This is a genomic window from Streptomyces sp. NPDC050085, from assembly GCF_044460595.1.
Taxonomy (GTDB): Bacteria; Actinomycetota; Actinomycetes; order Streptomycetales; family Streptomycetaceae; genus Streptomyces.
This window is the reverse complement of record NZ_JBITJZ010000002.1, coordinates 524,123-578,149: the sequence shown is the minus strand read 5'-3', so window position 1 is coordinate 578,149 and position 54,027 is coordinate 524,123. Positions and strand designations below refer to the sequence as shown.

General features: G+C 69.4%; 54 protein-coding genes, 1 tRNA gene and 1 riboswitch (2 of these 56 only partly in view). Of the genes, 29 read left to right on the top strand and 26 right to left on the bottom strand.

All coding sequences use genetic code 11. The annotated features are described in order from the left end of the window. A protein-coding gene (locus ACIBUY_RS11000) for a PTS transporter subunit EIIC (RefSeq protein ID WP_365579963.1) crosses the window boundary here: on the bottom strand, window positions 1–1,258 show its 5' portion. The gene continues 5 nt to the left of window position 1, outside the view; only the first 1,258 of its 1,263 coding nucleotides appear in the window; its start codon is at window positions 1,256–1,258; the stop codon falls past the left edge of the window. A 243-nt stretch (window positions 1,259–1,501) separates the two neighbouring features. Next, window positions 1,502–2,788, bottom strand: a complete 1,287-nt coding sequence (locus tag ACIBUY_RS10995) for a PTS transporter subunit EIIC (protein WP_399152403.1) — start codon at window positions 2,786–2,788, stop codon at window positions 1,502–1,504. Window positions 2,789–2,986: 198 nt separating this feature from the next. Between ACIBUY_RS10995 and ACIBUY_RS10990 the strand changes: the two genes are divergently transcribed. After that, a complete protein-coding gene (locus ACIBUY_RS10990) occupies window positions 2,987–3,220 on the top strand; it encodes a glucose PTS transporter subunit EIIB (RefSeq protein WP_100593980.1) in 234 nt (77 codons plus the stop codon). A gap of 85 nt (window positions 3,221–3,305) precedes the next feature. Here the strand turns inward: ACIBUY_RS10990 and ACIBUY_RS10985 are convergent, their stop codons facing one another. Then, the gene (locus ACIBUY_RS10985) at window positions 3,306–5,033 is read right to left on the bottom strand and encodes a SpoIIE family protein phosphatase (RefSeq protein WP_365579970.1); all 1,728 of its coding nucleotides are present in this window, start codon (window positions 5,031–5,033) and stop codon (window positions 3,306–3,308) included. A gap of 180 nt (window positions 5,034–5,213) precedes the next feature. On the opposite strand from ACIBUY_RS10985, the gene rph reads away from it, so the two are divergent. The 3 genes from rph to rdgB all read left to right on the top strand — a co-directional run bounded on the left by rph (window position 5,214) and on the right by rdgB (window position 7,141). Further along, a complete protein-coding gene (gene rph / locus ACIBUY_RS10980) occupies window positions 5,214–5,957 on the top strand; it encodes a ribonuclease PH (protein WP_365579972.1) in 744 nt (247 codons plus the stop codon). A gap of 128 nt (window positions 5,958–6,085) precedes the next feature. Beyond that, window positions 6,086–6,487: a hypothetical protein gene (locus ACIBUY_RS10975; RefSeq protein WP_365579975.1), complete on the top strand. Its 402-nt coding sequence runs from the start codon at window positions 6,086–6,088 to the stop codon at window positions 6,485–6,487. A 48-nt stretch (window positions 6,488–6,535) separates the two neighbouring features. Then, complete coding sequence (gene rdgB, locus ACIBUY_RS10970) at window positions 6,536–7,141, top strand: RdgB/HAM1 family non-canonical purine NTP pyrophosphatase (protein WP_365579978.1); 606 nt, start codon at window positions 6,536–6,538, stop codon at window positions 7,139–7,141. 44 nt (window positions 7,142–7,185) lie between these two features. Here rdgB and ACIBUY_RS10965 read toward each other — a convergent pair. The 4 genes from ACIBUY_RS10965 to bcp all read right to left on the bottom strand — a co-directional run bounded on the left by ACIBUY_RS10965 (window position 7,186) and on the right by bcp (window position 11,071). Then, window positions 7,186–7,268 (bottom strand) — tRNA-Leu (locus tag ACIBUY_RS10965). Window positions 7,269–7,309: 41 nt separating this feature from the next. Further along, entirely contained in the window at window positions 7,310–8,170 is an 861-nt protein-coding gene (locus tag ACIBUY_RS10960; protein ID WP_399152402.1) for an HNH endonuclease, read from the bottom strand. Window positions 8,171–8,929: 759 nt separating this feature from the next. Then, window positions 8,930–10,435 carry a glycine betaine/L-proline transporter ProP gene (proP, locus tag ACIBUY_RS10955; protein ID WP_365579984.1) on the bottom strand — a complete coding sequence of 502 codons (1,506 nt, stop codon included), beginning with the start codon at window positions 10,433–10,435 and terminating at the stop codon, window positions 8,930–8,932. 168 nt (window positions 10,436–10,603) lie between these two features. After that, window positions 10,604–11,071: a thioredoxin-dependent thiol peroxidase gene (gene bcp, locus ACIBUY_RS10950; protein WP_365579987.1), complete on the bottom strand. Its 468-nt coding sequence runs from the start codon at window positions 11,069–11,071 to the stop codon at window positions 10,604–10,606. Window positions 11,072–11,232: 161 nt separating this feature from the next. Between bcp and ACIBUY_RS10945 the strand changes: the two genes are divergently transcribed. The 3 genes from ACIBUY_RS10945 (at window position 11,233) to sugE (ending at window position 12,476) form a co-directional block, all read left to right on the top strand. Then, complete coding sequence (locus ACIBUY_RS10945) at window positions 11,233–11,580, top strand: DUF3618 domain-containing protein (protein ID WP_365579990.1); 348 nt, start codon at window positions 11,233–11,235, stop codon at window positions 11,578–11,580. Between the two features lie 86 nt (window positions 11,581–11,666). Next, window positions 11,667–11,969, top strand: a complete 303-nt coding sequence (locus ACIBUY_RS10940; RefSeq protein WP_399152532.1) for a GroES family chaperonin — start codon at window positions 11,667–11,669, stop codon at window positions 11,967–11,969. A gap of 74 nt (window positions 11,970–12,043) precedes the next feature. Then, a riboswitch (guanidine-III (ykkC-III) riboswitch) is annotated at window positions 12,044–12,123 on the top strand. Window positions 12,124–12,155: 32 nt separating this feature from the next. Then, window positions 12,156–12,476 carry a quaternary ammonium compound efflux SMR transporter SugE gene (gene sugE, locus ACIBUY_RS10935; RefSeq protein WP_365579996.1) on the top strand — a complete coding sequence of 107 codons (321 nt, stop codon included), beginning with the start codon at window positions 12,156–12,158 and terminating at the stop codon, window positions 12,474–12,476. Here sugE and ACIBUY_RS10930 read toward each other — a convergent pair. Further along, window positions 12,421–14,796 (bottom strand): transglycosylase domain-containing protein, encoded by a 2,376-nt coding sequence (locus ACIBUY_RS10930; RefSeq protein WP_399152401.1) that lies wholly within the window; start codon window positions 14,794–14,796, stop codon window positions 12,421–12,423. The genes sugE and ACIBUY_RS10930 overlap by 56 nt on opposite strands. A gap of 153 nt (window positions 14,797–14,949) precedes the next feature. Between ACIBUY_RS10930 and ACIBUY_RS10925 the strand changes: the two genes are divergently transcribed. From ACIBUY_RS10925 to ACIBUY_RS10910, 4 genes are read left to right on the top strand one after another with little or no spacing between them, the layout of a single operon-like run. Continuing rightward, the gene (locus tag ACIBUY_RS10925; protein WP_399152531.1) at window positions 14,950–15,753 is read left to right on the top strand and encodes an ABC transporter permease; all 804 of its coding nucleotides are present in this window, start codon (window positions 14,950–14,952) and stop codon (window positions 15,751–15,753) included. A gap of 40 nt (window positions 15,754–15,793) precedes the next feature. Beyond that, a complete protein-coding gene (locus ACIBUY_RS10920) occupies window positions 15,794–16,570 on the top strand; it encodes an ABC transporter permease (protein WP_365580009.1) in 777 nt (258 codons plus the stop codon). Between the two features lie 6 nt (window positions 16,571–16,576). Continuing rightward, window positions 16,577–17,632 (top strand): ATP-binding cassette domain-containing protein, encoded by a 1,056-nt coding sequence (locus tag ACIBUY_RS10915; RefSeq protein WP_399152400.1) that lies wholly within the window; start codon window positions 16,577–16,579, stop codon window positions 17,630–17,632. Window positions 17,633–17,651: 19 nt separating this feature from the next. After that, window positions 17,652–18,521: a DUF1707 domain-containing protein gene (locus ACIBUY_RS10910; protein WP_399152399.1), complete on the top strand. Its 870-nt coding sequence runs from the start codon at window positions 17,652–17,654 to the stop codon at window positions 18,519–18,521. Between the two features lie 194 nt (window positions 18,522–18,715). Here the strand turns inward: ACIBUY_RS10910 and ACIBUY_RS10905 are convergent, their stop codons facing one another. After that, window positions 18,716–20,041: an SGNH/GDSL hydrolase family protein gene (locus ACIBUY_RS10905; RefSeq protein ID WP_399152398.1), complete on the bottom strand. Its 1,326-nt coding sequence runs from the start codon at window positions 20,039–20,041 to the stop codon at window positions 18,716–18,718. 235 nt (window positions 20,042–20,276) lie between these two features. On the opposite strand from ACIBUY_RS10905, the gene ACIBUY_RS10900 reads away from it, so the two are divergent. The 3 genes from ACIBUY_RS10900 to ACIBUY_RS10890 all read left to right on the top strand — a co-directional run bounded on the left by ACIBUY_RS10900 (window position 20,277) and on the right by ACIBUY_RS10890 (window position 23,873). Further along, a complete protein-coding gene (locus tag ACIBUY_RS10900; protein WP_399152397.1) occupies window positions 20,277–21,623 on the top strand; it encodes a DUF445 domain-containing protein in 1,347 nt (448 codons plus the stop codon). 266 nt (window positions 21,624–21,889) lie between these two features. After that, window positions 21,890–23,449: an MFS transporter gene (locus ACIBUY_RS10895; RefSeq protein ID WP_399152396.1), complete on the top strand. Its 1,560-nt coding sequence runs from the start codon at window positions 21,890–21,892 to the stop codon at window positions 23,447–23,449. A 46-nt stretch (window positions 23,450–23,495) separates the two neighbouring features. Further along, window positions 23,496–23,873, top strand: a complete 378-nt coding sequence (locus tag ACIBUY_RS10890) for a VOC family protein (RefSeq protein ID WP_399152530.1) — start codon at window positions 23,496–23,498, stop codon at window positions 23,871–23,873. A 153-nt stretch (window positions 23,874–24,026) separates the two neighbouring features. Here ACIBUY_RS10890 and ACIBUY_RS10885 read toward each other — a convergent pair whose 3' ends face one another. From ACIBUY_RS10885 to ACIBUY_RS10855, 7 genes are all read right to left on the bottom strand, one after another. Further along, the gene (locus ACIBUY_RS10885; RefSeq protein WP_365563332.1) at window positions 24,027–24,332 is read right to left on the bottom strand and encodes a hypothetical protein; all 306 of its coding nucleotides are present in this window, start codon (window positions 24,330–24,332) and stop codon (window positions 24,027–24,029) included. A gap of 114 nt (window positions 24,333–24,446) precedes the next feature. Then, window positions 24,447–24,920 carry a carboxymuconolactone decarboxylase family protein gene (locus ACIBUY_RS10880; RefSeq protein ID WP_365563334.1) on the bottom strand — a complete coding sequence of 158 codons (474 nt, stop codon included), beginning with the start codon at window positions 24,918–24,920 and terminating at the stop codon, window positions 24,447–24,449. Window positions 24,921–25,056: 136 nt separating this feature from the next. Continuing rightward, complete coding sequence (locus ACIBUY_RS10875; protein ID WP_399152395.1) at window positions 25,057–25,380, bottom strand: hypothetical protein; 324 nt, start codon at window positions 25,378–25,380, stop codon at window positions 25,057–25,059. Further along, window positions 25,377–25,721 carry a hypothetical protein gene (locus tag ACIBUY_RS10870; protein ID WP_399152394.1) on the bottom strand — a complete coding sequence of 115 codons (345 nt, stop codon included), beginning with the start codon at window positions 25,719–25,721 and terminating at the stop codon, window positions 25,377–25,379. The genes ACIBUY_RS10875 and ACIBUY_RS10870 overlap by 4 nt, the downstream gene beginning before the upstream one ends. Window positions 25,722–25,899: 178 nt before the next feature. Continuing rightward, window positions 25,900–26,823: a hypothetical protein gene (locus tag ACIBUY_RS10865; protein ID WP_399152393.1), complete on the bottom strand. Its 924-nt coding sequence runs from the start codon at window positions 26,821–26,823 to the stop codon at window positions 25,900–25,902. Between the two features lie 536 nt (window positions 26,824–27,359). Next, complete coding sequence (locus ACIBUY_RS10860) at window positions 27,360–27,551, bottom strand: DUF397 domain-containing protein (protein WP_399152392.1); 192 nt, start codon at window positions 27,549–27,551, stop codon at window positions 27,360–27,362. Beyond that, window positions 27,551–28,396 (bottom strand): helix-turn-helix domain-containing protein, encoded by an 846-nt coding sequence (locus ACIBUY_RS10855; RefSeq protein WP_399152391.1) that lies wholly within the window; start codon window positions 28,394–28,396, stop codon window positions 27,551–27,553. Before ACIBUY_RS10855 ends, ACIBUY_RS10860 begins: the two co-directional genes overlap by 1 nt. A 200-nt stretch (window positions 28,397–28,596) precedes the next feature. Between ACIBUY_RS10855 and ACIBUY_RS10850 the strand changes: the two genes are divergently transcribed. After that, window positions 28,597–29,271, top strand: a complete 675-nt coding sequence (locus tag ACIBUY_RS10850; protein ID WP_399152390.1) for an ATP-binding protein — start codon at window positions 28,597–28,599, stop codon at window positions 29,269–29,271. Between the two features lie 258 nt (window positions 29,272–29,529). Continuing rightward, on the top strand, window positions 29,530–31,482 hold the full coding sequence (locus tag ACIBUY_RS10845) for a hypothetical protein (protein WP_399152389.1): 1,953 nt from the start codon (window positions 29,530–29,532) through the stop codon (window positions 31,480–31,482). A 55-nt stretch (window positions 31,483–31,537) separates the two neighbouring features. On the opposite strand, the gene ACIBUY_RS10840 is transcribed toward ACIBUY_RS10845, so the two are convergent. Beyond that, entirely contained in the window at window positions 31,538–32,881 is a 1,344-nt protein-coding gene (locus ACIBUY_RS10840) for a DNA cytosine methyltransferase (RefSeq protein WP_399152388.1), read from the bottom strand. A gap of 182 nt (window positions 32,882–33,063) precedes the next feature. Between ACIBUY_RS10840 and ACIBUY_RS10835 the strand changes: the two genes are divergently transcribed. After that, a complete protein-coding gene (locus tag ACIBUY_RS10835; protein ID WP_399152387.1) occupies window positions 33,064–34,263 on the top strand; it encodes a DNA cytosine methyltransferase in 1,200 nt (399 codons plus the stop codon). On the opposite strand, the gene ACIBUY_RS10830 is transcribed toward ACIBUY_RS10835, so the two are convergent. The 5 genes from ACIBUY_RS10830 to ACIBUY_RS10810 all read right to left on the bottom strand — a co-directional run bounded on the left by ACIBUY_RS10830 (window position 34,213) and on the right by ACIBUY_RS10810 (window position 37,116). Continuing rightward, entirely contained in the window at window positions 34,213–34,695 is a 483-nt protein-coding gene (locus ACIBUY_RS10830; RefSeq protein WP_399152386.1) for a very short patch repair endonuclease, read from the bottom strand. The two genes, ACIBUY_RS10835 and ACIBUY_RS10830, sit on opposite strands and share 51 nt — an antisense overlap. A 17-nt stretch (window positions 34,696–34,712) precedes the next feature. Then, window positions 34,713–34,916 (bottom strand): helix-turn-helix domain-containing protein, encoded by a 204-nt coding sequence (locus tag ACIBUY_RS10825; RefSeq protein ID WP_399152385.1) that lies wholly within the window; start codon window positions 34,914–34,916, stop codon window positions 34,713–34,715. Then, window positions 34,916–35,509: a Uma2 family endonuclease gene (locus tag ACIBUY_RS10820; RefSeq protein WP_399152384.1), complete on the bottom strand. Its 594-nt coding sequence runs from the start codon at window positions 35,507–35,509 to the stop codon at window positions 34,916–34,918. Before ACIBUY_RS10820 ends, ACIBUY_RS10825 begins: the two co-directional genes overlap by 1 nt. A 39-nt stretch (window positions 35,510–35,548) precedes the next feature. Further along, window positions 35,549–36,589 (bottom strand): SEC-C domain-containing protein, encoded by a 1,041-nt coding sequence (locus ACIBUY_RS10815; protein ID WP_399152383.1) that lies wholly within the window; start codon window positions 36,587–36,589, stop codon window positions 35,549–35,551. 86 nt (window positions 36,590–36,675) lie between these two features. Further along, window positions 36,676–37,116: a DUF3592 domain-containing protein gene (locus ACIBUY_RS10810; RefSeq protein ID WP_399152382.1), complete on the bottom strand. Its 441-nt coding sequence runs from the start codon at window positions 37,114–37,116 to the stop codon at window positions 36,676–36,678. A 141-nt stretch (window positions 37,117–37,257) separates the two neighbouring features. Here ACIBUY_RS10810 and ACIBUY_RS10805 point away from each other — a divergent pair, with 141 nt between their 5' ends. The 3 genes from ACIBUY_RS10805 to ACIBUY_RS10795 are packed head-to-tail and all read left to right on the top strand — an operon-like array spanning window position 37,258 to window position 39,831. Then, on the top strand, window positions 37,258–38,088 hold the full coding sequence (locus ACIBUY_RS10805; RefSeq protein WP_399152529.1) for a class E sortase: 831 nt from the start codon (window positions 37,258–37,260) through the stop codon (window positions 38,086–38,088). A gap of 19 nt (window positions 38,089–38,107) precedes the next feature. Further along, window positions 38,108–38,329, top strand: coding sequence for a DUF3311 domain-containing protein (locus ACIBUY_RS10800; protein ID WP_365563377.1), 222 nt, complete (start codon window positions 38,108–38,110; stop codon window positions 38,327–38,329). Continuing rightward, window positions 38,326–39,831 carry a sodium:solute symporter family protein gene (locus ACIBUY_RS10795; RefSeq protein ID WP_365563380.1) on the top strand — a complete coding sequence of 502 codons (1,506 nt, stop codon included), beginning with the start codon at window positions 38,326–38,328 and terminating at the stop codon, window positions 39,829–39,831. The genes ACIBUY_RS10800 and ACIBUY_RS10795 overlap by 4 nt, the downstream gene beginning before the upstream one ends. Window positions 39,832–39,865: 34 nt before the next feature. Here the strand turns inward: ACIBUY_RS10795 and ACIBUY_RS10790 are convergent, their stop codons facing one another. Together ACIBUY_RS10790 and ACIBUY_RS10785 are read right to left on the bottom strand one after the other, a co-directional pair. Then, entirely contained in the window at window positions 39,866–42,388 is a 2,523-nt protein-coding gene (locus ACIBUY_RS10790) for an FtsX-like permease family protein (protein WP_399152381.1), read from the bottom strand. A gap of 120 nt (window positions 42,389–42,508) precedes the next feature. After that, window positions 42,509–43,924 (bottom strand): MFS transporter, encoded by a 1,416-nt coding sequence (locus ACIBUY_RS10785; RefSeq protein ID WP_399152380.1) that lies wholly within the window; start codon window positions 43,922–43,924, stop codon window positions 42,509–42,511. A gap of 114 nt (window positions 43,925–44,038) precedes the next feature. Between ACIBUY_RS10785 and ACIBUY_RS10780 the strand changes: the two genes are divergently transcribed. From ACIBUY_RS10780 to ACIBUY_RS10760, 5 genes are all read left to right on the top strand, one after another. Then, window positions 44,039–44,566 (top strand): helix-turn-helix domain-containing protein, encoded by a 528-nt coding sequence (locus tag ACIBUY_RS10780; RefSeq protein ID WP_365563389.1) that lies wholly within the window; start codon window positions 44,039–44,041, stop codon window positions 44,564–44,566. Between the two features lie 86 nt (window positions 44,567–44,652). Continuing rightward, window positions 44,653–44,961: a DUF6412 domain-containing protein gene (locus ACIBUY_RS10775; protein ID WP_365563391.1), complete on the top strand. Its 309-nt coding sequence runs from the start codon at window positions 44,653–44,655 to the stop codon at window positions 44,959–44,961. Window positions 44,962–45,059: 98 nt separating this feature from the next. Then, on the top strand, window positions 45,060–45,836 hold the full coding sequence (locus ACIBUY_RS10770) for a YidC/Oxa1 family membrane protein insertase (RefSeq protein ID WP_399152379.1): 777 nt from the start codon (window positions 45,060–45,062) through the stop codon (window positions 45,834–45,836). Between the two features lie 147 nt (window positions 45,837–45,983). Further along, window positions 45,984–46,841 (top strand): fumarylacetoacetate hydrolase family protein, encoded by an 858-nt coding sequence (locus ACIBUY_RS10765; RefSeq protein ID WP_365563395.1) that lies wholly within the window; start codon window positions 45,984–45,986, stop codon window positions 46,839–46,841. A gap of 228 nt (window positions 46,842–47,069) precedes the next feature. Continuing rightward, entirely contained in the window at window positions 47,070–48,425 is a 1,356-nt protein-coding gene (locus tag ACIBUY_RS10760; RefSeq protein ID WP_399152378.1) for a choice-of-anchor A family protein, read from the top strand. Here ACIBUY_RS10760 and ACIBUY_RS10755 read toward each other — a convergent pair. Continuing rightward, window positions 48,409–48,903, bottom strand: a complete 495-nt coding sequence (locus ACIBUY_RS10755; protein ID WP_365563401.1) for a heme-degrading domain-containing protein — start codon at window positions 48,901–48,903, stop codon at window positions 48,409–48,411. The genes ACIBUY_RS10760 and ACIBUY_RS10755 overlap by 17 nt on opposite strands. Next, window positions 48,900–49,991, bottom strand: coding sequence for a Gfo/Idh/MocA family oxidoreductase (locus ACIBUY_RS10750; protein ID WP_365563404.1), 1,092 nt, complete (start codon window positions 49,989–49,991; stop codon window positions 48,900–48,902). Before ACIBUY_RS10750 ends, ACIBUY_RS10755 begins: the two co-directional genes overlap by 4 nt. Window positions 49,992–50,047: 56 nt before the next feature. On the opposite strand from ACIBUY_RS10750, the gene ACIBUY_RS10745 reads away from it, so the two are divergent. The 4 genes from ACIBUY_RS10745 to ACIBUY_RS10730 form a co-directional block, all read left to right on the top strand. Beyond that, window positions 50,048–51,250, top strand: a complete 1,203-nt coding sequence (locus ACIBUY_RS10745) for an ROK family protein (RefSeq protein WP_399152377.1) — start codon at window positions 50,048–50,050, stop codon at window positions 51,248–51,250. 162 nt (window positions 51,251–51,412) lie between these two features. Further along, window positions 51,413–52,729 carry a hypothetical protein gene (locus ACIBUY_RS10740; RefSeq protein WP_399152376.1) on the top strand — a complete coding sequence of 439 codons (1,317 nt, stop codon included), beginning with the start codon at window positions 51,413–51,415 and terminating at the stop codon, window positions 52,727–52,729. A 114-nt stretch (window positions 52,730–52,843) separates the two neighbouring features. After that, window positions 52,844–53,611 (top strand): GntR family transcriptional regulator, encoded by a 768-nt coding sequence (locus ACIBUY_RS10735; RefSeq protein ID WP_365563413.1) that lies wholly within the window; start codon window positions 52,844–52,846, stop codon window positions 53,609–53,611. Window positions 53,612–53,758: 147 nt separating this feature from the next. Next, window positions 53,759–54,027 carry the 5' end (the start) of an ABC transporter ATP-binding protein gene (locus ACIBUY_RS10730; protein WP_399152375.1) on the top strand. 805 nt of this gene lie beyond the right edge of the window, so only the first 269 of its 1,074 coding nucleotides appear in the window; the start codon lies at window positions 53,759–53,761; its stop codon lies beyond the right edge, outside the window.

Below are 54,027 nucleotides of genomic sequence, written 5' to 3'. Positions count from 1 at the left end.
CCTTGGTGAGGTCCTCGATCTCCTCCTCGGGCTCGCGGCCCGGGGTCTTGAGGTTGAACTTGACGATCGCGAACCGGAAGACGACGTAGTAGATCGCCGCGAAGACGAGACCGATCGGGATGATCAGCCACGGCTTGGTGTCGAGCTTCCAGTAGAGGGCGTAGTCGATGAGACCGCCCGAGAAGTTGAAGCCCGCGTGCACGCCGAGGGCCCAGGTCACCGCGAGAGACACCGCCGTGAGGACCGCGTGGATCACGTAGAGGAGCGGCGCGATGAACATGAACGAGAACTCGATCGGCTCGGTCACACCGGTGACGAACGAGGTCAGCGCGAGGGAGACCATCATGCCCAGGACGGCCTTGCGGCGCTCCGGGCGAGCGGTGTGCGCCATGGCCAGAGCGGCGGCCGGCAGACCGAACATCATGATCGGGAAGAAGCCGGACATGAACATTCCGGCGCTCGGGTCGCCCGCGAGGAAGCGGCCGTAGTCACCGTGGACGACCTCGCCGGCCGCGTTGGTGAAGTCACCGAGCTGGAACCAGGCGACGGTGTTGACGAACTGGTGCATGCCGATCGGGATCAGGCCACGGTTGATCAGGCCGAACAGGGCGGCGCCGCCGGAGCCGAGGCCGGTCATCCACTCGCCGAAGTTGCCGATGCCCTCACCGATGGGCTCCCAGACCAGGCCGAAGAAGACGCCGACGATGACGCCGACGAAGGCCATGATGATCGGGACGAGACGGCGGCCGTTGAAGAAGCCGAGCCAGTCGACCAGCTTGGTGCGGTGGTACTTCTGCCACAGCACCGCCGCGAGCAGACCCATGATGATGCCGCCGAGGACGCCGGGGTCGTTGTAGACGGCTGCGACGTCCACGCCCTTGTTGGCGGTCGTGTTGACCACGGCCTCGGTGACCGGGAAGGACTGCAGGACCTTGCTGTAGACCAGGAATCCGACCAGGGCGGCCAGTGCGGTGGAGCCGTCGGCCTTCTTGGCGAAGCCGATGGCCACGCCTATGCAGAACAGGATCGGCAGGTTGCCGGTGACCGCGCTGCCCGCGTTGGCGAAGACCGACGCGACCTTGTCCCAGCCGAGGCCGTCGGCGCCGAAGACGTCGGGCTGACCGAGCCGGACCATGAGGCCCGCGGCCGGCAGCACCGCGATCGGCAGCTGAAGGCTGCGGCCCACCTTCTGAAGGCCCTGGAACAGGCCGGAGCCCCGCTTCTTTGCGGGAGCCGCCGTAGCGCTGGCGGTGCTCATCAACTTCCTCCATGTGCTGGGGTGCTGCCGGGGACGGTAAGGAGAAAAGCGGGGGTGGGCAGCAGCCAGATGGTCTACACCACTCAGTGGTGTAGACCTGTTGTAGCACGGTGAAGGCGAGATAAGGAACCCACAATTCCTGTGGGCTGGAACATATGCGTCCGCTCCGGCTCATACGTGACGAAGGGCCCCCGGACCATAGGTCCGGGGGCCCTTCGCGAGGGGTGAAGCGGGGCGGCAGGCTTACGCCTTGGTGATGTCCTCGACCTCTTCCTCGGGCTCGCGGCCCGGAGTCTTGAGGTCGAACTTGGTGATCGCGAACCGGAAGATCGCGTAGTAGACGACCGCGAAGCACAGGCCGATCGGGATGATCATCCATGGCTTGGTGGCCAGGCCCCAGTTGATGACGTAGTCGATCAGGCCCGCCGAGAAGCTGAAGCCGTCCTTGACGCCCAGGCCCCAGGTCACCGCCATCGAGACACCGGTCAGCACCGCGTGCACCGCGTACAGCGCGGGCGCGATGAAGACGAAGGAGTACTCGATCGGCTCGGTGATGCCGGTGACGAACGAGGTCAGCGCCAGCGACAGCATCATGCCGCCGACCGCCTTGCGCCGCTCCGGGCGAGCACAGTGGACCATCGCGAGGCACGCCGCGGGCAGCGCGAACATCATGATCGGGAAGAAGCCGGTCTGGTAGATACCGGCGCTCGGGTCCCCGCTCAGGAACATGTTGATGTCACCGTGCACGACCGTGCCGTCCGGCTTGGTGAACGAACCGAACTGGAACCACAGCGGCACGTTCAGGAACTGGTGCAGACCGATCACCAACAGCGAACGGTTGGCGACACCGAAGATGCCCGAGCCCAACGCGCCAAGACCCTCGAGCCAGTTGGAGAAGCTCTCCAGGGCGTCACCGATCGGCGGCCAGATCCACAGGCACAGCACGGCGAAGAGGATGCCGATGAACGCCATGATGATCGGGACCAGACGGCGGCCGTTGAAGAAGCCGAGCCAGGAGACCAGCTTCGTGCGGTGGTAGCGGACCCAGAAGAACGAGGCCAGCAGACCCATGATGATGCCGCCGAAGACGCCCGGGTTCTGGTACCCGAACGCCGTCACGGTGCCGTCCGCGGCCTGGCACCCCGTCGCCACCGCCTTCGCGCCACTCGCACAGTCCACCGGGAACTGGTGCAGCACGCCCCGGTAGACGAGGAACCCGGCCACCGCGGCGAGCGCCGTCGAACCGTCCGCCTTCTTGGCCATGCCGATCGCGACACCGATGCAGAACAGCAACGGCAGACCCAGGTCGGCGTCGAGCAGGGCGCCGCCCGCGCCCGAGAAGACCTTGGCCACATTGGTCCAGCCGAGGCCGTCGGAGCCGAAGACGTCCGGCTGGCCGAGCCGGTTGACGATACCGGCCGCAGGCAGCACCGCGATGGGCAGCTGCAGGCTGCGCCCCATCTTCTGGAGCCCCTGGAAGAAGTTGCTCCAGGGGCTCGGCCGGGGTGCGGCGGCAGCGTTCGCGCTCATGGACGTCCTCCCGGAACAAGCCACGTTTGGCGGGCGTTAGATACTCTGACTAGTGGTGTAGACCAGTCGCGGGACGGGTCGGTCCACGTGCTCGTCATCTTTCGTCACGGGTGGCACTACCGCTCGTGAAGATGGGCCAACCGTGGGTTACCGTGACAAAGCGGCCCATCGCGGGCCGGAGAAAACAGGGAGAACGAAATGGCCACGAAGGCTGAGAAGATCGTCGCCGGGCTCGGCGGGCTCGACAACATCGAAGAGGTCGAGGGCTGCATCACCCGACTTCGCACCGAGGTCATCGACCCGTCCAAGGTCGACGAGGCCGCGCTGAAGGCCGCCGGCGCCCACGGCGTCGTCAAGATGGGCACCGCGATCCAGGTCGTCATCGGTACCGACGCGGACCCCATCGCCGCCGACATCGAAGACATGATGTGACCCACCGCCACCACTGAGCGGGCCACACGCGAACGGCCGCCCCCCTGTCACCAGGGCCGGGCGGCCGTTCTCGCGTACGTACGGGCTACCGCACCCGCAACGCCAGGATCGCCACGTCGTCCGGGTTCGCCCCCTCGTCCAGGCACTCCTCGATCAGGTACGAGCACAGCTCACCCACCTCCGCGGGCGCCGACAACGCCGCCTGCCGCAACCGCTCCAGGCCCTCGCCCAACTCCTCCCCGCGCCGCTCCACGAGCCCGTCCGTGTACAACACGAGCAGCGCGCCCTCCGGCAGCTCCACCTCGCCCGGCTCGGCATGCCACTCGTCGATCACCCCCATCGGCACGCCCTGCCCGGCCCGGACGAACGACGCACCCGAGTGGTCCACCAGCAGCGGCGGACAGTGTCCCGCAGAGGCCACCGTCGCCTGCCGCCGACCCGGATCCACCGTCATGTAGAGCACCGTCGCCAGGTCCGTCAGGGCCATGTCGCCGGTCAGCGCGTTCAGATCCGTCAGCACCGCCACCGGGTCCTCGCCCTCCACCAGCGCGTAACTGCGCAGCGCCGTCCGCATCTGCCCCATCGCCGTCGCCGCCCGCAACCCCTTGCCCATCACGTCCCCGAGAGCCAGCGCCACCTTGCCCTGCGGCAGCGCCAGCACGTCGTACCAGTCACCACCCGCCTGCATCCCCTGCGCCCCCGGCAGGCTCACCGCCGCGATCTGCACCCCCGGAATGTCCGGCAACTCCTGTGCCAGCATGGACTGTTGGAGCGTGCTCGCGATCCGCCGCTCACGCTCGTACAGCCGGTTGTTCTCCACCACCTGACCTGCGAACCGGCAATAGGTGGAGGCCAGTTGACGCTGCCGCGACGTAGGACGGCCCGGCTTCTCGAACGCCCAGGCCACAGCGCCGAGTTTGCGGCCCTGCGCACTGCGCAGCGCAAGGACGTACACACTGCGGAACCCCGCCACCTCGCCCAGCTCGCGCAACGGCCCCGCCGCGGCCGGATCGGTCATCACGTCCTCGTACAGCAGCCAGCCGCCCGCCAGCACGGCCGCCTCCACCAGGTCCTCCTTGTCCCCGACGGTGGCGATCAACTCCTGTGCATCCGCCAGGGAGTTCGCGATCCCGAACGTCGCCCGCGTCTCCATGGTCCGCAGCTCCTCGTTGTAGAGCCGCGCCGCACCCATGTCCGCCTGCAGCAGCCGGGCACCCTCCGACAGCACCCGCTGCAGCGTCTCGTCGACGCTGCCCTGATCGGTCAGCCGCTCGGTCAGACCGTGCACCCAGGTGATGTCCTCCAACTGCTGCGCCAGACGGTGGTTCGCCTCGTCCAGGGCGTCGGCCGCACGCTGCTGGTGCGAGATGTCATGGATGTACGCGACCGCCACCGGATCCGGGCCGTGATCGCAGTCCAGGGGGGTCGCCGTGATGTCGAGGCGCAGCGGATCCGCGCCCGGCACCTCGTACTGCACCTCGGCCCGCGCCGGGCGCCGCAGGTGCAGCGCGATCCCGAGCGGGGACTGCGCGAACGGCAGCGGCTCACCGTTGCGGTCGAGAAGCTCCCGCGAAGCCGCGACCAGCCCGCCGGGATCCATCGGCACAGGGGTCCGGAACATCTCGTCCAGCCGGTGGTTCGCGTACACCGCGGTCCCACCCGCCAGCGCCGACGCGATGAGGACGCCGTGCGGAGAGCCCTCCAGGACGGTGGCCGACGACACCGTGGTCCGGCCGGAGACCGGCGGATCGGGATCGGCGTCCAGGCGGGACTCGGTGGACTTCGGGCTGACGGAGTGGTCACGAACGGACACGGGGGAGGCCTTTCAGGGCGAATGCGTGCAGGTCATGGACGCCCCCCACTTACAGACTTCAACCCTAAAATCTTAACCGTTGCTTATGTGTCCAACTCAGGACCAACGTCGCCCGCCCCGACGCGTTCGGCGCCCCACCGCGGGACCTTCGACCCCACCCGCGCCCGATAGGCTCGGCCCATGTCTCGCATCGACGGCCGCACCCCCGAACAGCTCCGCCCGGTCACCATCGAACGCGGCTGGAGCAAGCACGCAGAAGGCTCCGTCCTCGTCTCCTTCGGTGACACCAAGGTCTTCTGCACCGCCTCCTTCACCGAAGGCGTCCCGCGCTGGCGCAAGGGCAGCGGCGAAGGCTGGGTGACCGGCGAGTACTCGATGCTGCCGCGCGCCACGAACACCCGCGGCGACCGTGAATCCGTCCGCGGCAAGATCGGCGGCCGCACCCACGAGATCTCCCGCCTCATCGGCCGCTCGCTGCGCGCCGTCGTCGACACCAAGGCCCTCGGCGAGAACACCATCGTCCTCGACTGCGACGTCCTGCAGGCCGACGGCGGCACCCGCACCGCCGCCATCACCGGCGCCTACGTCGCCCTCGCCGACGCCGTCGCCTGGGCCCAGGGCAAGAAGATCATCAAGGCCGGCCGCCAGCCCCTCGTCTCCACCGTCTCCGCCGTCTCCGTCGGCATCGTCGGCGGTGTCCCGCTCCTCGACCTCTGTTACGAGGAGGACGTGCGGGCCGACACCGACATGAACGTCGTCTGCACCGGCGACGGCCGCTTCGTCGAGGTCCAGGGCACCGCCGAGGCCGAGCCCTTCGCCCGCGACGAGCTCAACTCCCTTCTGGACCTTGCCGTTTCGGGCTGCGACGAACTGGCCGCCGCGCAGCGCAAGGCACTCGAGGAGACCCTCGGCGCCCGCGGATAATCGCTTGCACAGGTAAAGAACTCCCCAAGTAGGGTGGCAACCGCAGAGCCACCGACTGCGTCACTACGGACAGGTGCACGGCACACAACGGCCGTGCACCTGTCCGTACTTCAGGGGAGGACCGTTCCATGCCCGCGCGCCGCCGATCACGCCACCGTCGTCTCGCCGTACTCGCCGCAGCCACCGCACTGATCGCGGTACCGGCCGCCGTCGGCTGCTCGGCCGTCGACAAGGCCCTCGACTGCGTCCAGACCGCCGACGCCATCGCCGACAGCGTCACCGACCTCCAGCAGGCCGTGGAGAACGCGGCGAACGACCCGGCCAAGGCCGACGAGGCGCTCGCCTCCATCGACAAGAACCTCGACAAGATCGGCGACAAGACCGACAACGCCGACGTCTCCAAGGCGGTCGACGACCTCAACAAGGCCGTGGGGAACGTGCGTACCGCCATCAACGACGGGGACAAGACCCCCGACGTCACCCCGGTCACGGACGCCGCAGGCGAACTGACCAAGGTCTGCACGCCGTAGAGCGCTGCCGCAGAACGCCGCCGCAGCGCTGCTCGTAGGCTGGAGGGCATGACCCGCCTCATCCTCGCCACCCGCAACAACGGCAAGATCGTCGAACTCCGCTCCATCCTCGCCGACGCCGGCCTGCCCCACGAGCTGGTCGGCGCCGACGCGTACCCGGAGATTCCCGACGTCCGCGAAACCGGCGTCACGTTCGCCGAGAACGCCCTGCTCAAGGCCCACGCCCTCGCCAAGGCCACCGGCCTGCCCGCCGTCGCCGACGACTCCGGCCTCTGCGTCGACGTCCTCGGCGGCGCGCCCGGCATCTTCTCCGCGCGCTGGGCGGGCAAGCACGGCGACGACGCGGCGAACCTGAACCTCCTCCTGGCCCAGCTCGGCGACGTCGACGACGACGTCCACCGCGGGGCGCATTTTGCGTGTGCGGCAGCTCTTGCGTTGCCCGACGGCACGGAGCGCGTGGTCGAGGGCCAGCTGCGGGGCGTCCTGCGGCACGCCCCGGCCGGCTCGGGCGGCTTCGGCTACGACCCGATCCTTCAGGTGGAGGGGGACACGCGGACGTGCGCGGAGCTGACCTCTGCCGAGAAGAACGCGATCTCCCATCGGGGGAAGGCGTTTCGGGCGCTGGTGCCGGTGGTGCGGGAGTTGTTGGGCTGAGGCGAGACGCAGAGGGGCCGTCCACACGGGCGGCCCCTTTTATGTGCGGTCGGAGGGATTCGAACCCTCACGGGATTTCTCCCATCGGAACCTAAATCCGACATGTCTGCCATTCCATCACGACCGCGACAAAACGAACATTGCGCCTTCCTGGCGCGTTCCGTCTCGTCAGTGTACGGCGGGGCTGTTCGTGCCGGGAGCGCCCCTACGGCTGCGGCACCAAGTTCTCGTCAGCGCGTGGCAGTTCGGGCACAGGTAGCGCAGGTTCTCGCGACGGTTGTCCAGGCGATCGCCGTGGATGTGATCGACTTCCAGAACCATTCGCTTCCCTTCCCAGAGCTCGCCCACGCCGCATGTGACGCACACGCGCGGCACCCCGATCTCGTCGAGTGCCCGTCGCAGCAGAGCCGTGCTGGTGCGCGAGGCCCCGGCGGGGCGGCGTACAAGGATTTCCCGGGCCGCCTTTCGTGCGGGCGAGGGTACTCCCGCGCAGTGCCCCTGTCCGGTGAAGTGTTCCGTCGAGAGGCCGTACTCGTCGATGCTGCGCCGCGCTTTTGTCCGGGCTGTCTGATGGAACGGTGGCAGTCCCAGGCGGCGCATGAGTTCGGCCAGGCTGTGCGATGCTGCCACGGCCTGTGTGAACTCCTCCTCAGGGAAGACTCCGCTGCCGTCGACGCCTCGGGGTGGCGCGAAGTGGCTGGTGTCGATACCGAACAGCTTCAGCCTCCGCTTCACGTGCTCGTACGGGCCGTCCTCCGGAGGGATCCCCATATGCAGGAACATTTCGCGGATGCTGATGGAGCGGGCTGCCGCCTCTTCCAGGGCTTCCCTGGAGTACGACCGCTTCGGGCGTTCCGGCAACGGCTCGTCCTGGAAGTGGGAGGTGTCGATGCCGTAATGAGCGAGCCGTTTGCGCAGGTAGCGGAGGGGTTTGCTGCCCATGGGGGCACCGATCCGGCGCATCAGGTCGACCAGGCTGTCGGAGGCCGCAGCGTTCTCCGCCAGAAGGGCGCGCGGGTACTTGCTCATGCGGACCTCCGCTTCCGGCCTCGGTAAGTGTCCGTTGCCGCATGGCAGTTGGCGCACAAGAGGCGCAGGTTTTTCGGGCGGTTGTCCCACCAGTCGCCGTTGATGTGGTCCGCCTCCAGTGGAATCGGGCTCCCTTGCCAGGTCGTGCGGCTGCACTCGGCGCATTGCCGAGGAACGCCAAGCCGGAGCAGCTCCCGGCGAATGCGCGTGCCGCGCACTCGGCCGTCGTCCGGAGACCTCAGTCTCAGTGGGTCTCCGAGCGAGCCCTTTGGGCGGCGCTTCGATGGCGTGAAGTGCGAGGTGTCGATCCCGAGCGCCGTGATCCGGCGGCTGATGTGCGCCTGGTTGCCGCCTACGTTGTTGATCCCCAAGCGGCGTACCACGTCGTTGATGCTCTGGGACTGTGACACAGCCTCGCGCAAGATCTCCTCCGTGTGCCGAACCCGCAGCTCTCGGAAGTGCGATGTGTCGATCCCCGCTTCGCTCATCTTCCGGCGCAGATACCGGCGACTCCCGACTGTCGGCTCACCCCCACACCACCGAACCGCCTCATCCCAGTTCCGCGCGTTCCGAGCCGCCTCCTCCAGCAGCTCCCGCGTATACCGCTGCCCCGCCATGCGAACCCTCCCTCGGTCCTCGGCCACCCGTTCGTGACCTCGTACGGGCTAACGAACCGAAAATCGGACCGTCACGCACGAAATGCGGAACGGCCCGATCCGGGGCGGGAGTTGAGCGAGGTCAAAGGTCGGGCGCCACAGGTCAGAACCTCGGAGCCGGAGCCTGGGCCTCCACCATTTCCGCGGCCTCCTCCGGTGTCTCCACCGACGGCGGCGACCCGGCTAGCGGCTTCTGGGCCGTTTCCTTCATGCACGCCACCGCGATCACGCCGATCAGGGCCGCGGCCATCGCGTAGTACGCGGGCATCATGTCCGTCCCGGTCCACGAGATCAGCGCCGTGATCACCAGCGGCGTCGTGCCGCCGAAGATCGACGCGGAGAGGTTGTAGCCGACGGAGAGGGAGCCGTAGCGGACCTGGGTCGGGAAGATCGCCGGGAGGGCCGCCGACATCGTGCCGAGCATGCAGACCAGGGAGAGGCCCAGCAGCAGCATGCCGAGGGAGACCGCCCACAGGGCGCCGTTCTTGACCAGGAGGAAGGCGGGGATCGAGAGGAAGAAGAAGCCGAGCATGCCCGCCATGAGCAGGGGCTTGCGGCCGAAGCGGTCGGAGAGCCGGCCGACCTGGCTGATGACGAGCATCAGGACGATCATCGTCGCGATGAGGATGAGGAGGCCGTGGGACTCCTTGTAGCCCATCTCGTCCGACAGGTACGTCGGCATGTAGGACAGGAGCATGTAGTCCGTGATGTTGTACGCGCCCACGAGGCAGATGCAGAGGATGAGCGACGGCCAGTAGTCGCGGAAGATCTTCGCCAGGTCGCCCTTGGCCGTCGTCTCGACGGCGGACGCCGCGTCGGTGGCCTTGTGGGACGACTCGTCCTCCAGCTTCTGGAAGGCCGGGGTCTCGTCCAGGCGCAGTCGCAGATAGAGGCCGACGAGGCCGATCGGACCCGCGACCAGGAACGGGATGCGCCAGCCCCAGGACTCCATCCCGTCGCTGCCCAGCGTGGACGTCAGGATCACGACGAGGCCGGCGGCACCGACGTAACCGGCGAGCGTGCCGAACTCCAGGAAGCTGCCGAAGTAGCCGCGGCGCTTGTCGGGCGCGTACTCGGCGATGAACGTCGAGGCCCCGCCGTATTCGCCGCCCGTGGAGAAGCCCTGGACCAGCCGGAAGAGGATGAGCAGGACCGGGGCCCAGAAGCCGATCGAGGCGTACGACGGGATCAGGCCGATCGCGAACGTGCCGATCGCCATCAGGATCATCGTCATCGCCAGGACCTTCTTGCGGCCGATCTTGTCACCCATCGGGCCGAAGACCATGCCGCCGATGGGCCGCACGAGGAAGGACACGGCGAAGGTCGCGAAGGACGAGATCAGCTGGACCGTGTCGTTCCCGGACGGGAAGAAGACGTGGCCGATCGTCACCGCGAGGTAGGAGTAGATGCCGAAGTCGAACCACTCCATGGCATTGCCGAGCGAGGCCGCCTTGACCGCGCGCTTCACCGCCGCGTCGTCGGTGACGGTGATGTCGGTGCGGCGCAGGGGCGGATTCTTGCGCCGTCTGACGGCGCGGAACAGTGCCCGGTGACGCTTGACCGCCTCCGGGTCGGGCGGCAGCTGCCCTTCCTCGGTGTCGGTGGACATGGCGGTGGATCCCTTCTCTGGACTCGAAACGCTTCCGAAGGGATCACTTGCTCGGTCGTGGCGTATGCAAACGAAAGTCCCCTCGAGAGGGGACTTTCCTCACAGCGCGGGTACCCGGGAGGGTCGGGTGCCGGTCAGATGCCGGTCAGATACCGGTCAGGTGCCGGATCAGATGCCGAGGTCCTTGATGATCTTCGCTACGTGGCCGGTGGCCTTCACGTTGTAGAGGGCGCGCTCGACCTTGCCGTCCTCGTCCACGACGATCGTGGAGCGGATGACACCGGTGACGACCTTCCCGTACAGCTTCTTCTCGCCGAAGGCGCCGTACGCCTCGAGGACCTTCTTGTCCGGGTCGCCGACCAGCGTGACCTTCAGGTTCTCCTTCTCGCGGAACTTGGCGAGCTTCTCCGGCTTGTCGGGGGAGACGCCGATGACGTCGTAGCCGGCGCTCGCGAGGACGTCGAGGTTGTCGGTGAAGTCGCAGGCCTGCTTGGTGCAGCCCGGGGTGAGCGCGGCGGGGTAGAAGTAGACGATCGTCTTGCGGCCCTTGTGGTCGGCGAGGGAGACCTCGTTGCCGTCGGCGTCGGGCAGGGTGAAGGCGGGGGCGGTGTCGCCGGGCTGCAGTCGCTCGCTCATGTCGCTCGCATCTCCTTGCGGGTGGGGTGACTCCGGTCGAGGGTAATAGGGGTGCCGTGGGGTGCGGGCGGTGGTGAGCTGACAGACTGTCCATCACCCCTCACGTAGTGGGCGTACGCAGTGGACGTACGCAGTGAACCGTCGATCATGGAGGCAGCGCGGTGTCGGACACGTCCAGCACGTCGGATACGCCGGATACGCGGACGCCGGCGCAGATCGAGGCGGACATCAAGCGCCGCCGCGAGACCCTGGCCGAGACGCTCGACGAGCTCGGGGTGCGGGTGCACCCGAAGACGATCGTCGGGGACGCGAAGGCCAGATTCGTCTCGAACGTGGACCACACGCTGGGGCGCGCGTACGTCGGGGCCAATCGGTTCGTCTCCGACGTCAAGGGCCAACTGGTGTCCGAGGAGGGCGCGCCGCGGCTCGAGCGGATCGTGCCGGTCGCGCTCGTCGTGGTCGGTGTCGTCGGGCTGCTCGCCGTGGGCTCGCGTCGTCGCAAGCGCTGACCCGGGAGCGTACGGGGAGCCGGAGGGCAGGTAGGTTCGTCGCCGTGAGCCAGAAGACCCATCACCACGACAAGTTGCCCATCCGCATGCTGCACGACCGTGTGCTCGTGCGGCAGGACACCGCGGAGGGCGAGCGCCGCAGCGGCGGCGGGATCCTGATCCCCGCGACCGCCGCGGTCGGCAAGCGCCTGGCCTGGGCCGAGGTCGTCGCGGTCGGGGCGAACGTGCGGGGCGTGGAGCCCGGTGACCGGGTGCTGTACGACCCGGAGGACCGCGCCGAGGTCGAGGTGCGGGGCGTGGCCTACGTGCTGATGCGCGAGCGGGACCTGCACGCGGTCGCCGCGGACCGCTTCGAGGGGTCCGAGGACTCGACGGGCCTGTATCTGTAGCTCGTACCTGTAGCGCTCGTCGTCCCGTACGAAGGGGCTGGTGACCGGTGTCACCAGCCCCTTTATCTTTTCTTTGCTACCTTTGAGGGACCCCGACGAGACGCGCCGTACCGGGACAGCAGTGCTCTTCACTGCGAGGCAAAGACGACGCACCCCTGTTGAGAACCACTGACGGAGGTGCCAGTCATGGCCTGGATTCTGATCGTGATCGCCGGACTTCTCGAGGTCGCCTGGTCGATCGGCATGAAGTACACCGAGGGTTTTACGCGGCTGTGGCCCAGCCTGTTCACGGGCGCGGGGATCGTCGCGAGCATGCTGCTGCTGTCCTACGCCGCCAAGTCGCTGCCCATCGGTACGGCGTACGGCGTGTGGGTGGGGATCGGAGCCGCGGGTGCGGCCATCGTCGGCATGCTGGCGCTCGGTGAGCCGGCGACGGCCGCGCGGGTGTTCTTCATCGCCCTGCTGCTGGTGGCGATCGTCGGGCTGAAGGCGACGTCAGGCCATTGAGCGGGCCGCCTCCGGTGAGGGCGCCGTCCGTCTGGCCCTGGTCGGTGCCCGCGTCCGTGCCGCCGGTGTCGGCGCCGCCGTCGGTCGTCGTGCCGCCGTCCGTCTGTCCTTCCGTCTGACCCTGGTCCTGTCCCTGGTCCTGGCCCTCGGCCGTGCCGCCCGTGTCGGTGCCTCCCGTGTCCGTGCCGCCGTCGGTCGTCGTGCCGCCGGTGTCGGTGCCGGGGTCCTCCGGAGTGGCTGAGGCCGTCTCCGTGGGGGACGTGGTGGGGAGGGTCAACTCCTCGGAGCCCGGCTCCAGTTCGAGGTCGAAGTCGGCGGCGGGCCGTCCGGTCAGGGCCGTCTTCGTGAACTGGGCCCAGATCTGGGCCGGGAACCCGCCGCCGTTGATGCGCGGCAGGCCCGCGACGCCGTACAGCGAGGTGTGGGCGCCGGTGTCCGGGTCCTGGCCCATCACCGAGACGACGGTCGCCAGGTCCGGGGTGTAGCCCGCGAACCAGGCCGCCTGGTCCTCCTCCGCGGTGCCGGTCTTGCCGGCGGCGGGGCGGCCCGCCGCCTGGGCGGCGGTGCCGGTGCCGCCCTCGACGACGGACTGCAGGATCGAGGTGGTGGTGTCGGCGGCCTCGCGGCTGACGGACTGGCCGGTCTCCTGCTCGGGCAGGTCGACGTCCTCGCCGTCCTTGCTGATGGAGGCGAGGAGGGTGTACGTGCCGTGCTTGCCGTGGTTGGCGAGCGTCGCGTACGCCTCGGTCATGTCGAGGACGCTCGCGGTGGCCGGGCCGAGCGCGATGGACGGGGACGCGGTGAGGTCGGGGGTGGTCGACGGGAGGCCCAGGTCGATGGCCGTCCGCTTCACCTTGTCGGAGCCGACGTCGACGGCCATCTGCGCGTACACCGAGTTGACGGACTTGTCGGTGGCGGTGCGCACGGTGATGTTGCCGTAGGAGACGCCGTCCTCGTTCTCGGGGGCGTAAGTGCCGCCGTCCCAGCCCTGTACGGGGCGCTTGTTGGTGCCGTCGTAGACGGTGTTCGGGGTGATGACGCGGCCGTCCTGCGTCGTCGAGCCGTTCTCGACGGCGCTCGTGAACACGAACGGCTTGAAGGTGGAGCCGACTTGGTAGTCGCGGCGGGTGGCGTTGTTGACGTACTGCTTCGTGTAGTCGATGCCGCCGTACATGGCGAGGACCTTGCCGGTGGCGGGGTCGATGGCGGCGCCGCCCGCGCGGACGTGTCTGTCGGCGTCGCGGGACTCCTTGTCGATCTTCGACATCAGCTGGTCGTCGACCGCGTCCACGAAGGCGTCCTGCTTCGCCTTCTGCAGGGTCGTGGTGATGCGGTAGCCGCCGGTGGCGAGCGTGTCCTCGTCGATGATCCTGTTGCTGGTGATGAAGTCCTTGACCGCCTGGACGAGGTAGCCGCGCTGGCCCGACATCCCGGCAGGGCCCTTCGCCTCGACCGGCACCGGGAACGTCATCGCGGCGCGGTCGGCGGCGGAGAGCCACTTCTCCTTGACCATGCCGTCCAGGACGTAGTTCCAGCGGGCCACGGCCTTCGCCTTGTTCTCCGGGTGCGCGATCACGTCGTACGCGCTCGGGGCGTTCAACAGGGCGGCCAGATAAGCGCCCTGAGCGGTCGTCAGGTCCCCGACGTCGACGCCGTAGTACGCCTGGGCGGCGGCCTGGATGCCGTACGCGTTGCGGCCGAAGTAGCTGGTGTTGAGATAGCCCTCGAGGATGTCGTCCTTGGACTCCTCGCGGTCGAGTTTGATGGAGATGAAGAACTCCTTCACCTTCCGCGAGACCGTCTGTTCCTGGCCGAGGTAGTAGTTCTTCACGTACTGCTGCGTGATCGTCGAACCGGACTGCTTGCCCTTGCCGGTGACCGTGTTCCAGGCCGCGCGCAGCATCGCCTTCGGGTCGATCGCGGACTCGGTGTAGAAGTCGCGGTCCTCCGCGGCGAGCACCGTGTGCTGCACGGTCTTGGGGATCTGGGCGAGCTTGACGTTCTCCCGGTTGACCTCGCCGTCGCGGGCGATCTGGGTGCCGTCCGCGTAGAGATAGACGTTGGACTGCGCCGTCGCCGCCGAGTTGGCGGGCGGGATGTTCACGAGGAAGTAGCCGAGCGCGAACAGGCCGACGCACAGCAGGACGAAGCCGATGAACGCGCCGAGCAGCATCCGCCAGGTCGGGAACAGGCGCCGCCAGCCCTTGCGCTTGGGGCGCTTGGCCTTCTTCCCCTGCCGCTGCGCGGACTGCGGTCGCTCGCCCCACTCGGGTGACGGCTGCCCGGGCCCGGGTTCCGGCTTCGGCTCGTCGCTGCTCATGTCCTGTGGAACTCCTGGTTCGCGTCGTACGTCACGTACGCCTCGTATGGCACATAAGCCTGCTACATCACCGTGAAAATGAGTGGCAGGCATCGCCCGGGATGGCTATGCTCCTGCGCTTCGGCGTACCGCAGGGGGTGTGGCGTGGGAGCAGTGCGGCTGTACGCGGCCGTCGCCGCCGGGGCCTTCCGGCGCTACGCCACCTATCGCGGGGCCACTTTCGCGGGCGTCTTCACCAACACCGTCTTCGGCCTGATCATCGCCTGTACGTACATCGCGCTCTGGGACGAGCGGCCCCACCTCGGCGGCTACGACCAGGCGCAGGCGCTCACCTTCGTCTGGGTGGGGCAGGCCATGTTCTCCGTGATGATGCTCGGCGTGCCCTCCGGTTTCGAGGCGGAGCTCGCCGACCGGATCCGCAGCGGGGACGTCGCCGTCGACCTGTACCGGCCCGCCGACCTGCAGTGCTGGTGGCTGGCGCAGGATGTCGGCCGGGCCTGCTTCCAGCTGCTCGCGCGCGGTGTCGTGCCGATGGCGATCGGCGCGCTCGTCTTCCAACTGGCCCTGCCGTCCGACCCGTTGAGATGGGCGGCCTTCCTGGTCTCCGTCCTGCTCGGCATGGTCGTCAGCTTCGCGCTGCGCTATCTCGTGGCGATGTCCGCGTTCTGGCTCCTGGACGCGAGCGGCGTCGCGCAGATGTACGGGATCACGGCCACGTTCTTCTGCGGGATGCTGCTGCCGCTGAACGTCTTCCCCGGCGCGATCGGTGACGTGGCCCGCGCCCTGCCCTGGTCGGCGCTGCTGCAGGTGCCCGCGGACGTCCTGATGGGCACGTACGGCGGCCGCGGGGTGCTGGGCAGCTGTCTCTTCCAGGCCGCGTGGGCCGCCGCGATCCTCGGCGTGGGGCGGCTGCTGCAGGCGACGGCGACGCGGCGGGTGGTGGCTCAAGGTGGGTGACCGGTTGGGCCAAGTCCGGGACGGGGCACGGGCGTTCCGCATGGTCAGCGGGATGTGGATCCGCTCCTCGATGAGCTACCGCGCGTCCTTCGTGATGACGAGCTTCGGCAACTTCGCCCTGACGGCGCTGGAGTTCGTCGGCATCCTGCTGATGTTCTCGCAGGTCGACCGGCTCGGCGGCTACGGCCTCGCCGAGGTCGCCTTCCTGTACGGGACCTCGGGCGCCGCCTTCGGCCTGGCCGATCTGTTCGCCGGGTCGCTCGGGCGGCTCGGGACGCGGGTGCGGGACGGCACCCTGGACGCCTTCCTGGTGCGGCCCGCGCCGGTGCTGGCGCAGGTCGCGGCGGACCGGTTCGCGCTGCGCAGGCTGGGCCGGGTGACGCAGGGGGTCGCGGTCCTCGTCTGGGCCCTGTGCGCGCTGGACGTGGCGTGGACGCCGGTGAAGGTGCTGCTCGTGCCGGTGCTCCTGGTGAGCGGCGCCGGGATCTTCTCCGCGGTGTTCCTGGCGGGCGCGGCCTTCCAGATCGTGGCGCAGGACGCGGCGGAGGTGCAGAACGCGGCGACGTTCGGCGGCACCGCGATGCTGTCCTACCCGCCGACCGTCTTCGGCGACAACCTGCTGCGCGGCGTCACCTTCGTCCTCCCGCTGGCCTTCGTGAACTGGCTGCCCGCGCTCTACATCCTCGGCCGCCCCTACCCGCTGGACCTGCCGCGGTGGATCGCGTTCGCGCCGCCGCTGGTGGCCGCCGCGTGCCTGGGCGCGGCGGGGCTCGCGTGGCGGGCGGCCCTTCGGTCGTATCGAAGTACGGGGAGTTGAGGCCTCATGGGTGAGGGTGACGCGTTCATCAAGCCGGTCACGGAGCCGGTCACGGAGCCGGTCACGGAGCCGTCCATCGAGCCGTTCATCGAAGTGGAGGGCGTCGAGAAGGTCTTCGACGTCCGGCGCAGGGCGGGCTTCCTGCGGCGTGAGCGGCGCGAGGTGCGGGCCGTGGACTCGCTGACGTTCTCGGTGCCGCGCGGCGAGATGGTCGGCTACATCGGGCCGAACGGGGCCGGGAAGTCGACGACGATCAAGATGCTGACCGGCATCCTGACGCCGAGCGCGGGACGCCTCCGGGTGGCCGGCATCGACCCCTCGCGCGAACGCCGCCGCCTCGCGCACCGGATTGGCGTGGTCTTCGGGCAGCGCACGACGCTCTGGTGGGACCTGCCGCTCATCGACTCGTACCGGCTGATGCGGCGCATGTACCGGATCCCGGACGCGCGCTACGCGGAGAACCTCGCCCGCTGCGTCGAACTCCTCGAACTGGACGCCCTGTTGGAGGTCCCCGTCCGTCAGCTCTCGCTCGGGCAGCGGATGCGCGGCGACATCGCCGCGGCCCTCCTGCACGACCCCGAGGTGCTGTACCTGGACGAGCCGACGATCGGCCTCGACGTCGTCTCGAAGGTCAAGGTCCGGGGATTCCTGCGGGACTTGAACCGCGACCGGGGCACGACGGTCCTGCTGACGACGCACGACCTGACCGACATCGAGCAGCTGTGCCGCCGCGTGATGGTCATCGACCACGGGCGCCTGATGTACGACGGCGAGCTGGAGGGGCTGCACCGGGCGGGCGGCGGCACCCTCGCCGAGCGGACGCTCGTCGTGGACCTGGAGCGTGAACTGCCGCCGCTGGACCTGGAGTTCGCCGAGTTCGCGCGCGTGGTGAAGGTGGAGGGGGCGCGGCAGTGGCTGGCGTTCCCGGCGGGGCAGTCGGCGGCACCGCTCGTCGCGGCGATCGCCGAACACTGCCCGCTGGTCGACCTGTCCGTCCGGGAGCCCGACATCGAGGCCGTGATCGCAAGGATGTACGCCAGGGGCACTTCCGTGGCGCCCTGACGCCCGTAGGCTTGGCCGTATGACGGACGAATCCCGCCCAGACCCCGCTGCCGCGCCCGAGTTGCGGGCCTCCGACGCCGATCGCGAGAAGGTCGCGGAGCAACTGCGCGATGCGGTCGCCGAGGGGCGGCTCGACATGGAGGAGTTCGACGAGCGCCTCGAGGCGACGTACAAGGCGCGCACCTATGGGGAGTTGGAGCCGCTGGTCCGTGATCTGCCGGGGACGTCGGCGCCCACGCCGGTGAGTTTCGTGAAGGCGCCGGTGGCGGACGGTGAGGTCGACTGGCCGGCGCGGATCGGCGGGGAGGCGACGTCGAGCTTCGCGTTCGCGTTCTGGGGCGGCTTCAACCGCAAGGGGCGCTGGACGGTGGGGGAGCGGTTCACCGCGTTCGCGATGTGGGGCGGCGGCGAGATCGACCTGCGCGAGGCGAACTTCGCGACGCGGGACGTGGAGATCCGTTGCTACACGATCATGGGCGGAATCCAGGTGAAGGTGCCGCCGGAACTCGACGTCACCGTACGGGGGTTCGGGATCATGGGCGGGATCGACGACCGGGCGACGGGCTCCGGCACGTCCGGGTCGCCCCGGGTGATCGTGCGCGGGTTCGCCCTGATGGGCGGGATCGGCGTCGACCGGAAGCTGCCGCGGTCCGAGCGGCTGCGCCTCAAGGAGGAGCGGCGGCGCGCGAGGCTGGAGGACCTGGAGGGCGGGGCGGCCAGGCGCGGTGAGTTGGAGGGGCGGCGCGGTCACCACCACCGGTTGCACGAGGACCGGATGGAGCGGCACCGCGAGCGCCTGGAAGAGCATCTGGAGGACCACCTGGACCGGCGCGAGGAGCGGCGCGAGGAACGCAGGGAGCGGCGCGACAGGCGCCGTCACTGGGACTAGGGCGTGTCTTCAAACTCCCGTCTGCCTCACGACGTCTGGCACGCACTCTCGCCGCACCGGGCGTAAGGCCAAGTACATCCAGTACGAGGCCTTGCACCCGGCACGCCGAGAGCACGCACCAGACGCCGCGCGGCCGCCCTGCGGGCGACGACGGGAGTTTGAAGACACGCCCTAGGGCCTGGTGGTCGCCCGCGTCAGAGCTCCGCCCCGGCCGCCCCCTTCAGCGCGGCCACGTCGAACGCGTCCGCCATCGCCCGGTACCCCGCGTCGCTCGGGTGCAGATGGTCCCCGGAGTCGTACCGCGGCAGCAGCTTGCGCGGGTCGTACGGGTCGCGCAGTGCCTTGTCGAAGTCGACGTAGTCGTCGTAGACCTTGCCGCCGCGGATGAGCGCGTTCACGTCCTGCCGGACGCCTTCGAGCTGCCGCTGGTACCCGCGGTGCCCCCCGAAAGGCATGAGCGTCGCCCCGATGACGCGCAGGCCGCGCGCGTGCGCCTGCCGCACCAGGTCCCGCAGGCCGTCCGCGATCTTTTCGGGGTCGGTCTGCTGCGGGGTGCGCATGATGTCGTTGATGCCGAGGTCGATGACGACGGCCCGCACGCCGGCCCGGCCGAGCACGTCCCGGTCGAAGCGGGACAGGCCGCTCGGGTTGCCCGCCGGGCGGCCGAGGCCGTCGGACAGGATGCGGTTGCCGCTGATGCCGAGGTTCACGACGCCGTAGCGCGGGGCACCCGACTCGGTGCGCAGCCGGTCGGCCAGCACGTCGGGCCACCGCCGGTTCGCGCCGACGGTGGAGGTGACGCCATCGGTCAGCGAGTCGCCGATGATCGCGACGGTGCCCTGTGCCTCGTGGCTGAGCACGTCGAGCGAGGTCAGATAGCGCCAGTACGGGCTCTGCTCGGTGTACCGCGTGCCGTTCGGGTCCTCGACGCGGTCCCCGTTCGCCACGTACGACATCTGCCGCGCCTGCGGGTGGTACGTGACCGGGCCCGACGGCGTGGGCGCGTACGTGGTCACGAGCATGTCCGCGTCGGCGGGCACCTTCAGGCGCGCGGCGTCGCTGACGACCTGCTGCCCGGCGGGGATGACCACCGAGGTGTTTCCCGAGAACGTGAGGCGGCGCACCGTCCCGGCGAGCGCCGTCGCACTGCCCGGCGCCGCGGCGACCGCGACGGAGGCGTGCGTGAGCGTGAGGGGCTGCTGCCCGTACAGGTTGGAGAGGGTGATGCGGGCGCCGGTGCCGCCGACGCTGGTGTGCACGACGTTGCGTACGGAACGGCCGGCGAGCCCGTTCGTCTCGGTGCCCGGCTCGCCGCCCGCGGGCGCGGCGGACCAGCTGCCCGCCCAGGTGCCGGTGGAGGCGGGAGCGGCCGAGCCGTGCGGACGGGTGCCGCCACCGGCCCGTACGGAACCGTCGTCGTCGCGCAGGACGCCGGAGAAGCCGAGATAGATGGCGGACGAGATCACGACGGCGACGGCGACGAGCGCCGCCAGCCATGCATAACCGTGGCGCTTGGTCATGCGGGGTGCGTCTCCTCGAGCAAGGGGAGCGTGGGGCTCCGGTGTGATGGACTCATTGTGCGATACGGGTCCAGGGCGACCTGCGAGGGGGCCGACGCTGCCCCCCTCCGTCCGAGCCGCGTCCACTCGCTCAGACGCCGGGAACTTGTCGTTCGTTCCAGGAGTAGGTCAGGAAGGGACAATGTGTGAGGGGGACGACAGTGACGGTCGCAGGACGACGGACGTGGAGCGGGCGATGAGCACGACGGACGAACAGGGCGTACCGGGCGAACCGGATGCCGGGGACTCCCGGCAGTCTGCCCGCGCGGGCCGCCGCTTCACCGCCGAGTTCAGCCCTGCCGACGAGGAGAAGCGGCGCGGCGTGCGCCGGATGAAGCTCACGGCGACCGGCCTGCTCGTCTTCGTCGCGGTCGTCTACGTACTCGCCACCTGGGCCGAGCACTCCGGCGCGGGCGGCTGGGCGGGCTACGTCGCGGCCGCCGCGGAGGCCGGCATGGTCGGCGCGCTCGCGGACTGGTTCGCGGTCACGGCCCTGTTCCGCCACCCGCTGGGCATCCCCATCCCGCACACCGCGATCATCCCGAAGAAGAAGGACCAACTCGGCCTGTCCCTGGGCGAGTTCGTCGGCGAGAACTTCCTCTCCGGCGATGTCGTACGCGACCGTCTGCGCTCGGTCGGCATCGGCTCCCGGCTCGGCGCGTGGCTGGCGGAGCCCGAGCACGCGGACCGCGTCACGGCCGAACTCGCCACGGCGCTGCGGGGAGCCCTGACCGTCCTGCGCGACTCCGACGTCCAGGCGGTGGTCGGCGAGGCCATCACGCGCCGCGCCGACAACGCGGAGATCGCGCCCGGCATCGGCAAGATGCTGGAGAAGGTCGTCGCCGACGGCGGCCACAAGCGCGTCGTCGACCTGGTGTGCGCGCGGGCCCACGACTGGCTCGTCCTGCACTCGGACTCGGTCATGGACGCGGTGCAGGGCGGGGCGCCGGGCTGGACCCCCCGCTTCGTGGACAAGCGGGTCGGCGAGCGGGTCTACAAGGAACTCCTGCGCTTCGTCACGGAGATGCGCGACATGCCCGAGCACCCGGCCCGCGGCGCCGTCGACCGTTTCCTGCGTGACTTCGCGGGCGACCTCCAGTCCGACACGGACACCCGCGCGCGCGTGGAACGCCTCAAGTCCGAGGTCCTCGGCCGCTCCGAGGTGCAGGACCTGATCGCGTCCACGTGGTCCGCGGTCCGCTCGATGATCGTGGCGGCGGCGGAGGACGAGCGCAGCGAACTGCGCCTGCGCGTCAGGGCGTCACTGCTCTCGCTCGGCCGCAGGATGGCCACCGACCCCAAGGTGCAGGCCAAGGTCGACGGCTGGGTGGAGGGCGCCGCGGTCTATGTCGTCACGACGTACCGCAAGGAGATCACGTCCCTCATCACCGACACCGTCGCCGGCTGGGACGCGGAGCACACGTCCCGCAAGATCGAGGCGCACATCGGCCGCGACCTGCAGTTCATCCGGATCAACGGCACGGTGGTCGGTTCGCTCGCGGGCCTGCTGATCTACGCGGTGTCGCGGGGGTTCGGGGCCTAGGGCGTGTCTCTCAGATCCCTCCGTCCGCCCGGAGGGCGGGCCCTGCGGCGTCTGGTGCGTGCTCTCGGCTTGCCGGGGGCCGACCCTCGTACTGGATGTACTTGGGTCTGCGCCCGGTGAGGCGAGAGTGCGTGCCAGGCGTCGCGGGGCAGGAGGGATCTGAGAGACAGGCCCTAGCCCCCACCGGGTTGCGTTGCGCATCCTCGCAGGCCGCCGGGGCACTCGTACGGGACACATCGCCGGTTCCCTCGACGAGGAGGGCGCACATGTCCCTGGACGACCACGACGGCCGGCCCGCCACGGCCGGCACAGCCGCAACTACGGCCGGTACAGCCGCAACTGAGGCCACAGCCGAACCCGACGGCACGGCCACCATCACGACCGCCGTCCCGGCCCGCCTCGACCGCCTCCCCTGGTCCCGCTGGCACTGGACGGTGGTGATCGGGCTCGGCACGGTCTGGATTCTCGACGGGCTCGAAGTCACCGTCGTCGGCAACATCGCGGGCCGCCTGTCCGAGTCGGGCAGCGGCCTGCCGATCTCCTCCGCGCAGGTCACCGGCATCGCCGCCGCCCTGTACGTGGCGGGCGCCTGCGTCGGAGCCCTCTTCTTCGGCTGGCTGACGGACAGGTTCGGCCGCAAGAAGCTCTTCCTCCTCACCCTGGCGGTCTACCTGGCGGCGACGGCCCTCACCGCGCTCTCCTTCTCCACCTGGTGGTTCTTCCTCTTCCGCTTCTTCACTGGCTTCGGCATCGGCGGCGAGTACGCGGCCATCAACTCGGCCATCGACGAACTGATCCCGTCCCGCTTCCGCGGCCGCGTCGACCTCATCATCAACGGCAGCTTCTGGCTCGGCGCGATCGGCGGCTCGCTGCTGTCGATCGTCGCGCTGAACACGGACCTGTTCGCGAAGGACGTCGGCTGGCGCCTCACCTTCGCCCTCGGCGTCGTCCTCGGCCTGGTGATCCTCCTCGTACGCCGCAACGTCCCGGAGAGCCCCCGCTGGCTGTTCATCCACGGCAGGGGAGAGGAGGCCGATTCGCTCGTCACGGGCGTGGAGGAGAAGGTGCGGGCCCAGCACCACGGCCGCGAACTCCCGCCGCCCGAGGGCGAGATCACCATCCGGCAGCGCAAGAGCACCGGGTTCGTGGAGATCGCGCGCACGGTGTTCACGGCGTACCCGCGACGCACCACGCTCGGCCTCGCCCTCTTCATCGGGCAGGCGTTCCTCTACAACGCGATCACGTTCGGCTTCGGCGCGATCCTCACGACCTTCTACGACGTGCCGACCGGCTCGACGGGTTACTACTTCGCGGTCATCGCGGCGGGCAACTTCATGGGCCCGCTGCTGCTCGGCAAGCTCTTCGACACGGTCGGCCGCCGGGTCATGATCTCGTCGACGTACCTGCTGTCGGGCGTGCTCCTTTTCGGCACGGCCTGGCTCTTCGACCGCGGCTCGCTCACCGCGACGACCCTGACGGCCTGCTGGTGCGTCGTCCTCTTCTTCGCGTCGGCGGGCGCGTCCAGCGCGTACCTCACGGTCTCCGAGATCTTCCCGATGGAGACGCGCGCGATGGCGATCGCCTTCTTCTACGCGGTCGGCACGGCGGCCGGGGGCATCAGCGGCCCGCTTCTTTTCGCCGACCTCACCAAGAGCGGCAAGGTCGCCGACACGGTGCTCGCGTTCCAGGTCGGCGCGGCGCTGATGTGCGTGGCGGGCCTGGTGGCGGCGGCGTTCGCGGTGCGGGCGGAGCGGCGGTCCCTGGAGGACGTGGCGACTCCGCTGTCGGCGGTGACGGCCCCGGCCGGTGTGTCGCCGACCGTGTGACCGTGTGAGGACCGGATTCACGGGGACGATGACCCGCATGACTGAGATGAACCAGGTCCGCAGAGCCGTCCCGAACGTGGCCGTGGAGGGGCCGGAATCCCTCGCTGCCAACCGTGCCTTCTACGGTGCGCTCGGCTTCGAGGAGGTCATGGACCTCGGCTGGGTCATGACCCTCGCGTCCCCCTCCCACCCGGCGGCCCAGATCAACTTCATCACGCCGGGCGGCACGCCACCGCCCGTCCCGGTCCCGGACATGAGCGTGGAGGTCACCGACGTCGACGCGGCGTACGAGGCGATGCGCTCGGCGGGCGCCGAGATCGTCCGCGAACTGCGGGACGAGAAGTGGGGCGTACGCCGCTTCTTCGTACGGGACCCGCAGGGCAAGGTGGTGAATGTGCTGGGGCACGGCTCGGCGGGTTCTTGAGGGGCGCTTCCTTACGGAGGTGCCTTCTTACGGAGGTGCCTTCTTAGGCGGCGCGGCGGTCGACGAGTACGTACGAGGCGGCAGCCACGGCCCCGGCGACGCCGGCTGTGCTGTCCCGGGGGCAACCCCCGGACCCCCGGCCGGGGGCGGTGGTCAGGCCTTGCGGTCGACGAGTACGTACGAGGCGGCGGCCACGGCCCCGGCGACGCCGAAGACGGCCGGCCACGCCCCGACCTTCTTGGCCAGCGGGTGGGACCCGGCGAACGCGGCGACATACGCCCCGGTCAGCGCCCCCGCGACCTTCCCGCCCGCGGTCCGCTTCCACTGCGTCGCGGCGGCGGCCCCGGCAACGGCGAGCACGGCACCGCCGAGCTGCCGCTTCTTGGTGAAGCGGGCGGTGGCGTAACCACCCACGAGACCGGCGGCGGCGATGGGGGCGGCGGGCAGGGAACGGGCCATGGGACGAGCCTCCAGAACGGGACGAGTTGATGCGGTTTGAGGCTACGCCTCGGGGCCCCCGCCGATCCGGCGGGGGCCCGTGGGGCTCAGCTCGTGGTGCTCCGCTCGTGGGGCTCAGCCGAACATGCCGGGCTTGTAGTCGCCGGCGGGCAGCTGGACGGCGACGTTCAGGCGGTTGTAGGCGTTGATCAGGGCGATCAGCGAGACGAGCGCGGCGAGCTGGTCCTCGTCGTAGTGCTTGGCGGCGTTGGCCCACGCCTCGTCACTGACACCACCGGAGGCGTCCGCGATCCGGGTCCCCTGCTCGGCCAGCTCCAGGGCGGCCCGCTCGGCGTCGGTGAACACCTTGGCCTCGCGCCAGGCGGCAACGAGGGTCAGCCGCTGCACGGTCTCACCGGCGGCCTCGGCGTCCTTGGTGTGCATGTCGAGGCAGAACGCACACCCGTTGATCTGGCTGGCCCGGATCTTCACGAGCTCCTGGGTGCTCATCGGCAGACCGGAGGTCTCGAGGGCCTTGCCGGCGCTGTTGATGTGCTTGAGGAACTTACCGGCGACGGCGTTACCGAAGAGGTTGAGTCGGGCTTCCATGGTGATCTCCCTAGGCTGTGATGCCGGCCGTTTCGCTGGCCCGTTTGCTTGCTACATCCCTTTGACGGATGGGGTCGGGGAGATGTGACAGCACTGCGAGTGTGACCTGGGTCACACTCGCAGCCGTGGGGTCGACTCACCGCCAGAAGCATTCCTCGATGACGATCTGCGGATCGGTCGTCCGCCTCGTGAACTGGTAACGCAGCCAGCCCCGCCCGTGATCGAAGTACAGGACGTGCTGACCGCCGGGGCGAGTGGACTGGGCAGGTTCTACGCTCATGCCGGAGGGCAGGCCCCGGTCGGCATCGACGCCCCGGAAATACGGATCGGTGGCAACGACCAGCTCCGCCCGCGCGGCGAGAACGAGATCACGGGCGGTGCCCGGGAGAGCGTCCCGGTCCTCCGCGGCGGCCGTGGTCCAGTCCGCTTGCCAGGGCGGCCCCATGAATCCGTCGGTCACCGGCCAGGCTCGGCTTTCGCGGCTTCGCGGCGCAGTCGACCGGCCTCCTCGATCAGGGTCTTCGCGCGGGCGTAGTCGGCCTCCTTGCCCGCCGCGTCCTCCAGTCCGTGCACCTTCGTGGCCAACTCGGGATCGCGGGCGAGGGCGTACTCCGCCCACCAGCGAGCCATGAAGGCGGGGACGGGCGCGAGGTCGTAGGCATCGGCGATGTCACGGCGCCAGTGCCGATCGAAGTCGACCAGGAGCTGCGGTGCGTGCTGAGCGATGGCGGTGCGCAGCGCTTTCGGTGTTCTCTCCGGCATCGGGGGCACGGCGTTCGATCCGGTGGGGGCGGTGGTCATAGGGAGCTGTCCTCCGGCGGTGGCGTACCCCGTAGTCCGTGGTGTGAGCTGGTGCAGGTGCGTTGTAGTGCTGCGTGGAGGTGTTCCTTGTGTCTGCCGAAACGGTAATACGGATGGGGGCGGCAGCGGTGGGATACGGCGGGTGTTCACGTGGGTGACCGGGAGTCCGGGTGTCCGCTCAAGCGGCTCGCTCCTGAAGGAGCCGTCGCGTCTCTTCTCGTCCGCTCCCCGAAGGGGCACGGTCCGCCGAGGCCGCTCTGGCCGAGCACGCCCGGCAGATGCCCGTCTCCTGCCCCCATGGCAGAGGGTCCCGGCACTCGGGACACTCAAAGACCTGCCGCCACGCGCGCTTGCGCTCGGGCCGCTTGCGGCTGAGTCGATCGGCGATGAGCCGCACCGCCGAGTACACCTTGGCGGGCAGTCCGGCCGTGACGGCATCGACGATCTCGGCGGCTGAGGCCCCTCGCTCCAGCCAGACGACAACCTCGGGCACGAGCTCACGCACGCCGCGCTCGGTGAGTCGCAGCCGTGGGTCAACGGAGCCGAGCCGCCACAGAATCCCGGCGCTCTCGGCGGCATGCGGTTCGTCGACCGTGGCGGCGGCACCCGCGGGAGGGAGGGGAGGGTTCTTCCCTCCGTCCTTCAAGGGTTCCGTCTTCAGGTCGGCGGTATACCCGCGAGAAGAGAACGGGCCCGAAGATCCGGTTCCCACCCGTGTAGGAACCGGCTTGTGGGTACGCGGAGTTGAGGACCTCGGAGCCGAGGGCGCCGAGGGGGCCTGGGGAGCTTGGGGAGATGAGGTCGCCTGCGGAACCTCGTACACGTCAACGCTCGAGATGATCTGCCGCGTACGACTGTCCCGCTCGGTCTGCGTCACCCAATACCCCAACTCCCGCAGCTCCTTGACCGCCTTGGACACGGCGAGCCGCCCCTGCGGGAAGCCGTCGCTGAGGGTCCGTACGTTGACGTGCGCGCCGCTGGGGAGCGACAGGACGTAGGCGAGGATGCCGCGCGCAGTATGGGACAGGCGCGGGTCGCGGATGGCCTTGTTGGCGAGGACGGTGAAGTCACGCTCGTGGTGACGGATACGATGAATTTGCATGCGGAGGTTCTGCTCCTTGTGCCGGGCCCCCGGAGGTTGCCGCCTCGCGGGGGTCACCTGTGTGTGAAGTTGTTCGCGGAGGTTACGCGACGGTGATGGCGATCATACGGAGAGTGACACAGGTGGAGGGCCTAGATCAATCTTTGGCCCAAGCTGTCAACTGAACCTCATACAACCGGAGTTGGCACCCGCACCCCGAACAACCTGCACTCGCCCCACCACAGGGAGCGGCGGTCCACGCCCGTAGGCCGCTCCTCAGGAACTGGTCGGCGCCCCTTCCCCGACGAAGCCCAAGCCGACGAACGCCAGCCCCAACCAGCCGATGGCCAGGGCGAATAGGGAGGGAGGCGTCAGCAACCACCCACCGGCATCAGCCACGCAATTCAATGAAGAGCCCACCGTCCCGCACCCGACTTCGAACCACGCCGCCACCCCACCGGCGCGAACGCGGCGAACCCAAAGCCCCACCGGCCGGCTCACCGGGCGACGAAGCCGGAGACGGGCACCAGCGGGACTGTCTAGATCCACCGGGCGGGTCAGTCGCTTCGGCGGACTCCGCGCAGGAATTCTGTCCAGGCCTGCAGAGGGAGCGCGAGCCGGGGGCCGTCGTAGACCTTGGAGTCGCGCACTAGCACGGAGCCCGGAACGGCTGCGATCTCCACGCACTCCGTCCCACTGCCGCCGCTGTACGACGACTTGAACCAGACTGGCTCCTGCTGGGCGGGCATCAACACTCCTTGCTTATGCGGCGGATGAGCTTCCCAGAGTCATCGGGTGCGAGGGCTTGGGCGCTCAGGTACTGGAATGCCAACCTATAGCGCTCCAGTTCCTGGGGCTTCTCCATGAAGAGGCCACCGCCCAGCGTATCGACGTATACGACGTCGAGTTCTGGAGTGGGCCCGCCCAGCACGACGAAGCTGCCTACTGCCGCAGCGTGCGCTCCGCTCTCGAACGGTAGGACCTGCACCGTGACTTGGGGCAAATCCATCGAGGCGATGAGCTTACGGAGCTGCTCTCGCATGATGTCGCTACCGCCGACGCGCCTGCGCAGAGCCGCTTCATCAATCACTGCCCACAGATGTGGGGGGCTTTCGCGGTGGAGCAACTCCTGACGCTTCATGCGGATGTCGACCATGAGGCGCACCTCACTCTCCGGGCAGCGCATCTCGGAGGCGCGGTGGACGGCTTCGGAATAGGCGCGGGTCTGGAGGAGGCCGGGGATGTAGACGGAGGCGTAGTGGTCCTCGCGGATCGCCTCATCCTCCAGGGTCAGCATGAGGTTCATGGACTCGGGAATCGGGTCGGCGAGTGATCGCCACCAGCCCTGGATCTTGACCCCTTTGGCGAGTTCGACCAGCGCCGCGCGCTCTTCTTCCGAAGCGCCGTACTCGCGGCACAGCGCGTCCACGGCAGGCCACTTCACGGAGCCTTCCTTGGTCTCGTAACGACTCAGGGTCGCCTTGGAGATGCCGACGCGTGCTCCCGCGTCTTCGAGCGTGAGGCCCGAGCTTTCGCGTAGGCGCCGTAGGTCGGCTCCGAGTTGCCGCCTGCGCGTCGTGGGTCCCACTGACATGGAGAATGCCCTTCTTGTCGATCGGACTGATCGTGCGTCCTTCATTCCGTAGGGGCAAGGTGGCGCGCGCCGGGGGCGTGCGGCTCCACGTGTGCTTCCGGGCTCCGAAAATGAGAGTTCCATTTTGGAAGTTCCAGTGCAACGCTCGTGAGGGACACAGGTTTGTGGCCTAAAGGCCTCTAGGGCAACGGAGTTGAGCTGTGGTCTGGAACGCACGCTGCATGCACCGGAAGTCGTGGGACCTGGCCTTCCTCGCGGAGCCCGAGGAGGTTGCCGGGGTGCGAAGGCTTATCCGAGAGCGTTTGAGGCTCTGGGGGCTGCACAGCATTGTGGAGGGAGCCCAACTTTGCGTCACAGAGCTCGTGTCAAACGTGATCACTCATGTGGGACGCGGCACGCCTGTCACCCTGGCGTCGTCGATGAACGGCACCTTCGCGCGCTTCGAGATCCACGACCCCGATACGCGGGCCTTGCCGACTCTGCTCGATGCGACCTCGGAATCGGAAGGCGGACGAGGCATGACCCTGGTTGACGCTATGTCGGATCGGTGGGGAGTGCAGTTGAGAGCGGATCGCAAGGTTACGTGGTGTGAGCTCGCCACGGATGTGGCCAGCCCCGGCGGGCACAGTGGCGGAGCGAGGGTTGCGAGGGCTGAGGTTGTGCTCGGCCTCTACGGCATGACGGGAGAGGCTCGTTCTGCAGGCGTTGAGGGCAGCCACCTGTCCGCGCTGAGCGTCGTGATGGCTCAGCGCTCAGTAGTCGACATGGTGACTGACGTGCTGCATTGGGCTCGCGCGCACGGATGTGACCCGGATGAGGTTCTGGAATGGGCGCAGATGAAGTTCGAGAACACGATCACGACAGAAGGCGCGTGACGTAGTCGAGTTGCCAATAAGGGGTGCCTCTCCATCTTCGGTCTGGTGCTGAGTTGTCGAAGGTCAGAGCGGCAACTAGCTCTGCTGCTCGAGTCTTTGGGACGGTGTTTTGGGTCAACGGACTGTTGGTCTCTCGGCGAGTGCGTTTCGGAAACTTCATGCAGAAGGAGGGCACCCGGGTCTACGATGCACTCCGGCAAGGGCGCCTGCTCTTGCCGTGACTTCTAGGGCTTACGGGCTCTAGGGGAGAGGAGTGCAATGCCCAGGTATGTTCATGTGCCGACGGAAGCGACGCACCAGTTGATTCGCCAGGCCTACGAGGCTGGCGGGCCCTACCAATGGGCGCGTGAAGCGTGGCGGAACTCCGAAGAGAGCCACGCATCGATCATCCAGTTCGGGATCGAGGAGCAGGCGGCAAGCCGACTCGGTGTCCTCAGGCGCACCATCATGGACAACGGCGAAGGAATGGGTCCTGATGACCTGAGGCTCTTCCTCACTACGTTCGGCGGCGGTGGTAAGCCTATCGGCGTCGACCAGAACTTCGGTCAGGGGTTCAAGTCTGCGGTGCTCCCGTGGAATCCATACGGCGTGGTGGTGATCAGCTACACGGTTGAGGCGCCTCACGGAGCAATGCTCTGGATCCAGAGGGACAAGCAGGGAAACTACGCCCTCAGAGAGTTCCCGATCGAGGAAGAGACGGGCGACACCTACCTCACCGATGTCGTCATGCCGTTCGAGGACGCGGATCATGGATGTGACTGGAGTGCACTCCGGCCGGAGTGGATGAAGACAGGCACGATCATGGTGCTCCTCGGAGCGGACGCAGAGAGCAGCACATGGCAGGGGGACCCTGAACCGTCCCGCAGCGAAACTGTCGATGGCCTCATCAGGTACCTCAACGGGCGGCTTCTGGATGTTCCGCACCGAGATGGGGAGCCGATCGAGACCACAGTCTTCGATCTGTACCGCAGGAAGAGTGTGGAGCGTCGTGCGAGTAAGGACCGCACGGTAACGCTGCCTGACGGCGCGGAAATGGTGTGGCGCCCGCGTCGTGTTTACGGACTCCGGCATTACATCCCGCAAGAGGCACTCACCGGGCAGGTAGTGGTCGACAACCATGGGACGCGCGCCGAATGGTTCTATGTTCCGGAGCCTGTGCTTCCCGTAGGCGGATCAAAAGACTACGTCGGGCAGAGGCCCGTTGTCGCTGTCAACTACCAGGGGGAGCTGTACCACGCCGATTCAACGAAGAGTCGGTACAGGCAGTTCGGTATCACTGACGAGATCATGGCCCGGACGTGGCTCATCTTGCATCCTCCGGTATACAGCGACAGCCGGCCCACGGACTGGGGTGTGTTGACGCAGGCGTCCCGCAACATGCTCATGAGCAAGGGCGGGGTCGAACTTCCCTGGGAGCAATGGGGTGACCGGTTCTTCGACAGCTTCCCCGACGAACTGGCGCGTGCTCGGGATGAGGCGCGGTCGAAGAACTACAGCCGCACGGACCCGTCGATGGCAAAGAGCCTGTCCCGAATCCTTGACCGGCTGAACCCTCGTTTCAAGGCGAGCCGTGTACTGAGCTCGGCGGCGGGCCGAGTTGTGGGTATGGCTAGCGGTTCCTATGCCGGGGCCCCAGGGGCGGGAGCGACCAAGTCAGGTGATGGGCGCGGGGCAAGCGGTGGCAGCGGCGGCACGGCTGGGACGCGTCAACTACTCGTTCCGGCCGTCGGCGGAAACCTGACAGGCACCCATGCTCGGGTGCGTGGTGGTTACCCTTCCTTCGATTGGAAGAAGTTCGAAGGAGAGGAAGCCAAGAACCTTGCAAGGTACGACCAGAACGACAAGTTGGACCTCGATGACGGCAGCACGTCGCGCGGAGTCGTGTGGTTGAACCTGCGGCACCCCGTCTTTGTGCAGGAGTCGACCTACTGGGCTGATCAGTGGCCCAAAGCTGACCCTGGGCAGGTAGAAAAGCTCGTGCGTAAGGTCTACGGGGAGGAAGCTGTTGCGCATGTGGTCCATGCGCAACGGCTCAATGGCACCGTGGTGGCAAGGACCGAGGACGGGCCGGTAATCCTGGGAGAGCAGGACGTGCAGAACCTCGTGTCGCCTGAGGCGCTCTCGGCTGCCTTGCTCGGGTTGGTTAATGTCGAGCAGCGGATCCTGACACAAGGCGGCGGTTTGTTCGGTAGCAGGTCGTCTAGCCAATAGTTGTATCGGAAGGTTGTGCCGCCGACCATGACTAGTCGACGGCACAACCTTCCGGCTACTTTGCCGACTTCGTCTGGTCGATCTTTTTAGGCTTGCGCGGGCGCATGGTGGAAGGTGGCGCAACCTGGTCCGCGGGCCGAGGGCACCTGTCGGTACATGCATCCTCAGCCCCGCAGCCGTGACTTCGCAGTTTGGCCTGCTGCTCTGTCGTTGCGGGTTGCCAAGGCTTTGACATCACATCGGTGTCCGGCCTGGGCATGCCGAGTGCGGCGCTCAGCAGGTGCGCTCCGAACAGAGGCGGTACAGCGTTGCCCACCTGTTGAGCTTGAGCGGTTCCGGACCACGGATAGTCCGGCGGGAAACTCTGCAACATCCCGGCTTCATTCATGCTGAATCTCGGCCCCTCGTAGACGATGTCGTTGTCGAGGTGTTGGAAGATCACAGAGCGGGAGATGCGGCCGGTGACGGTGAACGCGGGCTGCTGGTCGCTGCGTACTCCACGCCTTCCGGAGACTCCGGAACTTCCGTAGTTCGAGCGGACCAGGAAGGGAGTGGGACGGCCCGGATGTCTGCCAGCAGGGTTGCCGAGCACTTCACCCATAGACCTCCAAGGCAGCAGACCTTCCCCGCCGAGGGTGGGCTGCTGCCGATGGCTCGCAGCCTGGTCGCTCTCATTCCTCCGGTTCCATTCCTTCGCCTCATAGGAGTGGTGAGTCGGTGCGGGGAGCGAAGGCGCATCCAATCCCTCGCGACGAGCGATCAGCACCGCGCGGGACCGCTTCTGAGGCACTCCGTAGGTCTCGGTGTCCAGGCGGCCGACAACGACCTTGTACTTGGTGCCGTCGGGGAGCCCTGTCTCTCGCAGCACCATGGCGTAGTGATGCCAGAGCTCCTCGACTGCGGGTACCTGTTCCAGGACGATGACGTCGTACGGACGCTTCTCCCGAGTAGGGCTCCGGGTGGCCTGGATGGCATATCGCAGGGGTTCTAGAACAAGTGCAGTGCGTGGATCACTGAGAGTTTTGAGGCTCTCGTCGATCGCCTCGTCGGGCTCTCCTGCCGTCAGTCGCTCGATGTACGTCTTCACCCTTTCCAGAGCCTCGCGCCCGGCACCGTGCCCAGCCACCGAGTACGTCTGGCAGGGAGGCCCGCCAGCGAGCACATTGACCTCTGGGGGCAAAGACTCGAAGGCACTCTTGCGTACTGCGCTCACATCGGCATGAAGTGTGTCCAACCCGGCTGCGTAACGCGTCAGGCACGCACCTTTGTCCCACTCGATGCCGAGACTCGGGATGTCGAGTGCATGTCCGGCGACGTCCAACCCGCCAGGTCCTGCGAAGAGATCCAGGACAAAAGGCTTGTCGAGGATGGACGACTGTTGGGGTGCCGTGCTGGTCATGAGGTGGGAGTCTAGCCAGCCTTGAAGATCGCTGAGTCCGGTTGCCGACTGGATCCCAACTGAGCTGCGGGAACGGCCCGGGACGAAGGACGATGCAGGGGCGAGTGGACAGACCCGGGGACCCTGAAGTGGAAGGATGCGAGACTGTCGTGTCTGCGTGCACACCGTACCTGGGGGAATCGATGGGAATGGGCAACGACCGTTTGACCTCGCTGGAGGTCTGTGCGGGTGCAGGTGGTCAAGCTCTGGGGCTTCATATGGCCGGCTTCCGGCACCTTGCGCTGGTCGAGATCGACAAGCATGCCGTAGCGACCCTCCGGAAGAACCTCAACGAGCGTGCAGAATGGGCTTGGGAGAGGGAGCACTGCCTAATCCATGAAGGGGACGTGAAGGAATTCCGCCCCCTAGAGCAGGTGTTTTCTCCGGAAGTTCCTGGTGCTTCCATTCGGATCCCCGCCGAGGAATATCCAATGCTTGAGTCGGGGCAACTCGACCTCTTGGCCGGCGGGGTTCCGTGCCCGCCCTTTTCTTTTGCGGGTAAGCAGTTGGGTCAAGATGACGAGCGAGATCTTTTTCCGGCAATGCTGGAGATGGTCGAGGAGTTGATGCCTCGGGCTGTAATGATTGAGAATGTTCGAGGCTTGGTCGAGCCTGAGTTGAAGTTTCTTTACTATCGAAATCACATCAAGAACCGTTTGCGTCGAGCGGGGTACGTGATCTGCGGATGGCGAGTCTTGGAGGCGCAAAAGTTCGGAGTGCCGCAGCTCCGGCCACGAGCAATTCTGGTAGCTATCAGGGGAGATCAGTATCGAGGCTTCGATTGGCCGAGAGAAAATATGCGAGTAAAAACTGTGGGGGAGGCCCTCTATGATTCGATGAAGGAGAGGCTGGGGGGTGAAGACTCTCCTCGCTTTAAGCAATGGTATGAAAAGGCGAGATTCGGCGGTGTGGCCCCCACGCTTGTAGGCGGTTCGAAGAAGCATGGCGGCGCGGATCTCGGACCCACGCGCGCTAAGAAGGCGTGGGCTGGCCTTGGCGTTAATGCGATGGGTGTCGCCAACGACGCGGACAGCGTCGTGGACCCAGGCCGAGATCTAGGCGACTTGGCGGGGCGAGGTCCAATGCTCACAGTTGCCCAGGCCGCGATCATTCAGGGATTCCCGGAGGACTGGGCCTTCACTGGCGGAAAGACGGCGCGCTACCGGCAGGTTGGGAATGCTTTTCCTCCTCCTGTCGCAGCCGCAGTAGGTGGGGCGATCAGTGAAGCGCTCTCGCGCAAAGGTCGGTTGCTGGCCGACCCGAGTCCGGAGCATGAGCCAGAAGAGGATCCGTCAATGGCGGGTGCTGTTAGTGATGTGCAGGAGATCTTTTCGGTGGGCTAGCACGGTGCAGGCGACAACGGTTGCGCACTCTTCGGCGTCCTCGTGTTCCCAAAAGCGGAGCACAGTCCAGCCCGCTGCCTCGAGTTGCTGGTTCGTGTCCTGGTCGCGAGCCATATTGCGCACGACCTTGTCCGACCAATAGGCAGGATTGGTCTTCGGTGATACGTAGTGCTTTGGGCAGCCGTGCCAATAGCAGCCGTCGACGAACACAGCGACCTTCACCGAGCGGAAGACCACATCGGCAGTACGTCGAAGTTCCGGGAGCGGTCTGGCGGCCACGCGATATCGAAGGCCACGAGCGTGAAGCAGCCGGCGAAGTGCCCATTCGGGACCTGTGTCGCGACTGCGGACCGCCTGCATGTTCTTTCGCCGCGCAGCGGAAGATGCCCAAGAACCTTCAGGGGCCTGCCACTTGGGTGATTCGGGTGGCATCTGTCCTCTTTCGCCGGTCAGTGCACCGCTTGCTCAAACGCGATAGTCAACCTGCACCCCAGCGCCTCGGCGATCCGGGCGAGCAGTGGAAGCGTAGGTACGTCCCTGCCGTTCTCGATGCGGGAGATCGCCGCTTGGCCGGTGCCGATGAGCGCGGCCAACTGGGCTTGCGACAAGCCGCGTTCGTGACGCCAGTGGCGGACGAGGGCTGCGGGGTCCATTATTCGCCCGCTTCGTCGCCGTACCGCGGGAGCGCGCTCGTGTCGATCTTCCAGCCTTGAACGACGAGGGTGTCGCCGAACGTGAAGTGCTGCTGGTTGTCGTACGTGGGCGCTCCGGTGCGGGTGGTAGGCGCCCAGTGGTGGACGGCTGTGCCGTCGCGCGGGTCGACGATCACGTAGTGCGGGATGCCCATGGCGGGGTAGTCGCGGAGCTTTCCCTCGTAGTCGTTGGCTGGGTTGGAGCGGGAGACGATCTCGATGATCAGGTGACAGTGGGCCGGGGCGATGGCGTCCGCCCCGGACTCCTCGTGGGCGCGATCGATGACCGCGAGGTCGGGAACGCGCAGGATGCCCAGGCCAGGATCTTCGAGATCGGTCTCCACCATGACGACGAGATCGGCCGGGAGCTGAGCGGTGAGTTGATCGCGGAGCCGGTTGCCAACGCGCTGGTGCTGCATCTTGGGGCTCATCATCATCACGATCTGGCCCTGGCTGATCTCGGGCCAGCGCATCGTCTCGGTCCCGCTGCCGAACCCCTCACGAAAGGTGTCGCGGAACTCGCGAAGGTGGCGGTAGATCGTCTCCTTGCTCATACACTCACCGTACATGAGGAAATCCTCATGCGCCTGGGCTTAGGCTCCGCCCCCGTGGCACTCCCCGTACGCATTACCCGACCCGCACCAACACCCCGCCCCCGCCTCCGGCGGCCAAGAAGCCGCCCGCCCCCGCGCCGCCAGCGTCGTCGCGTACTGCGGCAGCAGCGACACGTCCCCCGGCGAAGACCCCTCCGAAGCCGCGAAGGCCTCGTAAGAAGGCACCGTGCCCGTCACGATTCCGAGGTTCCCCGTGCCGGAGGCGGCCAGTTCCCTCAGGGACGCCTCTATCGACGCCAAGTGCGCCTCGTACGAGGGGTATTCAGAACCCAGCGCCGGATACGCCGCCAGCAGCTCCGCGTACTCCGTCGACGGCCAGTGCAGGACCGCCACCGGGAACGGGCGCGACAGGGCCTCTCGGTACGAGCCCAACTCCGCGCGCAGGCGGTCGATTTCGGCGCGGAGTTCCGCCGGGTTGGAGGAGCCCAGGGCCCACAGGCGCTTGGGGTCGTGGAGTTCGTCGAGGGAGACCGGGGTGCGGTTGGCGCGGTCGGCCAGGGCGTCCCAGGCGTCGTGCTCCGCGCCGAGGAGGCGGCGGACGCGGTGGCGGCCCAGGAGGAGGGGGTGCTTGGCGTAGGGGACGGTGCCGGACTCGCGCTCCGCGTCCGGGACCAGGAGGTCGAGCGCCTCCGTGAACGTCTCGTGGGCCTGGTCGAGTTCGTCGTGGGATTCGAGGGACTCCGCTGCGATCACCCACGGCGCCGGTTCCCGGGGAGCCGACGTGCGGATGCCGGTGATGATCGCCCGGGCCTCGGCCTCGTGGCCGTACTCCCACAGGTTCGCGGCCTTGAGGGCGCGGATCAGGGACGGGTCGTTCACGTGCTCCGCGGCCAGCAGGCCGTCGTACAGCGCTGTCGCGCGGTCGCGGGCGTCGGCCAGTTCGTAGTGGGCCGCGGCCTGCAGGAGCAGGGCTTCCGCGTCCTCGGGGTACATGGCCGCCGTGCGTTCCAGGCGCTCGGCTTCCGCTACGTGGTCGGCGTGCTCGTTCTCGGCGGGCGTGGCAGGCGTGTCGGGGCGCATGGTGGACACCGTACTGCCGCGGACCAGGCGAGGGGGATGCGCCGGTCGGCCGGGTTCGCGGGGCTCAGGGGGCAGGGGGCAGGGGGTCAGTAGCGCGTGCCGCCTTGGTGGACGACGTATGCCAACCGCCACACGACCACCGCCAGTGTTCCGGCCCACAGCGCGATGCCCAGGTACAGGCCGCGGACGCAGGAGCGGTGGCGGGCGTCCGTGTCCAGGGCGGCGAGGTCGGGGTGTGCCGGGTCGAAACGGACGCGGACCCGGGAGCCCTCGGGCAGGGCGTGGGCGCCGGTGGCGTCCGGGAGGGGCAGTTCGCGCGTCGTGCCGTCGGGGGTCGTCCAGGTGACCACCGGGTGCAGCGTCGCGTACGTGGCCTCGCGGGAGGCCACGTGGCCGGTGACCGTCGCCTCGACGACCGTGCCCGTCGAGCGGCGCAGCGTCTCCGTCACGAGTTGCACGATGGACGTCGCCGTCAGAGCCAGGCCTCCGGCGAACGGGATCAGGGCCAGCAGCCAGGCCGTACTCATGCCGGTTGACTCATGCCGGTTGCTCCCAAATGCGGTGGTGGGCTGGATAGTTGAGGCCGCGCGATCTATCTTGCGCGCGTGCTGCAGCGTACGCGTACGGACGACGGGCCCCGCGTGGTGACCCAAGGCGTGGCCCAAGGGGTGGCCCCGAGGGCGGCCCGGCGGGCGGCTCGGGTGCGTCCCGCCCGCTCACCGGGGCGTCGCGCCCTGTGGACCGGCGCCGAAGTCGCCGTCACCCTCGGCCTCGTCCTGCTGCTGCTCGTCGTGCATCAGCTGTGGTGGACCAACCGGCAGGCCAAGGCCGATGCCGGGCACAAGGTGCAGGCCCTGGAGCGGGAGTGGCAGCACCCCACCGCCACCGACCAACCCGCCGCGACCGATCAACCCGGCAGCGACGGGGCCGCCGGCAGCGACGAGGCCGATGACGACCCCGCCGTGACCCCTTCCGCCGGCACCGGTTCCTCCGGCACCGGCAGGAGCGGGAGCGGGGCCCGGCGGAACGTCGCCCCCCAACCCCGCTGGGACCAGGCCTACGCCATCATCTCCATCCCGCGCCTCGGCCTGCGGGCCCCCGTCGCGCAGGGCATCAGCAAGCCGAACGTCCTCAACCACGGGTACGTCGGCCACTACCCCGGCACCGCGCAGCCCGGCGGCGCCGGGAACTTCGCGCTCGCCGGGCACCGCAACACCCATGGCGAGCCGTTCCGTTACATCAACCGGCTGCGGCGCGGCGACACCGTCACCGTCGAGACGAAGAGCGCCACCTATACGTATGTCGTCGACAAGAGCCTGGCGCAGACATCCGCCTCTGACGGTGGGGTGATCCGGCCCGTCCCGCGCAGCCGCGTCGTGCCGTCGGCCGGGTACAGCGCGCCGGGGTACTACATCACCCTCACCACCTGCACCCCGGAGTTCACCTCCAGATACCGGCTCGTGGTGTGGGGGAAGTTGAGCCGGGTGACGCCCCGATAGCTCGATAGGCTCCCTGCTCGTGATCAACCGCCGGTCCCGTCGACCCCATCTGCTCTGGCTCCTCGTGCCCTTCGTGCTCTACGTCGGCGCGCTCCCGTTCGTGAACCGTGTCGAGCCCGTCGTGCTCGGGCTGCCGTTCCTGTTCGTGTGGCTGCTCGCCGCGACCCTGCTCACGCCCGTCTCCGTATGGCTTACCTGGCGCGGGGACCGGAAGCTGCGCGAAGGGCGGCGGCAGTCATGAGCGACGGGGCCGTTGCCAGCACCCTCTTCGGGGCCTTCATGGTCGTCACGCTCGCCCTCGGGCTGCTCGCGGTGCGCGGCAAGGGGAAGGGCGGAGGGCTCACCGAGTGGTCGGTGGGCGGGCGTTCGCTCGGGGCCGTGTTCATCTGGGTGCTCATGGCGGGGGAGGGGTACACGAGCTTCAGTTATCTGGGGGCCGCGGGATGGGGGTACAACTTCGGCGCGCCCGTCCTCTACGTCGTCGCCTACATGTCGTGCGGTTACGCCGTCGGCTACGTCGTCGGGCCGATGCTGTGGGCGTACGCGCGCAAGCACGGGCTCGTGAGCATCACGGACATGGTCGCCCACCGGTACCGGCGGCCGTGGCTCGGTGCCGCCGTCGCCGTGCTCGTCACCGTTTTCCTGCTGCCCTACATCCAGTTGCAGATCACGGGGATGGGTGTGGTTGTTTCGACCATCTCCTACGGCGCCATCAGCCTCAACTGGGCGTATTTCATCGGCTTCGCCGTCACCACCGTCTTCGTCGTGGTGAGCGGGCTGCGGGGGAGCGCCTGGGTGTCCGTCCTGAAGGACGTGCTCGTCATCGTCACGCTCGCCTTCCTCGCCGTGTACGTACCTCTGCACTACTTCGACGGGTACGGGGACTTCCTCGGGCGGCTCGTGGAGGAGAAGAGCGCCTGGCTGACGTTGCCGGGGAGTGGTGGATCGCCGTACGGGGAAGGGTGGTTCGCCACCACCACCTTCCTGAACGCGCTCACCGTCGTCATCTTCCCGACGACCGTCGCCGGGTACCTCGGTGCCCGCAGCGCGGACGGGCTGCGGCGCAACGCCATGTGGCTGCCCGCCTACAACGTGCTCCTCTTCGTGCCCATGCTGTTGGGCATGGCGGCGCTGTTCGTCGTGCCCGGGCTGACCGGTGCCGAGTCGAACCTCGCGCTGCTCAAGCTCGTCGTCGACTCGCTGCCCGCCTGGGCCGTGGGGATCATCGGGGTCGCGGCCGCGCTGTCGTCGATCGTGCCGATGGCCGTGTTCATGCTGGTCATCGGGACGATGTGGGGGAGCAGTGTGATGTCGCTCGTGCCGCGGTGGCGGGGGACGTCGGAGGCGTCGTCGCGGGCGCAGAAGGCCGGGTCGCAGGTCGTGGTCGTCGTCGCGGGGGCGCTCGCGCTCGTGCTGACGTATGCCGCGCCGAACACCCTCGTGCGGCTCTCCCTCATCTCGTACGAGGGGATGGCACAGCTCGTACCGATGCTGCTGGTGGGGTTGTTGTGGCGGCGGTTGAGTCTGGTGGGTGCGCTGAGCGGGCTCGTCGTCGGGGTCGGGATCGTGTGCGGGCTCGTGTTCAGCGAGCACGATCCGGTGTTCGGGGTGAACGCCGGGATCGTCGCCCTCGCCGCCAATCTCGCCGTGACGGTGCTGGTGACGTACGTGTGCCCGGCCGACCGGGACGAGCGGGCGGACGAGGACGTGCTCGCCCGGGATCCGATCGGGGACATCGCATAGAACCAGGTGCCTGTTCCTGTGCCTGCTCCTGTGCCTACTCCTGTGCCCCCGCCGCTTCCACCGCCCGCGTCCGCAGCGTCGCCCAGGCCGGCAGCAGCGTCGCGGCCAGCGACAGCGTGACCGCTCCGGCCACGATCGCGCCGTAGATCCACCAGGGTCCGGACGGCATCCAGGTGTGCGCGGCCGCCCGGGCGAACGGGATCAGCGAGGTGCTCGCGGCCGCTGTGCCGAGCAGCAGGCCGATCGCGGCGACGAGCAGGGCCTCGATGGTCAGCATCTTCATGACCTGGCCCTTCGTGGAGCCGACCAGCCGCTGGAGGGCGAACTCCCGGCGGCGGTTGGTGACCGAGAGGACCAGGGTGTTCACCACCGAGAGCACCGTGTAGGCGACGATCATGGCGATGAGGAGGTAGTTGATCCAGGCCTGGGTCTGCGTGTTCGCGGCGTTGGCCTCGATCAGTGCCTCGCGGTCGGTGACGTGGAGTCCCGGTGTGCGGGATTCGAGGGCGGCGAGGGCCGGGAGGGCCGCGGACGACGCCCGGACCAGGATCTGCGACGGGCGGCCCAGGTCCGTGTGGGTGGCGAGCAGGCCGACGGGCAGGAAGGCCGTCTCGTAGCCGGGTCGGCCCTCGAAGAGCGCGACGATGCGGACGTCGACCTCGCCGCGGTCGCCGAGCCGGAGCGTGAAGCTGTCGCCGACCGCCTTGTGCAGCGTGCGGGCACGGTCGGTGGTCAGCGCCACGGTGTTCCCGTCGAGTTTCTCCAGGCTGCCCTCGATCGGTCGTACGGCCGTGGTGAGCGAGGCCTGCCGGGCGCTGACGCCCTGGAGGGGGATGCCGTCCTCGGCGGTCACGCCGTCGATGAAGCCCGTGCTCGTCGCATAGGCGCTCGCGGCCTCGACGCCCTTGGTGCGACGGACTTCGGCGAGGAGGGCGTCGGACACTCCGCCCGCCGCCGGTGAAAGCACCGCGTCCGCACGGAGGTTGGCCGCGTACGCCGACTTCGTGGCCTCGATCTGCGTGGTCTGGAGGTAGAGGTTGCCGGTCGCCATGCCCGTCGCCAGCATCAGCGGCGTCACCACGGCGGCCATGCGGACGGCGCGGACCCGGGCGTGCGAGACGGCGAGCCTGCCGCTGGAGCCGGTGAGCAGCCGCACCGGGCCGCCGATCAGCCACGCCATCAGCTTGGTCAGGCCCGGGCCGATGAGCGCGAAGCCGATGACGGCGCACAGCACGGTCGGACCCGCGGTGCTGGCCGCGATCGGCCCGTCGAAGAGGAGGACGGTGAGGATCGCGAGGGCGGCGGCCCCGGACAGGAACAGGACGGCGAGGACGATCCGCAGCGGGTTCGCCCAGCGCAGCTGCACCTCGGCGTCCCGCAGTGCCTCCACCGGCTTCACGTTCACGCCGCGCCGCGCGCCGATCCAGCCGCCGAGGAGCGCGGTGATCAGCAGCGCGCCGCCCGCGGCGACGGCGGGGATCCAGCCCTGCGCGTACGTCACGGAGTCGGAGACGAAGCCCGTGGACCGGAACTCGCCGAACAGCCGCCGGCCCACCGGCGGTCCCGCGAACCAGCCCGCGCCCGCCGCGGCCACGGTGACGAACAGGGTCTCCGTCAGCAGCATCCGCCGCAGCTGGCGCTGCGTCGAGCCGATGGAGCGCAGGAGCCCGAACTCCCGGCGCCGCTGGGACACCGACAGGGTGACCGTCCCGGACACCACCATGACCGCGACGACGGTGGCCATGCCGCCGAACACCCCGGCCAGCGCGACCAGATCGGTGCCGCTGGTCAGTACCTCGGGGAACTCCACCGTGCCGCGGTCGTCGCCCGTCACGACCTTGAGGTGCTGCCCGTCGAGCGCGGCGGCGACCCGGTCCCGCACGGCGCCGGGGTCCGCGCCGGGCGCCGTCCGTACGGCGATGTCCGCGACCGCGGGGGCGAGTTCACGGGCCCGGGCGTCGGTGAGGAACAGCGCAGCCCGGTCCACGCGGTGGCTCGGCTTCACCACCGCGCTCACGGTGTACGTCCGCGTGCCGTCCCCGGCCGCGATGCCGACGCGGTCGCCGGGGCCGACGCCCGCCGCCCGCGCGGTCCTGGCGTCGAGCGCCACCTCACTGTCCCGCGTCGGCGCCTTGCCCTCGGCAATTCCGAACGGGGCGAAGGGAGTTGAGGACCAGCCGTGTGCCTGCGCCTGCACCGGTGCGGCTCCGTCGCGGACGAGCGCCGCTTCGAAGGTCCGCTCGGCGACGGCCTCGCGCACGCCCTCGACGCCCCGCACCCGACCGAGCACGGCCGTGGGCACGGGCACCCGCTCGGGCATGATCGCCGGGTCCTCGTTGTCGTTGGGGTCGCCCTTGTGCGGAGGTTCCACGGACCGGTCCCCGGCCACCACGAGGTCGGCCTGCGCGAGGCGTTGGGCGGGTGCGTTGTTGCGTACGCCGGTCTCCAGCAGGCCGCCGCAGGCCATCACGATGACCGTGCCGAGGAAGAGCGCGAGGAAGGTGGCGGTGAGGCTCTTCCCCCGGTACCGGATGGTGCGCCTGGCCAGCTTGAACATGTCCCTCGTCCCCTCGAACACCTCGGTGTGGTCGCACCGTTCACGCTAGGGGCGCGGGGGGCGCCGTCCCATGGGAGTGGCGCCCGTCTCCTGGGTGGGGACAACCCCCGCAAGCGGCGTCTACGCGCGCTCCCGCCGCGGTGCCCGCTCCCGCAGTGCGAGGAGCAGCCCCGCCGCCGCGAGGGCCAGAGCGCCCGACACGAGCAGGGCCGTGTTCGTGCCCCGGTCGAGAGCGTGCCGGGAGGTGCCGGTCGACGTGGACACCGCGATCATCAGGGCCACGCCCGCGGCCGAACCGATGTAGCGGGCCGTGTTGCCCGCGCCCGAGCCCATCGCCGCGCGCCCTGCCGGGACCGACTCGACGGCGAGGAGCGGCAGCGCGGCGTTGAGCAGGCCGCTGCCGATGCCGGAGACGACGAGGCCGGGCAGCAGCCGCGTCCACAGGCCGGAGCCGGCCGCGCCCAGCATCGTGGCGACGGCGAGGGCGTGCAGGACGAAACCGACCGCGAGCTGGTGGCGCGGCGAGACCCTTCCGGCCAGGCGCCGGGCCTGGAGGGCGACGAGGAACGACGTGCCGGACCAGATCACGAACAGGCCCGCCGTGCCCATCGGGGTCACGTCCATCGTGTGCTGGACGAGCGTGGGGACGTAGCTGAAGAGCGCGATGACCGACAGGCCCGTGAAGAGGCCGCCCGCCGTGGAGGCGAGGAAGAGGGGGCGGCGCAGGAGGGAGAGGTCGAGCATGGGGGTCGCACTGCGGCGCTCGATCACCACAAATGCCGCCAGGAGTACGGCAGTTGCGGCGAGGAGTACGCCGATGGGGGCGCGCAGCCAGCCGTCGCGGCCGAGGGTGAGCGCGGCCAGGAGGGCGACGAGCGCGAGCCCGAGGGCCAGGGCGCCGGGCAGGTCGGGGCGGCCCGCGCGGGGCGAGCGCGACTCGGTCAGGGCCCTGGGGGCGAGGGCCGCGACGAGGAGCGTGGCGCCGCCGAGGACCGCGTACGACCAGCGCCAGTCGGCGAGACGGGCGATGCCGCCCGCGGCGACCGGGCCGAGCGCGATGCCGCCGCTGACGAACGCGCCCCACACGCCGGTCGCCCTGATCCGGCCCGCCGGGGTCGGGAACGCGTGCACCAGCAGCCCCAGGCTCGCGGCGATGATCGCGGCCGACGAGGCGCCCTGGGTGACGCGGGCGAGCGTGAACAGGAGGGTGTTCGGGGCGAGCGCGCCCAGGATCGTCGTCAGGCCGAGGGCGAAGGTGCCGAGGACGAAGGCGCGGCGGCGCCCGTAGTCGTCGGCGAGACTGCCCGCGACCAGGAGCAGCGCGGCGAGCCCGAGCGGGGTGCCGTTCAGCAGCCAGGCCTGCGAGGACAGGGCCGTGTGCAGGGACGCGGCCGTGTCGCCGAGCGTGATCATCGGCGCGGTGTACGTCATCAGTGCCACGGCCGTCGCCGCGCTCGTGACGGCGAGGGTGGCGGCGGGGCGGTTCGCGGTGGGCGCGGCGTCCTGTGGGGTCTTGGTGAGTACGGGCTGTGGCATGGCTGGAACCGTCCAGTCGTAGGTTCAGTGAATGAACTTGCCGGGCGACATGAACGTAGCACGGTAGGTTCATTCACTGAACCAAAGACGGGAAAAGTGGCTACAGTGAGGGGCATGGCTCTCGGCAAGGACTACGCAGACCAGGAGTGCTCCATCGCCCGCGCGCTGGAGATCGTCGGCGAGCGCTGGACGCTGCTCGTCGTGCGCGACGCGCTCTACGGCGTGCGGCGCTACAACGACTTCCTCGTCCACCTCGGCATCCCCCGTGCAGTCCTCGCCTCCCGGCTCCAGGCACTCACCGCGGCCGGAGTCCTGGACAAGCGCCGCTACCAGGAGTCGCCGCCGCGCGACGAGTACGTCGTCACCGAGCGCGGGCGTGAGCTGTGGCCGGTGCTGCGGGCGCTCGGCGCGTGGGGGCGCGGCATTCCCGGGACCGCGGTGATGCGTGAGTTCCGGCACGCCGCCTGCGGGACCCTGCTGGGTGTCGTGGGGGAGTGCGCCACGTGTGGAGGCCCGGTGCCCCCCGAGGAAGTCGAGATGCTGCCGGGCGAGGGGCTCGACCCGGACCCCGCCGATCCGGTCAGCCGGGCCCTGCTCGCACCCCACCGCCTGCTTCAGCCGGTCGTGACCGAGGCTGTATAGACGCTGTATAACTGGCAGGACGCATCGCCGTACGGGAGCCGTACGGGAGTCGTGCGGGAGTCGTGCGGGAAGAGAGGGGAGTGCACATGAAGGGCTGGTCCACGACCCTGCGCCCGGCCGCGCTCCTGCTGCTCCTCCTCGTCGAGACCGTGCTGCTCGACACCGGCAGCCTCGCCGGGGCCGTCGCGCTCGCCGCGACCGCCGCCGCGGGTTCCGCCCTCGCCGCCTGCGCCCTGCTCGCCGCGCGCAGCGTGCCGGCCGTGCCGCGCCACCGGGTGCGCACCGCCATGCGCGACCGGGAACAGCGCACCGCGTTCCTGCCCCAGCGCGATCCGGACGCCTCCGGGCGCACCAGGCCCCGAGCACCGGGCCGTCTCGTTCCGACGGCCTGCTGACACCGCGCCTGTCCTGACGCCGGGTCCGTAGTCCGTCACGCCGAAATCCCTGTTCCCAGAGTTTCCGGTCATGACGAGACCCCCGGAGGGTTCACCCCATGTCGTCGTTCCTGTCTGCCTTCGCGAGCCTGGTCGAGCACCTCGCCGATCTGCTCCAGCCCCTGTTCCACGCCTCGGCCACGGCCGCGGCGATCATCCTGTTCACCGCGTTCGTACGCCTCCTCGTGCACCCCCTGTCGCGGGCCGGTGCCCGGGGTCAGCGCGAGCGCCTGAAGCTGCAGCCGCGCATCGCCGAGCTGCGCAAGAAGCACAAGAGGGACAACAAGAGCGCAGAGGCGCTGCAGAAGGCGATCATGGAGCTCCACCGGGAGGAGAAGGTGTCCCCGCTCTCCGGGTGCCTGCCGATGCTGTTCCAGATGCCGGCGTTCTTCCTGCTCTACCACCTGTTCTCCAGCAGGAGCATCGGCGGTGACCCCAACGCCCTGCTCGGCCACACCCTCGGCGCCGCCCCGCTCGGCGGGAACTTCACCGACGCCCTCGCGCACGGCGGGCTCTTCGGCGCGCAGGGGCTCGTCTACGTGGCGCTGTTCGCGCTCGTCTCGGCCGTCGCCACCTTCAACTACCGGCGCACCAAGCGGCAGATGGCGCTCGCCCCGAAGCCGGACGCCGCCACCGAGCAGGCGCCGGGTGCCGGGGCGATGACGGCCATGACGAAGTTCATGCCGCTGATGTCGTTCATGACGCTGTTCACGGTGGCCGCGGTGCCGCTCGCCGCCGCGCTGTACGTCGTCACGTCGACGACCTGGAGTGCGATCGAGCGGGCCGTGCTGTACCGGGACATGGTGCCCGGGGCGGCGGCCGCGCTGCCGGTCTGAGAACGCGGGGCACGAGGCGGTCCGGGTCCAGTCCGTGAACGGGGTATTGCGGACTGGACGCCGAAATTGGAGGATCGACCAGACCTCCGATGGTTGAACACCGCACTCGGCCATGGAGGCTCCTCCTAGAACAGAGGGAGTTACCCCATGAAGCTGCTGCGAGTCGGTCCCGCCGGAGCCGAGCGTCCCGCGCTCCTCGACGCCGACGGCACCCTGCGTGACCTGTCGGGACTGGTGCAGGACATCGACGGAGCGCTCCTGTCCGACGACGCCGCCCTCGACCGGGTCCGCGCCGCCGCCGCATCCGGAGAGCTGCCCGCGCTCGATGCCACCGGGCTGCGCACGGGCCCGCCGGTGGGCCGCATCGGCAAGGTCGTGTGCATCGGCCTGAACTACCACGACCACGCGCGCGAGACCGGGGCCGAGCCGCCCGCCGAGCCCGTCGTCTTCTTCAAGGCGGCGGACACGGTGGTCGGGCCGCACGACACGGTGCTCGTGCCGCGCCGTTCCACCAAGACCGACTGGGAGGTGGAGCTGGCCGTGGTCATCGGACGTACGGCCCGCTACGTCGAGTCCCAGGAGGCGGCGCTCGCGTGCGTCGCCGGGTACGCGGTCGCGCACGACGTGTCCGAGCGCGAGTTCCAGATCGAGCGCGGCGGCACCTGGGACAAGGGCAAGAACTGCGAGACGTTCAACCCGCTCGGCCCGTGGCTGGTCACCTCCGACGAGGTCGCGGACCCGCAGAACCTCGGCCTCAAGCTCTGGGTCAACGGCGAACTCAAGCAGGACGGCACGACCGCCGAGCAGATCTTCTCGGTGGCCGAAGTGGTGCGCTACGTCAGCCAGTTCATGACGCTGTACCCGGGTGACGTCATCAACACGGGCACCCCGGCGGGCGTCGCCATGGGCCACCCCGAGCCGAAGCCGTACCTGCGGGCCGGGGACGTGGTGGAGCTGGAGATCGAGGGGCTTGGACGGCAGCGGCAGGAGCTCAAGGACGCGTAGGCGCTCCGCTGGGAGCGGGATACGGGTGTACGGGTGTACGGGTGTACGGGGATCCGGGGATACAGGGATACGCCCCTTCGCCGTTGCGGGTTGCTGGTTCGTTCGCGGCTGTTACGCCGTTGTGGTTGCTCGCGCCGTTCCCCGCGCCCCTGAAGGGGCGCCCCCGAACGGGGGCGCCCCTCGCGTGTCTGCGGGGGGATTCGTGCGGGGCGTTCGCATAGTGCGGTCATGCGAAGAATTCGTGCTGCCGTTGTCGTCGCCTCGGCCGCCCTCGTCGTCGGGGGCGTCGCCGGGGGCGCGTACGCCGATCCGCTGCCCGGAGGGCTCGGCCCCTGCAAGGGGAGCAACTGCCCCGGCTCGTACCCGGACCCGAACAACGGGACCCCGGCCGGGCGGGACAACAACATCAACGTCTTCGTCGGCGGTGACATGCTCGTACGCCGGGCCGCCGCCGAGGCGGAGGGCAAGGTCGTCGTCCTCGGGAACTTCGACCAGGACAAGGACGCCGGTGTCTCGCAGATCTACAACGTCGGCGTCGCCGGGGTCGGCTCCCGCGTCCCGCCGGAGGACGGCACCGACTTCCTCACCGTCGGCGGCGACCTGACCGTCGCCACGGGGGAGCGGCTCCTCGCGGAGGAGGGCGCGATCAGCGGCAAGGTCCGCTACGGCGGCGCGCACACCGGGACGGTCAGCCCGGCCGCGATCAAGGACGCCGCGGCGATCGACCCGTTCCGGGCGCTGCGCGGCGAACTCGAGGAGGCCAGCCACTGTTACGCGTACGTCGACGGCGCCCACCGGCCGGCCACCGGCACTGCCGTCAACGACGGCAGCACCACGCTGTTCACCGGCGACGGCAGCTCCCCGATCCAGGTCTTCGACGTCGACTTCGACCTGGTCAGTGCGAGCGGCGGCCAGGAGTCGTACCGGTTCGCGAACATCCCGGCCGGTGCCACCGTGCTCGTCAACGTCTACGGGGACGCGCGCGAGATCAGCAGCTACGACGCGATGCTCCCGGCCGAGCTGCGCAACCGGCTGCTGTGGAACTTCCCCGACGCCACCGATGTGAAGCTGGGCGGCACCACGCAGTTCTCCGGCAGCGCCCTGATGGGCAATCCCGCGAGCATGACCACGGTCGCGATGTCCGGCTTCAACGGCCGCTTCTACACGACCGGTTCCCTCACCCACGCGTCCTCGGCCACGGGCGGCGGCGGCCAGGAGTTCCACGCCTACCCCTTCGAGGGCGACCTGCCGACGTGCGCCGCACCCACTCCGACGCCCACCCCCACTCCGACCCCGACACCGACCCCGACGCCGACCCCGACCCCGACGCCGACTCCGAAGCCGAGCCCGTCCGAGAGCACGCCGGGCACGACCACCGGCGGTACGACGGGCGGGAACAGCGGCGGAGGCTCCACCGGCGGCGGTGACGCGGGCGGCTCCACCGACGGCGGGGAACTCGCCGAGACCGGTGGCTCGGCCGAGGGCAGCACGGTGCTCGGCGCGATCGCCGCGGCCACCGTGGCGGCAGGCGCGGCGATCGTGCTCGTGGTGCGCAGACCTCGCCGGGTCAGCCGCCGGAGCTGAACCGCTCCAGCGCCTCGACGACCATCGCGTGGTCCTCGATCTGCGGCAGGCCCGACACCACGACGGTGCCCACGACTCCCGCTCCCCGTACGGCGATCGGGAAGGCGCCGCCGTGGGCCGCGTACGTGTCCGGGTCCAGGCGCGAGGACTCCTCGAACGTGGTGCCCTTGGCGCGGAAGCGGCTGCCGACCAGGTACGAGGAGACCTGGTAGCGCTCGACGACGCGGCGCTTGCGGGCGATCCACGCGTCGTTGTCCGGCGTCGAACCGGGCAGCGCCGCGTGGAACAGCTGCTGGCCGCCGCGCGTGATGTCGATGGCGACCGGCGCCTGCCGCTCGCGGGCCAGCTCGACCAGGAGGCTGCCGAGCGCCCATGCGTCGTCGTACGTGAACGAGTCGAGGACCAGGCGCCGTTCCTGCTCCTGAAGCGTCTCGATGTCGGGGGCCGTGGTCGGCAGCGACGTCTTCGGGGCGCTCACAACTGCACCGTCACACCGTCGCGGGCCGAGCGGCGCGCCGCCTCCAGGACGTCGAGGGCGTCGGCGGCCTGCGTCGCGGGCACCGGGTTCGGGCCGCCGTCGCGCAGGGCCGCGGCCACGGCGGCGTAGTACGCGGGGTAGTCGCCCGGCAGCGTCCGGACCGGACGGCCGCCGCCCGTGAGCGGGGACTCTCCGGAGCCGACCTTGCCCCACAGCGACTCGGACTCCACGCCCCACGGCTCACCGGCCACCGGGCGCCTGCCCTCGCGCAGCGCGCCCTCCTGCGGGTCGAGGCCGTACTTCACGTAGCCCGCCTGGGAGCCGAGGACGCGGAAGCGCGGGCCGAGCTGGGCGGTGGTGGCGGAGACGTACAGGTGCGAGCGGACGCCGTTCGCGTGGGTGATCGCGATGAACGTGTCGTCGTCGGCCGTGGTGCCCGCGCGGCGCACGTCCGACTCCGCGTACACGGAGACGGCCGGGCCGAACAGGACCAGGGCCTGGTCGACGACGTGGGAGCCGAGGTCGTAGAGCAGACCGCCGATCTCCTCCGGGTTCCCGGACTCGCGCCAGCCGCCCTTGGGCTGCGGGCGCCAGCGCTCGAAGCGCGACTCGAAGCGCCAGACGTCGCCGAGCTCGCCGTCCTTGAGGAGGGCCTGGAGGGTCAGGAAGTCGTTGTCCCAGCGGCGGTTCTGGAAGACCGACAGGAGCAGGCCGCGCTCGTCGGCGAGCGCCGCGAGCGTGCGGGCCTCGGCCGCCGTGCCCGCGATCGGCTTGTCGACGACGACCGGCAGCCCGGCCTCGAGGGCGGCCGTCGCGATCGCTACGTGCGTCTTGTTCGGGGACGCGATGACGATCAGGTCGAGCTCGTCGGCCCGGGCCCACAGCTCGTCGGGGGAGGCCGCGAAGCGCAGGTCGTCGCCGTACTCGGCGCGGGCCTGGGCCTGCCGCTCCGGGTTCGAGGTGACGACCGTGTCGAGCACCAGGCCCTCGGTCGCGGAGATCAGGGGGGCGTGGAAGACGGATCCCGCCAGGCCGTAGCCGACGAGGCCCACCTTGAGCGGGGAACGGGTGCCAGTCATGCCAGTCATGCACTCCACTTAAGCAACGGTGTTGCCAAAGTGCAAGCGCAGGGGACAATGGGGCGGTGAACACGCATGTGAGGCCCCTGGCGACGTCGGCGGGCGTGAACCTCGCCGCCCTGCGCGGGCACAACGCCGCGCTCGTGCTCGACCTGCTGCGCACCGCGGGCGAGAGCGGCATCAGCCGGCTCGAGCTGGCCGAGCGCACGGGCCTGACCCCGCAGGCCGTCAGCAAGATCACCGCCCGGCTGCGGGGCGAGGGGCTCGTCGTGGAGGCCGGGCGCCGGGCGTCCACCGGCGGCAAGCCGCGCACCGTGCTCCGCCTGGTCGCGGGCGCCGGGCACGCGGTCGGCCTGCACCTGGACCGCGACGAGCTGCGGGCCGTCCTGCTCGACCTGTCCGGCGCCGTGGTCGCCGCCCGGCGCGCCCCGCTGGACCTGGGCGCGGGTGCCGACGCCGTGCTCACCGCGACCGCCCGCGAGGTGGACGCGCTGCTCGACGAGGGGGCCGGGGCCGGGGACGGAGCCGGGGCCTCGGTGCTCGGGGTCGGCGTCGCCGTGCCCGGGCCGCTCGACCACGCCGACGGGGTGCTGCACCGGGTCACCGGGTTCCCGCAGTGGGACGGGTTCCCGCTGCGGGACGCGCTCGCCGAGCGGCTCGGGCTCCCGGTCGTCGTCGACAAGGACACGAACGCGGCCGCGCTCGGCCTCGCCCTCGAAGGCGCCGCCGGGGAGGGGGCGCGCTCCTTCGCCTATCTCCACCTCGGCACCGGACTCGGCGCGGGCCTCGTCCTCGGCGGCGCTCTCTATCGCGGGGCGCGTACGGGGGCGGGTGAATTCGGCCACCAGGTGATCCAGTTGGACGGTCCGGAATGCGGCTGCGGCAACCGCGGCTGCATCGAGGCCCTCTGCCTTGCTGCGGTCGCGGAAAGCGGTGGCGGCAGCGGCGGCGGCAGCGGCGGCGGCACCGATGCCGGCATCGACGAGGCGGCGCGGGTGCTCGGCGAGGGTGCGGGGAATCTGGTCAGCCTGCTCGACATCGACGCCGTACTCCTCGGCGGACGTACCGTTTTCACAGCTGAAGAGCGGTTCGTACGAGGAGTGGCCGGGGTGCTCGACGCGCGCGCCCGGCGTGAGGGCGGCGGGCCCGCGATACCGGTTCGGGCCGCTCCGGGTGGGGCCACGCTGGTCGTCGAGGGGGCCGCACAACTGATCCTCGCGCCTGTTTTCGGACGCGGGAATATGGCCTTTCCCGCCAATCGGAAATGACTGAAACTGAGCTGATAGAGGGGACTTTGGCGGCCATTGGGCCGTATGGGGTCGCGTCGTGTGTGGTGGGTCGTGCGCGCGTGGCAGATTCCTGGGCCACGACCTTCGGTGGCCCCGGGCCCGCGGAGTGTCGGTCAACTCCGCGACCACCAAAGGTTTTTCATGCGACTGCGCCGCCCGCTCGCCCTGGGCATCACCGCCACCGCCGTCACCCTTGCCCCCGCCGGACCCGTCGTGGCGGCTGCGCAGGACGGGCTCCTGTCGAGCCAGGTGTGCGCGGTGACGGACGTGCTGAGCGCGGCGGTGCCTGGAGCGACGACCTGCGGGGCGACGGGCGTGGACGCGGTGCAGAATCCTGCGGATACGGGGATGGCGCAGAATCCGGCGGATACGGGGACGGCGCAGAATCCGGCTGATACGGGGACGGCGCAGAATCCGGCGGACACCGGCACCGCGCAGAATCCTGCCGACACTGGCACGGCGCAGAATCCGGCCGATACGGGGACGGCGCAGAATCCGGCGGACACGGGTACAGCCCAGAACCCCGCTGACACGGGCACCGCCCAGAACCCCGCCGACACCGGCACGGCCCAGAACCCGGCGGACACGGGCACGGCCCAGAACCCGGCGGACACGGGCACGGCCCAGAACCCGGCCGACACCGGCACGGCCCAGAACCCCGCCGACACCGGCACCGCCCAGCAGCCGAACCAGCCCGACGTCCAGGCCCTTCCCGACGCCCAGGCCGACGTCGCCGTGCAGCAGCCCGCGGCCGACATTCCGCGGCAGCCGCCCGCCCGGGACGCGCTGACCGACACCGGGACCAACACCGCGGCCGCCGCCAGCCGCGAGCCCACCTGTCAAGTCGCCCCGGACAGTGGCGACTTCCCGATCGAGAGCACGATCCACAAGGGGCCGAACACCTACCACCCGGGCGGCGGCTACCAGCAGTGGTCGCTCGACCTCACCAACACCACCGGCACGAGCTGCGGCAACATCCACCCCGTTCTCGTCTTCGTCGACCAGAAGCGGCAGCTCAAGCCGGCCCAGATCCAGCTGGAGTTCTTCGACGGGACGCGCTGGCGCCCCGTGCCGTTCGAGAAGACCGACCAGGACGAGAACGTGGGCGTCTTCGACGACGGCTTCCCCGGGTTCTCGGTCGGCCCCGGCAAGACGGTCACGGTGAAGATCCGGCTCGCGTTCACCTCCGACACCCTCCCCAATCACGTCGTCGCCAGCGCCGCGCTCGTGCAGCGCCACGACGACGACGGCGACTGGGTGGGGGAGTCCAACGACTACCCGTTCGACATCGCCCAGGACGGCGACGGGAACGGTACGGGCTCGGCCTTCGCGGACGAGCTCGCCAAGACGGGTCCGAGCGGATCACTGCTCGGCCTTGGGGCCTCCGCCGGCGCCTTCCTCCTCGGCGGCGGGGCTCTTGTGGTGGGATCTCGGCGCCTTCGCCTCAGGAGGCGCTGAAAGCCAGCCGCTACCCACCACCAGGGCCCGCGCCGCCCCAGCCGATCCATCGGCGGCGCGGGCCCTGCCGTATCCGCGGCCGGGCCGTTCACCGGCGTCTGCGACCATCCCTGCGTGGACTACCCGAACGACCAGGCCCCCGGCGCCCCCGTGCGCGACGGCATCCCCGAGCACGGCCGCATCCCGAAGTACTACGCGGTGAAGGCCCGACTCACCACGCTCATCGGCGAGTTGAGCGGCGGCGAGACCCTGCCCACCGAGCGTGACCTCGCCGTCCGCTACGAGGTCTCGCGCGAGACCGTGCGGCAGGCGCTGCGCGAGCTGCTGCTCGAAGGGCGGCTGCGGCGCCAGGGCCGGGGCACCGTCGTCGCGGGCCCCAAACTGGAGCAGCCGCTGTCCCTGGCCTCGTACACCGAGGGGGTCCGGCGCCAGGGCCGCCGCCCGGGCCGCAACCTCATCGGCCTCGACCGCTTCCCGTGCCCGCCCGCGCTCGCCGCCGAGATCGGTCTGGAGCGCGGCGAACCCGTCTGGCACATGGAGCGCGTGCTGCTCGCCGACGACGAGCGGGTCGGCCTGGAGTCGACGTACGTCGCCGTTGCCCGCATGCCGCGCCTCGACGCCGACTTCGACCCGGACTCGTCCTTCTACTCGTACGTCCACGAACGCCTCGGCATCGACTTCGGCTCGGCCGACGAGCGCATCGAGACGGTGCTCGCGACCCCGCGCGAGGCGCTGCTCATCGGGACGCCGCCCGCGCTGCCGATGCTGCTCATCCACCGGGTCTCGTACGACACCGGCGGCCGGGCCACCGAGCGGGTGCGGACGCTTTACCGCGGGGACCGGTTCTCGTTCACCACGCGTTTGGGCGGCGACGGGCGGTAACTCACCGAATCGCGGGGGCAGTTGGGCTCCAGCGACCCGCGTAGATTACGGTGAGGTAACGGGTCTAGGCCATCTTTGGGTGGGCGTTCACCTTCCCGTTGGCGTCCCGACCCGTGCGTGACACCCGGCCCGAGGAGCGTGGCCGCCGTGAGACTGAAGAGCAGCGGCATACGTTTCGACGGGGTCTGCGTCGCGTACGGCGGGACCACCGACAGCATCGCCCTCGACTCCCTCGACCTGACCGTCGAGCCCGGTGAGGTGATGGCCCTGCTCGGGCCGTCAGGATCCGGCAAGACGACGGCGCTGCGCGCGGTCGCCGGGTTCGTGAGACCCGCCTCCGGGCGGGTGTTCATCGGCGACCGCGACGTCACCGACCTGCCGCCCCACCGGCGCGGCATCGGGATGGTCGTGCAGCA

Excerpts from the sequence above, each read along its gene's own strand:
- ACIBUY_RS10780 (WP_365563389.1), top strand. The coding sequence starts at position 44,039 with ATGGCTCTCGGCAAGGACTACGCAGACCAGGAGTGCTCCATCGCCCGC.
- ACIBUY_RS10815 (WP_399152383.1), bottom strand. The coding sequence starts at position 36,589 with ATGCGCCCCGACACGCCTGCCACGCCCGCCGAGAACGAGCACGCCGAC.
- ACIBUY_RS10895 (WP_399152396.1), top strand. The coding sequence starts at position 21,890 with ATGTCCCTGGACGACCACGACGGCCGGCCCGCCACGGCCGGCACAGCC.
- ACIBUY_RS10870 (WP_399152394.1), bottom strand. The coding sequence starts at position 25,721 with ATGACCACCGCCCCCACCGGATCGAACGCCGTGCCCCCGATGCCGGAG.
- ACIBUY_RS10990 (WP_100593980.1), top strand. The coding sequence starts at position 2,987 with ATGGCCACGAAGGCTGAGAAGATCGTCGCCGGGCTCGGCGGGCTCGAC.
- ACIBUY_RS10930 (WP_399152401.1), bottom strand. The coding sequence starts at position 14,796 with ATGAGCAGCGACGAGCCGAAGCCGGAACCCGGGCCCGGGCAGCCGTCA.
- ACIBUY_RS10910 (WP_399152399.1), top strand. The coding sequence starts at position 17,652 with ATGACGGACGAATCCCGCCCAGACCCCGCTGCCGCGCCCGAGTTGCGG.
- ACIBUY_RS10785 (WP_399152380.1), bottom strand. The coding sequence starts at position 43,924 with ATGCCACAGCCCGTACTCACCAAGACCCCACAGGACGCCGCGCCCACC.
- ACIBUY_RS10750 (WP_365563404.1), bottom strand. The coding sequence starts at position 49,991 with ATGACTGGCATGACTGGCACCCGTTCCCCGCTCAAGGTGGGCCTCGTC.
- bcp (WP_365579987.1), bottom strand. The coding sequence starts at position 11,071 with ATGAGCGAGCGACTGCAGCCCGGCGACACCGCCCCCGCCTTCACCCTG.
- ACIBUY_RS10830 (WP_399152386.1), bottom strand. The coding sequence starts at position 34,695 with ATGCCACCCGAATCACCCAAGTGGCAGGCCCCTGAAGGTTCTTGGGCA.
- ACIBUY_RS10765 (WP_365563395.1), top strand. The coding sequence starts at position 45,984 with ATGAAGCTGCTGCGAGTCGGTCCCGCCGGAGCCGAGCGTCCCGCGCTC.
- ACIBUY_RS10905 (WP_399152398.1), bottom strand. The coding sequence starts at position 20,041 with ATGACCAAGCGCCACGGTTATGCATGGCTGGCGGCGCTCGTCGCCGTC.
- ACIBUY_RS10885 (WP_365563332.1), bottom strand. The coding sequence starts at position 24,332 with ATGGCCCGTTCCCTGCCCGCCGCCCCCATCGCCGCCGCCGGTCTCGTG.
- proP (WP_365579984.1), bottom strand. The coding sequence starts at position 10,435 with ATGTCCACCGACACCGAGGAAGGGCAGCTGCCGCCCGACCCGGAGGCG.
- ACIBUY_RS10790 (WP_399152381.1), bottom strand. The coding sequence starts at position 42,388 with ATGTTCAAGCTGGCCAGGCGCACCATCCGGTACCGGGGGAAGAGCCTC.
- ACIBUY_RS10940 (WP_399152532.1), top strand. The coding sequence starts at position 11,667 with ATGCTGCACGACCGTGTGCTCGTGCGGCAGGACACCGCGGAGGGCGAG.
- ACIBUY_RS10845 (WP_399152389.1), top strand. The coding sequence starts at position 29,530 with ATGCCCAGGTATGTTCATGTGCCGACGGAAGCGACGCACCAGTTGATT.
- ACIBUY_RS10825 (WP_399152385.1), bottom strand. The coding sequence starts at position 34,916 with ATGGACCCCGCAGCCCTCGTCCGCCACTGGCGTCACGAACGCGGCTTG.
- sugE (WP_365579996.1), top strand. The coding sequence starts at position 12,156 with ATGGCCTGGATTCTGATCGTGATCGCCGGACTTCTCGAGGTCGCCTGG.
- rdgB (WP_365579978.1), top strand. The coding sequence starts at position 6,536 with ATGACCCGCCTCATCCTCGCCACCCGCAACAACGGCAAGATCGTCGAA.
- ACIBUY_RS10920 (WP_365580009.1), top strand. The coding sequence starts at position 15,794 with ATGGTCAGCGGGATGTGGATCCGCTCCTCGATGAGCTACCGCGCGTCC.
- ACIBUY_RS10880 (WP_365563334.1), bottom strand. The coding sequence starts at position 24,920 with ATGGAAGCCCGACTCAACCTCTTCGGTAACGCCGTCGCCGGTAAGTTC.
- rph (WP_365579972.1), top strand. The coding sequence starts at position 5,214 with ATGTCTCGCATCGACGGCCGCACCCCCGAACAGCTCCGCCCGGTCACC.
- ACIBUY_RS10915 (WP_399152400.1), top strand. The coding sequence starts at position 16,577 with ATGGGTGAGGGTGACGCGTTCATCAAGCCGGTCACGGAGCCGGTCACG.
- ACIBUY_RS10770 (WP_399152379.1), top strand. The coding sequence starts at position 45,060 with ATGTCGTCGTTCCTGTCTGCCTTCGCGAGCCTGGTCGAGCACCTCGCC.
- ACIBUY_RS10960 (WP_399152402.1), bottom strand. The coding sequence starts at position 8,170 with ATGAGCAAGTACCCGCGCGCCCTTCTGGCGGAGAACGCTGCGGCCTCC.
- ACIBUY_RS10995 (WP_399152403.1), bottom strand. The coding sequence starts at position 2,788 with ATGAGCGCGAACGCTGCCGCCGCACCCCGGCCGAGCCCCTGGAGCAAC.
- ACIBUY_RS10820 (WP_399152384.1), bottom strand. The coding sequence starts at position 35,509 with ATGAGCAAGGAGACGATCTACCGCCACCTTCGCGAGTTCCGCGACACC.
- ACIBUY_RS10810 (WP_399152382.1), bottom strand. The coding sequence starts at position 37,116 with ATGAGTACGGCCTGGCTGCTGGCCCTGATCCCGTTCGCCGGAGGCCTG.
- ACIBUY_RS10860 (WP_399152392.1), bottom strand. The coding sequence starts at position 27,551 with ATGCCCGCCCAGCAGGAGCCAGTCTGGTTCAAGTCGTCGTACAGCGGC.
- ACIBUY_RS10740 (WP_399152376.1), top strand. The coding sequence starts at position 51,413 with ATGCGACTGCGCCGCCCGCTCGCCCTGGGCATCACCGCCACCGCCGTC.
- ACIBUY_RS10835 (WP_399152387.1), top strand. The coding sequence starts at position 33,064 with ATGGGAATGGGCAACGACCGTTTGACCTCGCTGGAGGTCTGTGCGGGT.
- ACIBUY_RS10865 (WP_399152393.1), bottom strand. The coding sequence starts at position 26,823 with ATGCAAATTCATCGTATCCGTCACCACGAGCGTGACTTCACCGTCCTC.
- ACIBUY_RS10855 (WP_399152391.1), bottom strand. The coding sequence starts at position 28,396 with ATGTCAGTGGGACCCACGACGCGCAGGCGGCAACTCGGAGCCGACCTA.
- ACIBUY_RS10840 (WP_399152388.1), bottom strand. The coding sequence starts at position 32,881 with ATGACCAGCACGGCACCCCAACAGTCGTCCATCCTCGACAAGCCTTTT.
- ACIBUY_RS10900 (WP_399152397.1), top strand. The coding sequence starts at position 20,277 with ATGAGCACGACGGACGAACAGGGCGTACCGGGCGAACCGGATGCCGGG.
- ACIBUY_RS10890 (WP_399152530.1), top strand. The coding sequence starts at position 23,496 with ATGAACCAGGTCCGCAGAGCCGTCCCGAACGTGGCCGTGGAGGGGCCG.
- ACIBUY_RS10775 (WP_365563391.1), top strand. The coding sequence starts at position 44,653 with ATGAAGGGCTGGTCCACGACCCTGCGCCCGGCCGCGCTCCTGCTGCTC.
- ACIBUY_RS10795 (WP_365563380.1), top strand. The coding sequence starts at position 38,326 with ATGAGCGACGGGGCCGTTGCCAGCACCCTCTTCGGGGCCTTCATGGTC.
- ACIBUY_RS10975 (WP_365579975.1), top strand. The coding sequence starts at position 6,086 with ATGCCCGCGCGCCGCCGATCACGCCACCGTCGTCTCGCCGTACTCGCC.
- ACIBUY_RS10760 (WP_399152378.1), top strand. The coding sequence starts at position 47,070 with ATGCGAAGAATTCGTGCTGCCGTTGTCGTCGCCTCGGCCGCCCTCGTC.